The following is a 52,690-nucleotide window of genomic DNA, read 5'->3' on the forward strand; positions in this document are numbered from 1 at the left end:
CGGAGGGCCAGGCCCCTCCCGGCCCGGAGGGCCAGGCCCCTCCCGGCCCGGAGGGCCAGGCCCCTCCCGGCCCGGAGCGCCAAGCCCCTCCCGGCCCGGGGCGCCGGGCCCGACCGGACCCCTGCCGCGGCTCGCGCGCCACTCGCCGACCGCCGACCAGACCAGGCTGCCCGCCGCGCCGAGGTACGCCGCGAGCCAGAAGTCGACGGACCCGCCCGAGGCCACCACCTCGTCCACGAACAGCACGGTGACCACGGCGAGCAGCAGCAGCGAGCCGTACGCCTTGCGACGGGCCGCGCGCTGCTTCCCGCGGGGGCCGTCGGAGAGCCGGAGGGCGTAGACCTCCACGTCGCCGAAGACGTCGGCCGCGTGGTCCCCGGGCGGCCCGGCGGCCAGGTGCTGGCGGGCCTCGCGCACATGGCCGCGCGCCTCCGCCGCCGTCATGCCGTGCCGCCCGCGCAGCAGCCCGTCGAGGCGGGCGAACCACGCGTCGTCACCGCCCGCCGGCGGGCGCGCCGCGAACCACCGGTCGACCACGCGCTCCGGCACGGCGAAGGCCCCCACGACCCACGCCACGCACCCGGCCAGCAGGACCGGCACCGGCACGGCGCCCAGCCGCCCCTCGGGCACGGCCGCACCCACCCCGGCACCGGCCGCGACGACGACGGGCACCCCTGCGACGAAGGCGTACGCCCCCTTGAGCCGCCCGGCGGACCGCGCCGCGACGGCCACGGCGACGAGGCCGACGGCGGCGACGACGGTGGCGTAGAACGCGACGGCGGGCGGGCTCACGTCGACCCACAGCCCGTCGTCCACCCAGGTCAGGACGGACAGCACGGCGCCGACCACCCCGAGCGTGCCGAACGCGGCGCGCAGCCGCCCGCCCGGCGTCAGGCCGTGGGTGTCGGTCCGGGCCCGGTACTCCTCGCCGATCCGCTCCTCGGCGACGGCCCGCGCGTACGCCTCCGGCGCGCCGAAGAGGTCCCGGGCGGGGCGCCCCTCCTCGCGCACCAGCTCGTGCACCTCGGCGAGGACGTCGTCGGCGAGCCCGGCGGGCGCGTCGTGGTCGAACGCGAGGTGCGCCTCCACGGTCGCCGCCCAGTCGGTGTCCTCCTCGCGGTCCCAACGGAGCCCGCGCTTCCGGGATGCCCGCTGCGCTGTGGTCACGGCTGCTCCTCACCCCCCGCACCGCCGGCCAGGACGGCGACCGTGGCGGTGAAGGCCTGCCACGCGGCCCGCTCCGCCCGCAGCCGCTGCCGCCCGGCCTCGGTGATCCGGTAGTACTTGCGCCCGGGCCCCCCTTCCCCCGCGCCCCACTCGATCGCGACGGCGCCCTCCTCTTCGAGGCGGCTCAGGGCGGGGTAGAGGGCGGCTGGCCTCACGCCGGTGAGCCCCGCGTCGGCGAGGCGGCTGAGCAGGGCGTACCCGTAGCTCTTGGCCTCGCTGTCGAGGAGCCCGAGGAGGCAGAGCGGCAGGGCCGCCCGGGTCCAGGCCGGCGCCCCGTGGGCCGCCGCGTAGGGGGCCGGGTGTGATGCCACCGCGTCGCTCCTCCGCTTCACCGTCTATTACGGAAACCAGAATAGTAGGGAACGACGACACCAGGGGCCCGGGGATCGGGGACCGGGGACCCATGACCCCGGGTGGCAGCCGGGAAACCGCAAAGCGCGCCTCCCCCCGCGCCACCAGGGACGCGGGAGAAGGCGCGCTACGGACGCGAGGGACGGCGCGCTACGGACGCAGGCACAGGCGCAGGCTTGCTACGGGACCGCAGGCTCAAGCGCGCTACAGACGCCGGGAGACCAGCCTCAAGGCCAAGCCTTAGAGTCCGCGCTCAGAGGCCAAGCTCAGAGGCCGAACTCCTGCGGCGACACGCCGAGCGCCGCGCACGCCTCCCGCAGGACCTGCTCCTCGGTCGGGGCCACGTACCCGTCCGCCCCGGCGACGACGAAGCCGGTCTGCACGACCGCCCGGGCCTCGGCGGGCTTCTTCGCGGCCTTGGCGATCTCCTGCATCGCCTCCGCCTTGCCCTGCTGGAAGTTGACGGCCAGCACGTCGACGTGCTTGTTGAACCGCTGCCGGAGCTGGTCCGGCGGGAAGTTCTGCAGGACGTCGTTCTGCAGGATCAGGGACTCCACGTGCTGGCGCTCGGCCGGGTCGACCGTGCCGTCGGCCGCCGCCACCAGGGCGCACATCGCCATGCTCGCGTCGCGGTAGGCGCCGCTCTTCAGCTCCGACTTCAACGACGTGAGCTGGGACTTGAGCAGGCCGACGAGCTGGGCCTTCGACCCCTTGGACCCGCCGCCCGGCGCGCCGTGCCCGCCACCGGGCGCGCCGTGCCCGCCGGAGCTCCGCCCGCCCTGCGCCTGCTGGAGGTTCTTGGCCTGGTCTTTGATCCGGTCCCACATAGCCATCCGTGCCACCTCGGCTTCTGCCTGTGTCGTCGTCCGTCGGCCGTGCGCGTGCGCACGTCGTGCGCGTTCGCACGTCGTGCTGGCAACGCCGCCCGGCCCCGCGGAAGTTCCCCGGCCGCGCCCTCGCCCCCGTACGGACGTACGCGCGTACGCGAAGGCCCCGGCCGGTGGCGCACCGGCCGGGGCCCACCGGGCTACCGCCCGGCGCCGTCTCAGACGTTGACGCCGAAGTCCTGGGCGATGCCGACCAGGCCCGAGGCGTAACCCTGGCCGACGGCGCGGAACTTCCACTCCGCGCCGTTGCGGTACAGCTCGCCGAAGACCATGGCGGTCTCCGTGGCGGCGTCCTCGGAGAGGTCGTAGCGGGCGATCTCGGCGCCGCCGGCCTGGTTCACGATGCGGATGAACGCGTTGCGGACCTGGCCGAAGTTCTGCGAGCGGTTCTCCGCGTCGTAGATCGAGACCGGGAAGACGATCTTCTCGATCTCGGCGGGCAGACCGGCGAGGTTGACGTTGATCTGCTCGTCGTCGCCCTCGCCCTGGCCGGTGACGTTGTCACCGGTGTGCACGATGGTCTGGTCCGGCGTGGCCTTGTTGTTGAAGAAGACGAAGTGCTGGTCGGAGTAGACCTTGCCCTGGCCGTTCACCGCGATCGCGGAGGCGTCCAGGTCGAAGTCGGTACCCGTGGTGGTGCGGACGTCCCAGCCGAGGCCGACCGTGACGGCGGTCAGGCCCGGTGCCTCCTTGGTGAGGGAGACGTTGCCGCCCTTGGACAGGCTTACAGCCATTGTGGGGAGTCCCTTCCCTAGTCGCCTTGCATTCCGGCTCCGCTCTGGGGGCGAAGCTACCGGCACCCTTATGAACGCCGACGGGGGTACCGAAGGTTCCACATGCGGTCCGCGTTCTTTACGTTCTTTACCGTGATGTGTCGAGGGTGGTGTCGGCGGTGGCGGAAAACCGGTGTCGCCCGCCGCGCGGGCGCGGGATCATAGGACCCATGTCCGGTCGCGAACACGTCATCCGCGGCTCGGTCTCCCTGCCGGAGGCCGAGCTCATGTGGCGTTTCTCGCGGTCCTCCGGGCCCGGCGGGCAGCACGTCAACACCAGCGACTCGCAGGTCGAGCTCCGCTTCGACCTGGCGCGAACGGACGCCCTGCCCGAGGTGTGGAAGCAGCGGGCCCTGGAGCGGCTCGCGTCCCGGCTCGTCGACGGCGTGCTCACCGTCCGGGCGAGCGAGCACCGCTCCCAGTGGCGCAACCGCGAGGCGGCGGCCGTCCGGCTCGCCGCGCTGCTCGCGGAGGCCACGGCGCCGCCGCCCAAGCCGCGGCGGCCCACGCGCGTCCCGCGCGGGATCAACGAGCGGCGGCTGCGGGAGAAGAAGCGCCGCGCGGAGACCAAGCAGGGCCGCGGCCGCAAGGACTGGCAGTAGCGCACCCGTAGCGCACGCACCCCTCGCCCTGCCACGGTCCCGCACCCGGGCGGCGCACCCAACCGCCACACGCCGCCCGCCCGGCCAGGACCCCGCCCTACCCGAGCTGCCGGTACCGCCCCCGGAAGTACAGCAGCGGCCCGCCCTCGGCGCTCGGCAGCGCGGCCGCCAGGACGCGGCCGATCACCAGCGTGTGGTCGCCCGCCGCCACCGTCTGCTCCGTACGGCACTCCAGGGTGGCCAGCGCGCCGCCCACCAGCGGCGCGCCGGACTCCCGGCCGCGCGCGTACGGGATGTCCGCGAAGAGCAGCCGGTCGCTGACGCGGCCCTTCATGGCGAAGCGGCCCGCGATGTGGCGCTGGCTCTCGGCGAGGACCGACACCGCCCACAGGGGCTGCTCGGCGAGCAGGTCGTCCATGCGCGAGCCCGTGCGCAGGCTCACCATGACCAGGGGCGGGTCCAGGGAGACCGACAGGAACGCGGTGGCCGTCATGCCCACGTCCTCGCCGGCCGGCGCCGCGGGGTCGTCCGGATCCAGCGGGGGCTCGTGCGCCGTCACCAGGACCACGCCCGCGGCCAGGCGGGACATGGCGGCGCGGAACTCGTCGTTGCTCACCCCCACAGGATGAGGGGTGGACGAGACCGGCGGGGTCTGTGTGCTCAGGGACGGATCGGCAACCACACGACTGACGCTAGCCGCGGAGCAACACCCTCCACATCGGCCCCGGGGCCGAGACGGGACCTAGGGCGGGGACCTAGGACCTCCGCGCGCCCCCGGCATCCGCTCCCGGACGCCCCATTAGCTCAATGGACCCTCAAATTCCGGACTCAAACAGGCCTTCTCACCTGTGACTTGAGTCACAGGACCCATATTTTGTTGACCCTGTGTACCGAGTGGGCAGCTCGCTGTGATTCAGTGACCGTGGCCATCAGACAGTCGCTGAGGGCACGGAAGTACAGCACCGTACGGAGAAGTACAAAGAGGTACGAGCCGTACGAAGCGGGAAGAGTCACGAAGAGTCAGCGATCAACGGACACTGAGGACGCTGCGGATCCTGGAGTTGCTGTCGAGGTCTCGGGGAGAGCGAGCATGGAGACCGAGTCGGAGCCGTACGTCCGTCTTGCGACCCTGCGGCAGCTCCATCAGGTGGTGGCGGACCTCAACACGGCCCGCAGCCTCGCGGACACGCTGCAGACCGTCGCCGACGGCGTGGTGAACGGCCTTGGCTATGAGCTGGCGTGCGTCAACCTCGTACGCCCGGACGGCGACCTGGTCGTCGCCGCCTTCGCGGGCAACCCCGCCGCCGAGGCCCTCATCACCGGCCGGGTCGGCTCCCGCGAGTCCTGGGACCGCCGGCTGAGCATGGGCGAGGCCTGGGGCGCCCTGCGCTTCATCCCGCACACCGAGGGCTGGGTCCTCGACGACGACGACGTGCCGCAGTGGTACACCGAGGGCCCCGAGCCGCGCTTCGAGGACGAGTGGCACCCCTCCGACCGGCTCTTCGCGCCCATGTACGCCACCGGCGCCTCCGGCGGCGAACTGATCGGCGTGATCTCCGTGGACCGGCCGCGCAACGGCCGCAGGCCCGGCGCCTGGGGCCGCGAGGCCCTGCAGATGTACGCCTTCCAGGCCGCCATCGCCATCAGCAACGCCCGGCTGCGGGCCAACATGCAGCGGGCCCTGGTGCGCCTGGAGCGCGAGCAGCAGGCGCTGCGGGCCAGCGAGGAGTCCTTCCGGCAGGCCTTCGAGTACGCGCCGAGCGGTATGGCCATCGCCGAGATGGGCGGCGACCAGCACGGCCGCATCCTGCGCACCAACGACGCGCTCTGCCGCCTCCTCGGCCGCCCGGCCTCCCAGATGCGGCGCTACTCCTTCTCCGACCTGGTCCACCCCGAGGACATCGGCACCCTGCTGCGGACCTCCGCCGAGGGCGGCCGGGCCGAGCTGCGCTTCGGCCGCCGCGACGGCACGTACGTCTGGGTCTCGCTGCGCAACTCCGTCGTCGCGGACGCCGCGGACGGGCCCCGGTTCCTGCTCACGCACGTCGAGGACATCGAGGAGCGCAAGCGGCGCGAGCTCCAGCTCGCCCACCGCGCCTCGCACGACTCGCTCACCGGCCTGCCCAACTCCGCGGAGCTGCGCGCCCGCCTCAGCGCCCGTCTCTGTCGCCGGCCGCACGCGGGCCAGCCGTCCCCGGTGGACTCGCTCGACGCGGCCTACGACCACAGCGGGCTGTACGCCGCCGGTCACGCGACCGGCCACGTGAACGGCCACGGGCACGTCCCGGCGCCAGGACCCCACGGGGACTACGACCACCACGTGCACACCGTCGCCCCGCCCGACGACCACGAGGCCGACGACGGCACGAAGGGACTCGCCGTCCTCTTCTGCGACCTCGACGGCTTCAAGTCCATCAACGACCGCTTCGGGCACCACACGGGCGACGCCGTCCTCATCGAGGTCGCCCGGCGGCTGACCAGCGGCGTTCGGGACGGCGACACCGTGGCACGGCTCGGCGGCGACGAGTTCGTGGTCCTCGCCGACGGACTCGGCCGGGCCGACGCGCAGGACCTCGCGGTACGGCTGCGGAACGCGATCATCCCGCCGATCCGGGTCGAGGGCCGCGCGGTGCGCGTGGGCGCCAGCTTCGGCATCGGCTGGGCCCACTGCGGCATGTCGGCGGACGAGGTGTTGCACTCCGCCGACCAGCGGATGTACGTCGAGAAACGTTCCCGTGCCAAGCAGCACCGACGGGCCGGGTGACCCCCGGCCGGGGAACTGCCAGACGGCGACAGCACCTTGGGCGGCCCTCCGGAACGGGTAGGCTCGCCCGCATCCGCGATGCGAGGGAGTGACCTGCGAATGACGCCCGGCAACAACGGCGAGCAGACGCCGAGCGCGCCACAGGGCGACGACGACCCCTTCGGCTACCTGTACGCCGACGGCCAGGCGTCCGGTGCGACGCCGCCCTCCGGCGGCGGCTACGGCTACCCCGGACCCCGGTCCTCGTACCACCAGGTGCGCGCGGTGGGCGAGCGGCAGTACGGGCAGCAGGCGCAGCGGCCGCAGTCGGGCTACGGCTACCCGCCGCAGGCCCCCGCGGCCCCGTCCGGCTACGGCTACCCCCCGCAGCAGCAGGGCCACGGCGTGCCCAGCGCGCACTACGCCGCCCCCGAGGCGCAGCCGGGCGTCACCGCCCCCATCCGCCAGGTGCCGCCCGCGCCCCCGGCGGGCCGCGGCCGCGGCCCCAACACCAAGGGCCTGCTGATCGGCGCCGTCGCGGTCGTCGCCGTGGTGGCGCTCGGCATCGGCGCGGCCATGCTGACCGGCCCGGACGACGACGGCGAGGACAACAAGGCGGGGCCCGCCACGCGCCAGAGCGAGTCCGCGGAGCCGACGCCCGGCCCGTCCAAGAAGAAGGACAAGCCCGACAAGAAGGTCGAGCTGCCCGAGACCGACGCCAAGGCCCTCAAGCTGGAGGGCGGCACCACGACGGCCTCCGACGTCGAGGGCGCCGAGTCCTCCGGCGGGGTGTACGTCGCCGGGTTCGACAAGGTCGGGGCCCGGGTGACGTGGACCGTCCACGGGGTGCCCAAGAGCGGCACGTACAAGCTGTGGGTGACGTACGGGGTGCCCGGCGAGGACGCGGACGCCACCGTCGTCGTCAACGGCACCAAGGAGTCGCGCCCGCTGCGGATGGACAACTTCGCCCGCGCCGGGAAGGGCGACTGGGCGAAGGGCTGGACGTCGACGTGGGCGTTGGTGCGGCTCAACAAGGGCACCAATACGCTCGCGCTGGCGTGCGAGGAGGGCAACCACTGCGGCGCCAACCTCGACCAGTTCCGCCTGGCCAAGGGCTGACCGGGGGCTCGGCCCCCTGCTCCCCCGGGAGAATCGCGCTGACGCGCTCGTCCTCAAACGCCGGACGGGCTGAAGTGCTCCGCGCCGGACGTTTTCCCACCCGCCCGCCCTTTCATCGGCCTGGCGGCCTCGTCCGCAAACGCCGGACGGGCTGAGACTGTCCGCCGCGCGAGGAGATTCCAGCCCGTCCGGCGTTTGAGGACGAGGCGCGGAGCGCCGATGCGGGGGAGAGGGGCGGAGCCCCAGACGAACAGGGCGGGGGCCCGGGGGCGGCCAGCCACCGGTTTCGGGAAGGGGCGGGTCTGGGGCGCCCCGCGTGGGTCAGGACGGGGTGAGGGTGACCTTGGGGAGGGTGTCCGCGTACGCGCGGGGGTCGTATTCGCCCGCCGTGCGGGCGGCGACCGTCGCGGCCGAGAGGGCGACCGCCCGGGCCAGCCGGTCCGGCCAGGACAACCCCTCGACGAGCCCGGAGAGCAGCCCGGCCACGGCCGAGTCCCCCGCCCCGGTCGGATTGCCGCGCACCACCCCCGGCGGCACGGCCCGCCACGTCCCCTCGGGCGTGACGGCCAGCAGTCCCTCCGCGCCGAGGGAGGCGACCACGGCGTGCGCGCCCCGCCGCCGGGCGTCCCGCGTGGCCCGGGACGGCTCGTGGGCACCGGTCAGCTCGGCCAGCTCCTCGGCGTTGGGCTTCACGACGTCGGGCCGCGCGGCCACCCCCCGCCGCAGCGGCTCCCCGCTGGTGTCGAGCAGGACGGGCACGCCCGCGGCCCGCGCCGCCCGCACGAGGAGGGCGTAGGCGCCCACCGGCACCCCGGGCGGCAGGCTGCCGCACAGGGCGACCGCCGCCACCCCCGCGCCCCGCACCAGCGCGTCGTACGCGTCGAGGAAGGCGGCCCACTCGTCGGGCGTGACGGTCGGGCCCGGCTCGTTGAGCTGGGTGGTGTCGCCGGTGCGGGCGTCCACGACGGCGAGGGTGCGGCGGGTCGCGCCCGCGACGGCGCACAGCGCGTCGGTGACGCCGGGGGTGCGCGCGAGGTGGTCGCGGAGGGTGCCGCCGGTGGCGCCGCCCGCGAAGCCGGTCACCGTCACCGCGTGGCCGAGCGCGGCGAGCACCCGGGCCACGTTCACGCCCTTGCCGCCCGGCCGTTCGGCCACCTCGGTGACGCGGTGGGTGGCGTGGGGCGTGAGGGACGGGACCGTGTACGTGAGGTCCAGGGCGGCGTTGAGCGTGACCGTGATGATCACTGGTTCACCCCCGAGAACGCAGATCCGGGACGCACGATCCGCCTCTTGTGTATGTCGTTCGGGGCCTGATCATGCCAAAAAGAAGGCGGTTGGCCCAGACCTCGGGGGCCAACCGCCTCGGTGGACGACAGGATCGCGCCGGACCGCGCCGGATCGCGCCGGAGTGCACCGGACCGGCGGCCGGACCGTGCCGGAGCGCGTGCCTCAGGTCGGGTCGACGACCCACTCGCCCTTGCGGAGCACGCCCTTGAGGGCGAAGTCCGCGTCCAGGACGACGACGTCGGCGTCCTTGCCGGGCTCCAGGGAGCCCACGGTGTCGTAGATCCCGAGCCGCTTCGCCGGGGTCACGGAGATCGCGGTGACGACGTCCTCGACGGACAGCCCGTCGACCGTCACGGCGCGCTGGAACGCGCGGTCCAGGGTGAGCGTGGAGCCCGCGATCGAGCCGCCCTCGGCGAGCCGCGCGACGCCGTCCGACACCACGACCTCCAGCGGGCCCAGGCGGTACGTGCCGTCGCCGAAGCCCGCCGCGTCCATCGCGTCCGTGATGAGCGCGACCCGGTCGGCACCGGCGTGGTGGAAGGCGAACTGGAAGGAGGCGGGGTGCAGATGCGTGCCGTCGTCGATCAGCTCGACGGTGACCCGCTCGTCCTCCAGGAGCGCGGCGATGGGCCCGGGCACCCGGTGGCCGAGGCCCGGCATCGCGTTGTACAGGTGCGTGGCCACCGTGGCGCCCGCGTCGATGGCCTCCACCGTCTGCTCGTACGTGGCGTCGGTGTGGCCGATCGCGGCGATCACGCCGTGCTCGGCGAGCAGGCGTACGGAGTCGATGCCGCCGGGGAGTTCGGTGGCGAGGGTGACCATCTTCGCCCGGCCGCGGGCCGCGTCGAGCAGCTTGCGGACCTCCGCCGGGTCCGGGTGGCGCAGCAGCGCCTCGCTGTGCGCGCCCTTGCGGCACGGCGAGATGAACGGGCCCTCGAAGTGGATGCCCGCGATGTCGCCCTGCTCGGCCAGCTCCGAGAGCAGGCCCGCGCGCTGCGCGAGCGCGTCCATCTCGCCGGTGACGGTGGAGGAGACGAGGGTGGTGGTGCCGTGCAGGCGGTGCGTGCGGACGCCGTGCAGGACGTCCTCGACGGTGCCGTTGGTGAAGGACGCGCCCCCGCCGCCGTGGTTGTGCATGTCGACGAAGCCGGGGACCAGCCAGTGGCCCGTCAGGTCGACCGTCTCGGCGTCCGCGGGGGCGCTGCCCGCGATGCGCGTGCCGTCGACGACGACCCGGCCCCGGTGGACGGTCCCGGTGGGCAGTACCACCTGGGCACCGGCGAGAACCTTGCTAGTGGCCATCAGGTGGTTACCTCCGTGGGGTCGTCGAGCCGTCGGCGGCCGACGGCGTGTCGATGGGCGTGCTGGATGTATCGGTACGGGCGCCCTCCGGCGTGAGCAGGTCCCAGGCGAGCAGGCCCGCGCCCAGGCAGCCCGCCGCGTCGCCGAGCGCGGCGGGGACGATCGCGGGCAGCGTCTGGAACCGCACCACGCGGTCCGCGACGGCCGCGCGCAGCGGCGTGAACAGCGTGTCCCCGGCCTCCGCGAGCCCGCCGCCGATGATCAGCGTGTCGGGGTCCAGGAGGGTCAGGGCGGTCAGCAGGCCGTCGGCGAGCGCGTCCACCGCGTGCTGCCACACCTCGGTGGCGCGCGGGTCGCCGGAGCGCACCGCCTTCGCGCAGTCGGCGGCGTCCGCGGCCGGGTCCCCACTGGCCTCGGCCCACGCCGCGGTCACCGCGGAGGCGGAGGCGAGCCGCTCCAGGCAGCCGCGCTGGCCGCAGCCGCAGGGCGGGCCGCCGGGGCGGACGACGATGTGGCCGATTTCGCCGGCCGAGCCGTGCGCGCCGGGCTCGATGACGCCGTCGATGCCGATGGCGCCCGCGATGCCCGTGCCGAGCGGCACGAACAGGAACCGCCGCGAGTCCTTGCCCGCGCCGACGCGGCCCTCGGCGAGGCCGCCGGTGCGCACGTCGTGGCCGAGCGCCACCGGGACGCCGCCGAGGCGGGCGCCGAGCAGGTCGCGCAGCGGTACGTCGGTCCAGCCGAGGTTCGCCGCGTACACCGCCACGCCGCGCTCGGCGTCGACGATGCCGGGCACCGCGACGCCCGCCGCGGCGGCGGGCTCCCCGAAGTGGGCCTCGCCGTGCGCCCGCAGGTCCGCGGCGAAGTCCACGATCGACTGGACCACGGCCGCCGCGCCGCGCTCCCGCCCGGTCGGGCGACGGGCCTCGTGCAGCAGCGCCCCGTCCGCCCCGACCAGGGCGGCCTTCATTCCGGTGCCGCCCACGTCCAGGGCGATGACATGTCTCACGGGGAACAGTGTCGCGTGTGACCGGCAAGAGGTCTAGTCCAGTGCGCGCGGGAGCGGTGCGGGGAAGAGGGGCCCCGGCGACAGGGGCCGCCGTTGCGGAAGTGATACTCGGGTGGTGTGGACCTCGCCTGTTGACGCGGGGGAGACTCGCGGTTTCAGTACGTCGAGCAAGGGTGGGAAGACAGCGGTGCAGCGGCGCGTGACAGGGCTGACAGCGGCGGTGACCGCACTGGGCATGGCGGCGCTGCTCGCCGGGTGCGGCGGATCGGGCGGGTCGGACGAGGTGACCCTCAAGCTCGTGGCGGCGGACTACGGCGACTCGGCGGCCAACACCTCCAAGAAGTACTGGGGCGAGCTGGTCGAGAAGTTCGAGGCCGAGCACCCCGACATCAAGGTCGACGTGGACGTCCTGCCCTGGACGGACGTCGACCGCAAGGTCAAGGAGATGGTCGCGGCCGACGAGGCGCCCGACCTCGCGCAGATCGGCGCGTACGCCGACTACGCGGCGCAGGACAAGCTGTACAGCGCCGACGACGTGCTCTCCATCCCCACCCAGGCCGACTTCCTCGCGCCGCTGGCGAAGGCGGGCCTGGTCCAGCGCGTCCAGTACGGCATGCCGTTCGCCGCGTCGACGCGGCTGCTCTTCTACAACGAGAAGCTCTTCAAGAGCGCCGGCATCACCCCGCCGGAGAACTGGAACGAGCTCCAGGCCGCCGCGAAGAAGCTCAAGGCGCGCGGCGTGAAGTACCCGTACGCGCTGCCGCTCGGCAAGGAGGAGGCCCAGGCCGAGACCTACCAGTGGATGCTCAGCGGGGGCGGCGGCTACACCGACAACGTCGGCTCGTACGACATCGACTCCAAGCAGAACGTGCAGACGTTCACCTGGCTGAAGGACGAGCTGGTCGGCAAGGGCCTGACCGGGCCGACGCCGCCCGGCAAGCTCAACCGCGCCGAGGCGTTCGCGGCGTTCGCGCGCGGCGAGGTCGGCATGCTCAACGGCCACCCCACGCTGATGAAGATGGCCGCCAAGAAGGACCTGAAGTACGGCATGGTCCCCATGCCCGGCGTCAACGGCAAGACGCAGGCCACCATGGGCGTCGCCGACTGGATGATGGCCTTCAAGCAGAACGGCCACCGCAAGGAGATCGGCACGTTCCTCGACTTCGTCTACTCGAAGGAGAACGTGCTCGCCTTCTCCCGCGAGTACGACCTGCTGCCGGTGACGACCTCGGCGTCCCAGGACATGGCCGCCGACAAGAAGGACGCGAAGCGGCTGGGCGGCTTCCTGGAGGAGCTGCCGACCTCGCAGCTCTACCCCGTGGGCAAGACCTCGTGGGCGCAGGTGTCCGTGCAGATCAAGGAGTACATCGGCAAGACCGTGGATCCCAACGGGGATCCTCAGGCCATTCTGTCGCAGATCGAGACGAAGGCGGCGGCGGAGGAGGCAGCGCAGTAGCCCTGCCGGGCGGGGGCGGGGGCTTTCCCTCCCTCCCGCCCACCCGTGGCTCCCCGGCTTTCGCCCGCCGGGCCCCGGCGCGGAGCGCTGCGGCTGGGTGCCCGCCGTGCCCGCCGCTACCGCGGCGGGTTTCTCCCACCCACCCACCCGTGCCTGCTCCGGCTTTCGGCTGCCGGGGTCCGGCGCGGGGCGCTGCGGGTGGCGCCCTCGGTGCCCGCCGCTGTCGCGGCGGGTTTCTCCCACCCGCCCACCCGTGCCTGCCCCGGCTTTCTCCTGCCGGGGTGCGGCGCGGGGCGCTGCGCCGTGCGTTGTCGGGTTTCTCGTTGGCAGCGGTCGGACAGACAGGTGGGAGGCCGGGGCCGAGGGAGCGGGTCAGGGCAGGCGGGTCGTCAGGGTGGTGAGGAGGGAGACCACTCCGGCGGGGCCGGGGACCACCAGGTCGGCTCGGGACGTGAGCTCCGCGACCTCCGCGCTGCCGCTGCACACCAGGAGCCCGGGCACCCCGCCGTCCGCCCGCAGCTTCTCCACCGCCGCGAAGGCGGGCAGGTCCCCGAGGTCGTCCCCGGCGTACAGCACCGCCTCCGCCCCCACCTCCCGTACGTACTCGGTGAGGGCCACCCCCTTGTCCACGCCCGGCGGGCGCAGCTCCAGCACCATGCGGCCCGGCTCCACGATGAGCCCATGGCGTCGGGCCAGTCCGGCCAGTGGCTCGCTCAGGGCGTCGAAGGCCGCTTGCGGGTCCTCAGCGCGGCGCGTGTGCACGGCGAGGGCCCGCCCCTTCTCCTCGATCCACGTACCCCGCCACGCCCCGATCCCGTCGAGGAATCCCGGCAGTTCGGCCCGTACGGCGGCGACACCGGGGTGCGGTTCGGCCGCCTGCACCGTGCCGGTGACCGCGTCCCAGCGCTCGGCGCCGTAGTGCCCGAGTACGACGAGGTGGTCGAGGCCGGGCACGCCCGCGAACCCGCCGTGGCGGACGGCCACGCCCGCCGGGCGGCCGGTGACCACCGCGACGGAACGCACCTTCGGCGCGAGCGCGGCGAGCGCGGGCACGGCCTCGGGGTGCGCGCGGGCCTGTTCGGGGTCCGCCACGATGGGGGCGAGCGTGCCGTCGAAGTCGAGGGCGATCACGGCTCGTTCGGGCCGGGCCAGGATCGCGGCGAGGCCGTCGCGCCCCGCGGCGCTGGTCGGCTCGGGCAGGGAATGCGTCAGGTCGTCACCCATGGTCCCGACCCTAACGTCAGCGCTCGGCGCGGCGCGCCTCGCGGACGCGGCGGAGCCGGTTCACGGTGACGGGGTCGTGGGCGAGGGCGCGCGCGTCGTCGAGCAGGGCGTTGAGGAGCTGGTAGTAGCGGACCGGGGCCAGGCCGAGCTCCTCGCGTATGGCCCGCTCCTTGGCCCCGGGCCCGCTCCAGTTCCGCCGCTCCAGCGCGAGCACGGCCCGCGCCCGCGCGGACAACCCACTCCCCGACACGGACCCCTCGCTCATACCCCCCACACTAACCGCGCCCTCCGACACCCGCCCACGACCGTCCTTCCGAGCACGCGCCCACGGCCACGCGGCCCGCCCCGCACCGACGGGCACGCAGCGGCACCGCTCCGCGTCGGGGCCGGGCAGGCGAAAGCCGGGGCAGGCACGGGTGGGCGGGTGGGAGAAACCCGCCGCGGCAGCGGCGGGCACGGCGGGCACCCAGCCGCAGCGCTCCGCGCCGGGGCCGGGCGGGCGAAAGCCGGGGTGGCACGGGTGGGTGGGCGGGAGAGCCCCGGGTCGGCGAGACCCTCAGGCCCGCCCCTCCCCGAGGGCGGTGAGCTGGTCCAGGAACCACCGCGCCGGAGGCAACGCCGTAGCCGCAGCAGCCAGCCGCTTGCTCCGCTCCGCCCTCTCCCCGGAGGGGAGCGACAGGGCCTGGTGGAGGGCCCGAGCCGTGCCCACGGTGTCGTACGGGTTCACCCCGATCGCGTCCTCGCAGAGCTCCTCGTACGCCCCGGCCTCCCGCGACAGCACCAGCGCACACCCCTCGTCGGAGACGACCGGCACCTCCTTGGCGACGAGGTTCATCCCGTCCCGGATGGGGTTGACCAGCGCCACGTCGGCGAGCCGGTACGCGGCGAGGGACCGCGCGAAGTCGTCCTTGACGTGCAGGACCACCGGCGTCCACCCGGCCGTGCCGAAGCGCTCGTTGATGCGCTCCGCGACCCGCGAGACCTCGGCCGTGTAGTCGCGGTACACCGCGAGGTCCTGCCGCGACGGGTAGGCGAACGCCACGTGCACCACCCGCTCACGCCACTCCGGCCGCTCCTCGAGCAGCAGCTCGTACGCGCGCAGCCCCCGGACGATGTTCTTGGACAGCTCGGTGCGGTCCACACGGACGATGACCTTCCGGTCCGGCCCGATCTGCTCGCGCAGGGTGGCGAGGCGTTCCTCCACGTCGTCCCGGCGCGACCGCTCCCGCAGGAAGTCCGCGTCGGCCCCGAGCCCGTGCACCCCCACGCGCGTGCCCGTCGTACCGCCGACGAGGCGTACGCAGCAGTCCGTGAACGCGTCCGCCCACCGGCCGGTGAGGAAGCCGAGCCGGTCCGCGCCGAGCATGCCGCGCAGGATCTGCTCGGCGACGTCGTCGGGCAGCATGCGGAAGTAGTCGGCGGGCGCCCACGGCGTGTGCGAGAAGTGCCCGATGCGCAGGTCGTCGCGGAGCTCGCGGAGCATGCCGGGCACGAGGGTCAGGTGGTAGTCCTGTACGAGCACCGCGGCGCCGGGCGCCGCGCTCTCCGCGAGGGCCCGCGCGAAGGCCTGGTTGTACCGCTCGTAGGCGGCCCACTGCTCCCGGAACTCCGGTCCGAACTCCGGCTCCAGGGGCGTCTGGTAGAGCATGTGGTGCACGAACCACAGCACCGAGTTGGCGATGCCGTTGTACGCGGCCGCGTGCGTCTCGGCGTCGATGTCCAGCATGCGGACACCGGGCTCACCGACCCCGCGCCGCACCGCCTCGCGGTCGCCGTCGCCGAGCGCGGAGCACACCCAGAGCGCGTTGGCCTCGTCGCCGATGGCGCTGAGGCCGGAGACGAGGCCGCCGCCGCCCCGTTTGGCGGTCAGCTCGCCGTCCTCCCCAACGGCGTACGAGACGGGGCCGCGATTGGACGCGACGAGAACTTGGGCGGCGTCGGCGTGTGCGGAAACCATGGAATCGAACCTAGCCGGTACCGGTCGTCCGTAAACGCGCAGGCGTACGACCGGCTGCGCCACCCGGAACAGTGACCGGTTCCCACCACCGCCGTGGGGCGGGGGGTACGGGCCGCCACGGACGGGACCTGCGGGACCTACGGGCGGCCGACGGGGCACCGGGGATGCCAGGGACGCCGGAGGCGGCGGAGGGCGGGGCCCCAGGCCCCGCGGGCATCTGGGCGAAGGCCCCGGTCAGGCCGCGTGGCGGGTCACGTACTCCTCGATCCCCGCCATCGGCGGCCGCTCCTCCGTGTCCACCGCGTACGTCCGCGGCTCGAACCCGGACGCCCCCCGGACGAACTGCGTCAGCTCGGGCCGTACCAGGTGGCCGCGGGCGAGCCGGAGCTGGGCCGTGCGGTAGATCGCCGCGGCCATGCGGCCCAGCGCCTGCCCGTCCTGGTGCCGGTGCCGGCGCACCCCGACGTCGACCTGGGCGAGCGCGTCCAGGCCCACGGTGTGCAGCGCGTCCACGAGCAGCCCCAGCTCCACGCCGTACCCGACCGGGAACGGCAGCCGCTCCAGGAGCGACCTGCGGGCCGCGTACTCGCCGCCGAGGGGCTGGACGAAGCCCGCGAGCTGCGGCCAGTGCATGTTCAGCAGCGGGCGCGCCATCAGCTCGGTGACCCGGCCGCCCTGGCCCGCCGTCGCGCCCGAGGCCTCGTCGCCGGGGGTCTCGGAGCCGTCGGAGACCGTCAGCGGACGGTCGTACATCGCCTTCACGAACTGCACGTCGGGCTCGGTGAGCAGCGGGCCGACGATGCCGGTCACGAAGTCGGCCGAGAACTCCTTCAGGTCGGCGTCGACGAACGCCACCACGTCGCCGCTCGTCACGAGGAGTGACCGCCACAGGACCTCGCCCTTGCCGGGCACGGCGGGCAGGCGCGGAAGGACGTCGTCCCGGCGCACGACCCGGGCGCCCGCGGCGCGCGCCACCTCCGCCGTGCGGTCCCGCGAGCCGGAGTCCACCACCACGAGCTCGTCCACGAGCGGTGTCCGCTCGACCAGCTCGCGGCGGATCTCGGCGACGATCTCACCGACCGTCCGCTCCTCGTCGAGCGCGGGCAGCACGACGCTCACCGTGGTGCCCGCCGCCAGCTTCGCGGCGGCGAGGCGGTCCAGGGGGCGGTCGGCGACCGCCCAGGAACGCCTGCTCAGCCAGCGCTCGACCTCTTCCAGCACGCGCCACTCCTCCTCTTGGCCGTCCGGTGTGACCCATCTCGCGGTTCGGACGACTATCTCAACGGTCCAGGGCTTCGGTTACAGTCTTGAACAACGCCGGTGACCATCGCATGTCGGGGTCCCCGGCCGTCCCGGGCGTTCCTGACGCCCGGCACCACAACCACATACCGCTCATCCAGAGGGGCAGAGGGACACGGCCCGTTGAAGCCCCGGCAACCCTCCAGTCGGTCTCGTACGACGCCATCGGCGCACCGCGAGGCTCCCGGCTAGGGAAGGTGCCAATTCCGTCTCACGGCGAGATGCGTCGTGAGGAAGATGAGGAGAAAGGGCCTCGCCTCCATGGCTGTGCAGACCGTCGCCACCCCTTCCACGCCTGCCGACACGTCCTCCGAGGGTTCCACCGGGTCCACGGGCTCCACGGGTACCGCGCCGTCCGCCGGTACGGACGCCGCCGTCGACCTCGGTCCCGCGTCCGGCCTCACCTGCCGCGAGTGCGGCACGCTCTTCCCGCTCGGCCCGATCTTCGCCTGCGCCGAGTGTTTCGGCCCGCTCGAAGTCGCGTACGACCTGCCGGAGGGCGACCCCGAGGCGCTGCGCAGGACCATCGAGTCCGGCCCCGCGAACATCTGGCGGTACGCGCCGCTGCTGCCCGTCCCCGCCGACGTCGCCGACAAGCCGAACCTCAACCCGGGCTGGACCAAGCTCGTCCAGGCCGACAACCTGGCCCGCGAACTCGGCGTCGAGCAGGGCAAGTTGTTCGTCAAGGACGACTCCGGCAACCCCACGCACTCCTTCAAGGACCGCGTCGTCGCGCAGGCCCTGGAGGCGGCGCGCGCGTTCGGCTTCACCACCCTGTCCTGCTCCTCCACCGGCAACCTCGCGGGCGCCGTCGGCGCCGCCGCGGCCCGCGCGGGCTTCCGCTCCTGCGTGTTCATCCCGCACGACCTGGAGCAGGGCAAGGTCGTCATGGCCGCGGTCTACGGCGGCGACCTCGTCGGCATCGAGGGCACGTACGACGACGTGAACCGCTTCTGCTCCGAGCTCATCGGCGACCCGCTCGGCGAGGGCTGGGGCTTCGTCAACGTGAACCTGCGGCCGTACTACGGCGAGGGCTCCAAGACCCTCGCCTACGAGATCTGCGAGCAGCTCGGCTGGCAACTGCCGGACCAGCTCGTCGTCCCGATCGCCTCAGGCTCGCAGCTCACGAAGATCGACAAGGGCCTGAAGGAGCTGATCAAGCTCGGTCTCGTCGAGGACAAGCCGTACAAGATCTTCGGCGCCCAGGCGACGGGCTGTTCCCCGGTCGCCGCGGCGTACAAGGCGGGCCACGACGTGGTGCGCCCGCAGAAGCCGGACACCATCGCCAAGTCCCTCGCCATCGGCAACCCGGCCGACGGCCCCTACGTCCTGGACATCGCCCGCCGCACCGGCGGCGCCGTCGAGGACGTCGACGACGCCCAGATCGTCGACGCCATCAAGCTGCTCGCCCGGACGGAGGGCATCTTCGCCGAGACCGCGGGCGGCGTGACGGTCGGCGTCACGAGGAAGCTGATCGAGGCGGGCCTCCTCGACCCCTCCCTCACCACGGTCGTCCTCAACACCGGCGACGGCCTGAAGACCCTGGACGCGGTCGCCCCGACGTCGCAGGCGACGACGACGATCCGGCCGAGCCTGGACGCGTTCCGCGCGGCGGGGCTCGCGGGTTAGTCCCGCGGGGCCCGGCGCAGTGCGGGTGCCCGCGTACGGCGGGGGCGTTGGTGTCCGGTGTCTGGTGCCTGGTGCTCGGTGTCCGTGGCGTCTCGGTGTCCGCGGTGTGGTGGCGGCCGGTCTGTCGGTGCCCGCGGCCTGTGGGTGCCTGTGGTGTGTTGGTGCCCGCGGTCCGGTGGCGTTCGGTCCGGCGGTGGTCGGTCGCCGTCGGCCGGTCGGCCGGTGGGCGGTCCTTCGGCGGTTGCTTCGCGTCGGCCGGTTCGCCGTCGGTCGCTGTCACGCGGCGTGTGGTCGCCCGGCTCGCCGTCGCCCTGCGCCGTGGGGCTCGCCGTCGCCGGGTCCTCCGTCGGGCGTCTCGCCGGGTGCCTGGCCGGGTGTTCCCACGGGTGTCCGTACGGGGGTCCGTACGGCTCGCGGCCCGGTGCGGTGGCGGTCGCCGGTCGCCGGTTGTCGGTCGCCGGTGGGCGGTCCTTCGTCGGGCGGTGCCGTTCGGCTCGCCGCTTGTTGTCCCCCGCGGGCCGGTCGTGGCCGGCCGCGTAGTTCCCCGCGCCCCGTCCGGGGCGCTCCGTCCTCCCCCGAGGTGAAGAGTATGAGCGTCAACGTCCGCATCCCCACCATCCTGCGCACCTACACCGATGGCCGGGCCGAGGTCACCGCCGAGGGCGCGACCCTCGCCGAGGTCATCGCCGACCTGGAGAAGAACCACGCCGGCATCGCCGCCCGCGTCCTCGACGACCAGGGCAAGCTGCGCCGCTTCGTGAACGTGTACGTCAACGACGACGACGTCCGTTTCGAGCAGGGCCTGGAAACGGCGACGCCCGACGGCGCGGGCGTCTCGATCATTCCGGCGGTGGCGGGCGGCTGAGCCGTTCCCGGGAGTCCGCCGCGGAGCCGTTTCGTAGCCGTTTCGTATACGAAACCGCCCGCCGTCACGACGAGTTACCGCGATTGCCCCCTCCGCGAGAGAAGCGGAGGGGGCAATTCTGCATGGTTGATCGCGGTACAGTTGGGAATGAAGCTTCGTTTCTGGCGCCGGGCGGTACCCGGCGCGTGCGGGAAGTCGGCCGCGGAGCCGACAAGAAGTAGCCAAAGTGCCCTGCCTATTTGAGCCCTACGCGGCTTTTGCCCGGCCCGACTTGCCCTGAACTCCGTTGAGTTATCCGGATATCGGCGATCGGCCGTGCCCAGAATTCTCGTCCGATTGACCTGTTGCAGACGGCAGTTGGACAGATACATTCAGCCGCGGTCGACGCGTTCCGGCGCACACCCCCAACCCATGGGGGGTGAGGTCTGACCCGGGTCCGCGAAGTGCGGTCCTGTGCAAGGGCCAGTAATAGGGGAGTTAGGCATGGCTCAGGGCACCGTCAAGTGGTTCAACGCGGAGAAGGGATACGGCTTCATCGCGGTCGACGGTGGTGCGGATGTTTTCGTCCACTACAGCGCGATCCAGATGGACGGCTACCGCACCCTGGAGGAAGGTCAGCGAGTCGAGTTCGAGATCTCGCAGGGCCAGAAGGGTCCGCAGGCGGACATGGTCAAGGTCACCGTCTGAGCGGCTTGACGCGATCGGCCACCGCGCGACTTGGGCCCGCCCCCCGGCTGGGGGCGGGCCCCTCTCCGTCCCCGGGACCCGGCCGCCCCCGGCCCTGCGGCCCGGCGCCCTTGCCTCCCACCCGCCCACCCGTGCTGCCCCGGCTGTGCCTGCCCGGCCCCGACGCGGAGCGCTGCGGGTGGGTGCCTGCGGGGCTTTCCCACCCGCCCGCCCGTGCTGCCCCGGCTGTGCCCGCCGGGCCCCGACGCTGCGCGCTGCGGATGGTTGCCCATCGTGCTTTCCCACCCGCCCACCCGTGCGGCCCGGCTGTGACCGCCGGGCTCCGACGCTGCGCGCTGTGGGTGGGTGCCCGGCACGGGTGACGGGATGCGGGATGACGGGGTGGCGGGGTGCGGTGCGGGGCCCGTGGTGCTGCTCCGTCCGCCCGTGCGTGTGGGGACGCCTGGCGGTTCGGTGCTGATGTGGTGCGTGTGGGTGTGGTGTGGAGGGCCACGCTGCTGCGCGCCCGGCCATGTGGAACCGCATCCGGAGGGGTGGGGAACCGCTTACGGGAAGGCGGGGAACCGCATCCGGGAAGGCGGAGGACCGCTTACGGACAGGCGGGGGCGGCTCCGGTGTGGACGTCGTGGGGTGGTCGGGCGCCGGAGTGGAGAGAAGCATTACGGTCGCACGGTGACTGAAGAGCAGACCTTCCGTGTGACCCGTGAGTCCTACGACGCCGTCGCCGTCACCTACGCGCGACTGTTCAGCGACTCCCTGCGCGACCGCCCCCTGGAGCGGGCCCTCCTGAGTGCCTTCGCCGAGTTGGTACGGGCCGACGGTGACGCCGAGGTGGCCGACCTCGGCTGCGGGCCGGGGTACGTCACCGCGCACCTGCACGGGCTCGGCCTGAGCGCCTTCGGCGTCGACGGCTCCCCGGCGATGGTCGAGCTGGCCCGCGAGGCGCACCCCGGGCTGCGGTTCGAGGTCGGCTCATTGGCCGCGCTGGACATCGAGGACGGCGTACTGGGCGGGGTGCTCTCGCGGTGGTCCGTCATCCACACCCCGCCCGGGGAACTGCCCGCCGTCCTGGCGGAGATGGCCCGGGTCCTGGCACCGGGCGGGCACCTGCTGATTTCCTTCCCCGCCACCGAGGGCCCGGAGTACGAGACCCAGGCGTACGACCACGCGGTGACCACGGCCTACCGCTGGTGCCCCGACCGCTTCGCCGCGCTGCTGCGCGACCACGGGCTGGCCCAGACGTCCCGCACGGTGATCGAACCCGCCCCCACCGACCAGCGCCAGTTCCAGGAGATCCAACTCCTCGCCCACAAGGTGTGAACCATGGACGGTGGTCGGCTGCGGATCGATCCGTGGTCGACCCCCGGTCGAACCGGCTCGGCCCGTACACTTCCCGCCGCCTCCTCGCTCCGCAACACGAAGCGACGACCCGAGCGGTTCCCTCGGCCGGCGCCCCGCGCGTAACGCCCCCAGCACCGGAACGCTGACCCACACGGCCCACCGCCCCGGACGGACGGGATAGGCCCAGCAGGGTCGACCGGCCACCGCCCGGGACGAGCGCGCGCGGCTGGGAAGCCCCTGCAAGGCACCGACCCGCAGCCGCGAAGCGCCTCCTAGCGCGGGCCACCGCCCCGGGCGGACGGGACGGCCCCGCAGGGCACGGACTCGCAGCGCGGAAGCGTCGACCCGCGCGGGTCACCGCCCCGGACGGGCGGGCGGGTGGGAAAGCCCCGCAGGGCACCGACCCGCAGCGCGAAGCGTCGCCCCGCGCAGGGTCACCGCCCCGGACGGGTGGGCGGGTGGGAAAGCCCCGTAGGGCACCGACCCGCAGCGCGAAGCGTCGCCCCGCGCAGGGTCACCGCCCCGGGCGGGCGGGCGGGTGGGAAAGCCCCCGCAGGGCAGCGACCCGCGCGGGACACGCCCCGGGCAAGGCGCGCGGCAGAGCCAGGACACGCCCACCCCCACCGCGCCGGGCGCGCAAGCCCCCGCCGGGCGCCCCCGAGGGCAGCACCCCCGAGCGAAGTAGCCCCCGGACCCCGGGGGCGACCTTGCACTCGCGGGGGCCGAGTGCTAATCATTGGCGTTAGCACTCTACGAGTGAGAGTGACAGAAGGACCGGGTGGGTGAGGCCCGCAGGCCGGGTGGGGCAAGGAACCACAAGGCAGGCAGGCCGTCCGTCGCGGGCGCCGGCGCGGTCCGAGTTTTTCCACCCCTGTCCGGGAGGACCACTTCACATGGCCAAGATCATCGCGTTCGACGAGGAGGCACGGCGCGGCCTCGAGCGCGGCATGAACCAGCTCGCCGACGCCGTCAAGGTGACCCTGGGCCCCAAGGGTCGCAACGTCGTCCTCGAGAAGAAGTGGGGCGCCCCCACGATCACCAACGATGGTGTGTCCATCGCCAAGGAGATCGAGCTCGAGGACCCGTACGAGAAGATCGGCGCCGAGCTGGTCAAGGAGGTCGCGAAGAAGACGGACGACGTCGCCGGTGACGGCACGACGACCGCGACCGTCCTGGCCCAGGCGCTGGTCCGCGAGGGCCTGCGCAACGTGGCCGCGGGTGCCAACCCGATGGCCCTGAAGCGCGGCATCGAGAAGGCCGTCGAGGCCGTCTCGGGCGCCCTGCTCGACCAGGCCAAGGAGGTCGAGACCAAGGAGCAGATCGCCTCCACGGCCTCCATCTCCGCCGCCGACACCCAGATCGGCGAGCTGATCGCCGAGGCCATGGACAAGGTCGGCAAGGAAGGCGTCATCACCGTCGAGGAGTCCCAGACCTTCGGTCTGGAGCTGGAGCTCACCGAGGGTATGCGCTTCGACAAGGGCTACATCTCGGCGTACTTCGCGACCGACATGGAGCGCATGGAGGCGTCGCTCGAGGACCCGTACATCCTCATCGTCAACTCCAAGATCTCCAACGTGAAGGACCTCCTTCCGCTCCTGGAGAAGGTCATGCAGTCGGGCAAGCCGCTGCTGATCATCGCCGAGGACGTCGAGGGCGAGGCCCTGTCCACGCTGGTCGTGAACAAGATCCGCGGCACGTTCAAGTCCGTCGCCGTCAAGGCCCCGGGCTTCGGCGACCGCCGCAAGGCCATGCTCGGCGACATCGCCATCCTCACGGGTGGCACGGTCATCTCCGAGGAGGTCGGCCTCAAGCTGGAGAACGCCGGTCTCGACCTGCTCGGCCGCGCCCGCAAGGTCGTCATCACCAAGGACGAGACCACGATCGTCGACGGTGCCGGTGACTCCGAGGCCGTCCAGGGCCGCGTGAACCAGATCCGCGCCGAGATCGAGAACAGCGACTCGGACTACGACCGCGAGAAGCTCCAGGAGCGCCTGGCGAAGCTCGCGGGCGGCGTGGCCGTCATCAAGGCCGGTGCCGCGACCGAGGTCGAGCTCAAGGAGCGCAAGCACCGCATCGAGGACGCCGTGCGCAACGCCAAGGCGGCCGTCGAGGAGGGCATCGTCGCCGGTGGTGGCGTGGCCCTGCTGCAGGCCTCCTCGGTCTTCGAGAAGCTGGAGCTGGACGGCGACGAGGCCACCGGTGCCGCCGCCGTGAAGCTGGCCCTCGAGGCTCCGCTGAAGCAGATCTCCGTGAACGCCGGCCTCGAGGGTGGCGTCATCGTGGAGAAGGTCCGCAACCTCACCCCGGGTCACGGCCTCAACGCCGCGACCGGTGAGTACGTGGACATGATCGGCGAGGGCATCATCGACCCGGCGAAGGTCACGCGTTCCGCGCTGCAGAACGCCGCGTCCATCGCCGCGCTGTTCCTCACCACCGAGGCCGTCATCGCCGACAAGCCGGAGAAGGCCGCCCCGGCGGGCGCTCCGGGCGGCATGCCCGGCGGTGACATGGACTTCTGAGCCGGCTGACGGTTCGGGCTCGTCCTCCCGGAGGGCGGCACCCCTCGCCACGCGCGAGGGGTGCCGCCCTCCGGCGTTTCCCCGTACGGGAATCAGCGCATCAGCACAGGCTCCGGTACGCGGCGTCCGGTACGTACGTACGCCACTCCGCGCGCGTGAGGTCGCGGCCCGCCTTGCGGCAGACCGTGGCGGCCAGGCGGCCCGGGGTGAGCTCGACGGCCTGCGTGCGGTTGCCGCTGAGGGCGCGCAGCACGCCGCCGGGGTCGAAGGCGAGGTCGTCGATCTTCCGGCCCATGAGTTCCAGCGGCTCGCCGAGCGCGAGGCGGGAGTCCAGGTCCCAGAGCTGGAGGGCGTTGTCGTCGACGACGGCCGCGAGCAGCGACCCGTCGGGCGAGACAGCCGGGGAGCGCATCTCCTTGCCGCCGTGCGAGGCACCGCGCACCGTGCTGCTGGGCATCCGCGCCCGCCGCCCGGTGACCGCGCCGTCCCACAGCTCGACCCAGCCGGTGTCCTGGACGACGGCTAAGGTCTTGCCGTCGCGGGAGAAGACCAGGTCCGTGGAGTTGTCGGCCCCGAAGTCGGCCCGCCGCGAGGTGCCCTTCGCCAGGTCCAGGACGTCACCCCGGGTGGTGACCAGCCGGCGGCCGTCCGGGCTGAACCGCCCGTGGATGTCGGCCTTGGCGTACGTGTGGACGCGTTTGCGGGTACGGGCGTCCCAGACCTCGTAGGTGCCGGGCGCGGCGTCTGGCTCCCCGGCGTTCTCGTGGGCGTACGCGAGGTGGCGGCCGTCGGGTGAGACGGCGATGCGGGAGACCGTACGGCCGTGGGGCACGGGTGCGCGGAACAGCTCCTTGTGGGTGCGGGTGTTCCACAGGCTGATGGAGAGCTTGTAGTCGTCGCCCCGGGTCACGAAGTCGGTGAAGGCGAGGAAGCGGCCGTCGGCGGACAGCCCGCTCACCCGGTTCAGCGCCGCCTCACCCGGACCCGGCCGCTGCGGTACGGGAGCGGCGGCCTCCCTCTCCGTCCGTAGGTTCATCAGGTGCTGTACGGGCCGTTCCTCGCCGCCCGTGCGGAACACGCCGACGCGCCCGTCGGCGGACACGGCGGCGGCCTGCACGTCCCGGCCCAGCGGCCCGGCGGACAAGGCGGAGCGCACGTCGAGCCGGTGCACCTGGTGAGGGACCTGCGTGGCGTAGACGAGGGTCTGCGTCCAGGGGTCGAACGCGCTCCGGCGGCGCTCGTAGTCCTGGCCCTGGCGGGGGGTGAAGCGGAAGAGGGGGACTTCGGCGTCGTCGCGGCCCCAGATCTCGATGGTGCCGTCCTTCGTGGTGCCCACGACGTGGTGACCGTCGGCGCTCAGCGACGGGCTGTCCAGTTTCTCGGAAGGTGCTTCCCCCGCCTCTTCGCCGGTGGCGGTCCTCAGGACGGTCGTCCCTTCCAAGGGGGCGTGCGCGGCCACCAGGCGGCCGTCGGCGCTGAAGCTGATGCCCCGGCCGCACTGTGGGCTGTCAGCGGAGTCCTCACCGCCGAACACCCGCTTGCGGCCTTTCGCCCCGAGCGCCCACACCTCCACGGACGCCAGGACCTCGTCCTCCCCGGTGCACGTGGCGTAGTGCGTGCCCGACGGGGAGAGCACCACTTCGCCCTCGCGGGACGTCCAGGCCGTGACCAGCTTGCCCGAAGGGCCGACAAGCCGGTATCTCGTGGCCGGGCCAGGCGTCTGGTCGGTGAACGCCTCTTCGTAGAGGACCTGGCCGTGGTTCGTCAGTGCGACGGGCGCGTAGGAGGACTGGCGCGGCAACGGCTCGCCCATGGGCTTGCCGTCGCGGACGGACACGACCCGGTACGAGGGGTTCTCGCCCATGTCCTGGACGAGGAGGAGACGCCCGTCCAGGCTGGTGAGCGGTTCGGTCAGTTCGTCGGCGTTTGCGTTGCCCGACACCGTGGCGTAGGGCTTCCCAGCGCCCCTCGGGCCTTTGGTCAGGTCCCACAAGGTGACCTCGCCGGGCGCGTACATCATCATCGTGCGCCCGCCCGGCAGCAACCACGTGCCGCTCTCGGACGTCGACTTGACCGCGGGCAGCCCGATCACCGCCGTCTCCCGTAGCGTCGCCGCCGAGTTCAGCGCCGCGCGGGACTCCGGGGTCTCGGCGATGCGCCACGCCGCGAGGCTCAGCAGCATCGCCGTGTCGGGCTGGTCGCCGCGCAGGCTGTCGGCGGCCTGGGCGACCGAGCGGGCGGTGGCCTGGGCGCGGCGGCGGTCGGCCTCGGCGGCGTTGCGGCGGCTCTCGCGGGTCTGGAACCAGGCGACGGTACCGGCCAGCAGCGCGAGCGCCGCCAACACCGCGACCCCGGCGAGGAGTTGCCGCCTGCGGCGGCCCGCCCGCGCCGCCTCGTCCCGCGACGCGGTCAGGAACCGCAGCTCCAGCGGGCTCGGCCGCAGCGCGAACGGCGCCGCCGCCAGCCAGTCCACGCCCGTCGCCAGCGCCGTGCCGCGCAGCAGGTCGTCGGGGCGCTCCCCGCCCGCCTGCCACGCCAGCGCGGCCCGGCCGAGCCGCCGGTGGGTCACGAGCCCGGCCCGTTCGGCGGCCACCCACTCCCGCAACCGCCGCCACGCGGGGATCAGGGCCGCGCTCACCGGCCGTACGGAACCGTCGTCCTCTCCCACGACCAGCGCCCCCGCCGCGGCCAGCGCGGTCACCGCCGCCTCCGTCGCCCTGCGCTCGCTCTCCGGCCGGTCCGCGTACAGCTCCGCGCGGCCCGCCGTGCGCACGGAGTCCTGGCCGCCGTCGGCCGCGTCACCCGGTACCACCAGGCGCAGCAGGACCTGCTGCGCCACGAGCTGGGTCGCCGCCGGGAGCGCCGCGTACGCCTCCTCGGCGCGGTCGCCGAGCGGCGGTACGACCTCCGTGGTCGACCCCTCGGGCCGGTCGGCCCCCTCCGGCGCGGCGGCGCGCTCCGCCCCCGCCGACAGCAGCGCGTTGCGCGGGTCCGCCGACTTCGGCAGGTCCCCGACCAGGCCGAGCAGCAACTCCCGCGCCGTCGGCCGCAGTTCCGGCTGCTTCGCCAGCGCCGCCGCGACCAGGGGCCGTATCCGGCTCGGCAGCGCCGACAGGTCCGGGTCCAGGGTCGTCGCCCGGTGCACCACCTCGCCGATGTTCGCGCCCCGGAACGGCTCGGTGCCGCTCGCCGCGAACACCACCACCGCCGCCCACGCGAACACGTCCGACGCCTCCGTGGCCCGCCGCCCCGCCAGCACCTCCGGCGCCATGTAGCCGAACGTCCCCATGATCCTGTTCGTCGCCGTCAGCGACGCGTCCGGAGCGCGGGCTATCCCGAAGTCGATGATGCGCGGGCCGTCCGGCCCGAGCAGCACGTTCCCCGGCTTCAGGTCCCGGTGCACCACCCCAGCGCCGTGGATCGCCACCAGCGCCGTCGCCGCGCCCACCGCCATCCGCAGCAGCGCGTCCTCCGCCAACGGACCGTGCCGGCGCACCTCCTCCGCCAGCGTCGGCCCCGGCACGTACTCGCTGACGATGTACGGGGTCTCGCCGTCCGCCGAGGCGTCGAGCACCCGGGCCGTGCAGAACGACGCCACCCTGCGGGCGGCGTCGGCCTCCCGCCCGAACCTCTCCCGCACGGGCGGCTGCGCGCCGCGGTGCAGGGCCTTCACCGCCACGCGGGCGCCGCGCGCGTCGTACGCCTCGTAGACGACGCCCTGCCCGCCCGCGCCGAGCCGGGCGGCCAGCCAGTAGCCCCCGAGGCGCTCGGGGTCCTCCTCCAGCAGTGCGGTGGGCACGCCCGGCTCCCTGGGTGTAGGTGGTCGCTACTCCTTCAGGTTGCCGATGAAAGCGGCCCAGGCGTGGGAAGGGAAGAGGAGGTTGGGGCCTTCGGAGTTCTTGGAGTCGCGGACGGGGACGACGTCCGGGTGGCCGTCACCTACTTCGAGGCAGTTGCCGCCCTCCCCGCCGCTGTACGTGGACTTGCGCCAGCGGGCTATCTCCAGGCAGTTGCCGCCACTACCGTCGCTGTAGCTGGATTTGTGCCATGTGGCTGCGCTCAAGTCGTACTCAGGGCTGATCGTCATGCGCGTAATCCTCTGCCACTGATTCGATCAGGGCCAGGGACTCTTGGGGTGACAACGCGCTGGCCCCCAACAAATCGTAAGCGAGTTCGTAGCGGACGACAGTGGCTGGATCGTCTTCCAGCCGACCCGTGCCGGAGCCTTCGAAGTAGACGAGCGGAGGGGCATCGTCGAAGGCCATCAGCTTGAGGGAGCCGCCCATCGAAGTGTGAGCACCCGCCGTGAACGGCATGACCTGCGCGATGATCCGGCACTTCCGGGCCAGCGCTGCGATGTGTCGCAGTGCCTCGGCCATGCACTGGCGACCGCCGACCACCCTGCGCAGCACTGCCTCGTCAAGGACCGCCCACAACAACGGGCTTGTTGGATCAGCGAGGATGTGGGCTCGCTCCAGCCGAGCCGTCACCAACTCGTCGATGACGCTGTCCGGGGCCGTGGGCTGGTAGGCGCGGAAAACAGCCCGCGCGTACCCCGGCGTCTGCAACAACCCCGGAATCAGCAGCGGCGCGTACTCCCGGATGGCAGTAGCGATCGCTTCGGACTCCGCTGCCTCCGCGAAGTGGTCCGGGTACTTGGACTTCGCCAGGGCGCCGCAGTTGCGGGTGAAGAACGTGTCCGTGCCGAGGGTTTCGTCGAAGTGGCGGGCGTACTCCAGGTGCATGCGGCGCGTACCGGCCTCCAACTGGCCGATGAAGGAGCCGCTGACGAACAGCGGGGCGCCGAGGGCCTCTTGGCTGAGGCCCGCCCGTTCACGGGCGTGGCGAAGCTCCGCGCCCAGTAAAGCGCGGGGGTTGGAGGAGGGGTCGAGGTCCTTGGGTCGGGTCATGGTGGGGGCTCCTCGGACAGCGGAGGTTGTTGGGAGACCTGCGCTTTTCAGGGTAGGCGGGAGCGAACACCCTGGGTGAGGAACGGTCAACACTCAGTAGAAAGGCGTAGCTATGGCGATGACGCCGGAAGAGCGAGGGCGGGCGGCCGAGGACACGGTGGCGGCGCTGCGGGCGGAGCTGGCCCGCGTCGGCGTGACCCTGCCGTCGCTGCGGGTGGACCCGCTGACCATGGCGGCGCGGGCCCCGTACCCGCTGGTGGAGCTGGGCCGGTGCAACCTGGACACCGCGATGCGCCTCGTGGCGGTGTTGCGCGAGGCGGGGCGGTGAGCACCGCGGGCCCCGCGGAGTACGTGGTCGACGTACGGGACGGCAGGGTGGGTCAGGTGATGGGCCGCGAGGGCGGCTATGTGCAACTGCGGCCGGTGGGCGGCGGGCGGGAGTGGGACTGCCCGCCGCACGCCACGGCCCCGGCCCCGGTGGCGGAGGTGCTGCGGGAGCGGGTCCGCCGGGTGAACCGGGAGGGCAGGCTGCCGTGACGGGGTCCCGGTCCCGGTCGCCTCGTCGTGGGACGCTGGGGGAGAGTGGACACGGGCCGTGGACTCGTCGGTCCACGCTCACGCGCCGCAGGCTTCTAGGGAAGGGACCCGCGATGACCGCCGTACCGGTCGGACACGACACGGCTCCGGACCGCCGGTCGTGGGACTACCTGCTCCGGACCTGGTGTGAGCTGGACGTGCCGGAGGGGTGGCACGCCGAGATCGACGAAGGGCAGATCGTCTTGGTACCGCCGCCGCACAGGCACCACAACGAGATCGCGGACGTGCTCCAGAGGTCTCTCTACCGGACGCTCCCGGACGAACTGGGGGTGTACCAGACCCTCGGCATCCACATCGCGGCCTGGGGGAAGCTGTACGTGCCCGACCTGGTGGTGGCCCCTCGGGACACCGTCGTCGACGTCGACCCCGACAGCACCGATCCCCTGGACGCCGCGGAGGCCCTGCTCGTCGTCGAGATCACCTCGCGGAGCAACGCCAAGGACGACCGGGTCAAGAAGGTGTGGGCCTATGCCCACGCCCCTGTACCGGTCTACCTGCTCGTGGACCGCTTCGACGAGCACGGGCCCACCGTCACGGTGTTCAGCGAGCCGCAGAACGGGGCGTACAAGCACGCCGAGCGGGTGCCGTTCGGGGAGCGGTTCGTGTGTCCGGAGCCGCTCGGAGCGACGGTGGACACGGCGGCGTTCCCGGGCTGACCCGGGTCAGGCGCCGTTCGCCGCTGTCAGGGCCGCGCGGAGGTGGCCGTTCGACTGGGTGAGGAGGCGCGCCGCCGTGGGGGCGTCGACGTCGCCGAGGATCGTGAGGATCGCGTTCTTCACCTCGCCGTCCGTGGCGGCGAGGGCGCGCTCGATCTCGGCGTCGGGGGCGCCCGTCGCCAGGGCGACGATGTGGCGGGAGCGGGCCCGCAGCTTCTCGTTGGAGGCGCGGACGTCGACCATGAGGTTCCCGTACGTCTTGCCCAGGCGGATCATCGTGATCGTCGAGATCATGTTGAGGACGAGCTTCTGCGCCGTGCCCGCCTTCAGGCGGGTGGACCCGGTGAGGAGTTCGGGGCCGACGACGACCTCGATGCCGTGCTCGGCCGCCGCCGCGAGCGCGCTGCCCGCGTTGCAGGACAGGCCGATGGTCAGGGCCAGGCGGGCGCGGGCGTACTCGACGGCGCCGATCGCGTACGGGGTGCGGCCCGAGGCCGAGACGCCCACCACCGTGTCGTCGGGGGTGAGGGCCAGCGCCTCCAGGTCCTCGGCGGCGAGCGCCCCGCTGTCCTCGGCGCCCTCCACGGCGGTGACCAGGGCCGGGGGGCCGCCCGCGATCAGGCCGATCACGTCCGCGGGGCTGGTGTTGAACGTGGGCGGGCACTCGGACGCGTCCAGCACGCCGAGCCGCCCGGCCGTGCCCGCGCCCGCGTAGATCAGGCGGCCGCCCCGGGCCATGCGCTCGGCGGTGGCGTCGATGGCGGCGGCGATGCGGGGGAGCTGCGCGGCGACGGCGGTGGGCACGGAGGCGTCCTCGCCGTTCATGATCCGTGCGATCTCCAGGGTGGGCAGCCGGTCGATCTCGGCCAGCTCGGGCCGGAAGGCCTCGGTGGTGAGGGCGGCGAGCTGCGCCCGCAGGTCGTGGTGGCCGTCGGAGGTGGAGGTCATGGGAACAGCGGCTCTCTCGGAGAGGGGGTGGATGGGGTGTGCCGGTCCGCCCGGTGTCCGCGGGCGGGCGCGGGGCGTGGCGGGGCGGTGTGCCCCGGCGGGCTCAGCCGTTGCGGTGCCGGTGCGCCAGAGCCTCGTACGACGCGGCGAGGGCGGGCGCGGCCGTCTCGTACGTGCGCTGCGCCACCCCGACGAAGAGGCAGTCCACGACGAGCAGTTGGCTCGTACGGGACGACATCGCGGCGGGGCGCAGCTCGCTCTCGCGGGCGGTGGACGTGGTCAGTATGTGGTCGGCGTAGGCGGAGACCAGGCCGTCGGGGCGGCCGGTCACGGCGATCGTCGTCGCGCCGTGCTCGAAGGCCACCCGCAGCGGCTCGATCACGTCGCCGGTCGAACCGGAGTGGGTGATCGCGATCGCCACGTCCTTGGCCCGCAGCGTCACGGCATTGGTGACCGCCAGGTGCGGGTCGGAGTGCGCGTGCGCGACATGGCCGATGCGTAGCAGCTTCTGCGCCAGGTCCTGGGCGACCAGGCCGGAGGCGGCCACGCCGTAGATCTCCGTGCGGCGCGCGGCGGCCAGCGCGGCGACGGCCGCCCCGAGCTGCACGGTGTCGAGCCCGGCGGCCGTGTCGGCGAGGGTCTGCTGCTCGTCGTACGCGAGCTTGGCGACCACGTCCGCGATCGGGTCGTCCACGGCGATGTCCGCCGTCACGGCGGGCGCCCGGCCCGACTGCTGGTGGGCGGCCAGGCCCGCGAGGGCGAGCCTGAGGTCGCGGTAGCCCGGGTAGCCGAGCAGGCGGGCCGTGCGCACGACCGTCGCCTCGCTGGTGCCGGTGAGCTCGGCCAGGCCGGTGACCGTGAGGGCGGCGCAGCCCGCCGGGTCGCCCGCGACCGCCTCGGCGACGCGCTGCATGGACCGCGTCATCGACGGCGCCAGCGTGCGTACCTTGGCCGCGAGGGCGGCGGGGGCGGGCGGGGCGCCTCCCGCGAAAATTTCCTTCACGTCAGAGGTCACCTCTGGAAGGTATTTTCAGGCCGGGGGCGGGGTCAAGGGTGGTGCGGGGGTCTGTGCGGGGGTCTGCGCGGGGGTCTGCGCGGGGGGCTGCGCCCGCCGCCGCGGGTGCTCTCCGGCGGCCGGTCCGTGACGTACGGGGCGACAATGGCTGCATGGACACGATTGACCCTCTGGAGCAGGCGTTGCACGCGGCCCGCGCCCTCGTCCTCGCCGACCTCGCCGCGCGCGAGGTCGCGCAGGCCGACGTCGTCTCCTTCGTCGAGGAGTCCGTGGCGCACCGCCGCTGGTGGGTCGAGCAGTGGCCCGAGGGCGCCGCGTACGTCGCCGGGCTCGTCGCACAGGACGTCCAGGACAAGATCCTGGAACGGTACGGGCGGTGGCCGCTGTGCCCGGTGTGCGGGTCGGGCGAGCCGCACGCCCTGGACGTGGAGCCCGAGCTGGGGCCCGACCCGCACTGGGTGTGCGGCAAGGCCGGCGTCGTGGTCGCGCCGGTGGGCAGCCTGACGTGACGCTCTACATCGACCCGCCCACCTGGCCGGGGCACGGGCGGCTCTGGTCCCACCTGGTCAGCGACGTCTCGTACGAGGAGCTGCACGCCTTCGCTGCGCGCATCGGGGCGCCTCGGCGGGCCTTCGACCGGGACCACTACGACGTGCCGGCGGAGCGGTACGCGGATGCGGTGGGGGCGGGGGCTGTGGAGGTGGGGTCGCGGGAGTTGGTGCGGAGGCTTACGGGGGCGGGGTTGCGGCGGCGGAAGGGGCGGGGGTAGGCCCTGCCGGGAGCTCCCCAAGCCCGCCCCTTCCCCGCCCCCAGAGGCTGCCGCCCCTGGCCCCCGCCCGTCTCACCTGGGGCTCCGCCCCTTTCCCCCGTCATCGGCGCTCCGCGCCTCGTCCTCAATCGCCGGACGGGCTGGAATTCCTGGAGCCTCGCCGTTTCCGCCTGGGGCTCCGCCCCTTTCCCCGTCATTGGCGCTCCGCGCCTCGTCCTCAAACGCCGGACGGGCTGAAAGTGCTCTCGACTCGCCGTCGTCGGCTGGACGGGCCGGGGTGTCCTCGACTCGCCGTTGCCGGGTGTCCGTCAGCCGACGACGGTGCCCGGCGGACGCTTCCAGCCCGTCCGGCGATTGAGGACGAGGCCGCCAGGCCGATCACGCCCGCAGGTGTCGGCGGTGGGACGCGGGACGCATCCAGCCCGTCCGGCGTTTGAGGACGAGGCCGTCAGGCCGGTTGGGGGTGGGGGGTGGGGGTGGGTTCAGGGTGTGCGTTCGTAGGTGTGCAGGGTGTCGCGGTTGGCTGTGCGGGTGTAGCCCGACCTGGTGAGGACCGCCTCCGAGGCGGTGTTGCCCTCGTTGACCACCGCGCGCAGGCCCCTGACGCCGGGGAGGGTGAGGGCCCAGGCCGAGAGGGTGCGCAGGGCCTCGGTGGCGTAGCCCTCGCCGCGGGCCGCCGGGACCAGGTCGTAGCCGACCTCCGCCCAGCCCTCCTCGTCGGGGGCGCCGTGGAAGCCCATGGCGCCGATCGCCCGCTGGTCGGAGCGGCGCACCAGCGCGTACGAACCCCACTCCGGGCGGTGCGTGCCCGCCTCGTACGCCTTCACGACGTGGCCGGCGCCCACCCGCGTACCGTCGCAGGGACCGCCCTCGATCCAGTCGAAGCCGCCGGTGCCGCCCGCCGCCAGGTCCGCCGCCGCGGGCGGCGCGATCTCCAGGAGCTCGACGCGCTCCGCGGGCAGGTGGACCTGGTTGTGCCAGCGCCACCGCTCCAGGCGGGCCCGGCCCGGCAGCGTGCCCCGGCCGGTCGCCCACAGCAGCGTCTCCCAGTGCGAGGCGCCGTCCCGCGCGGGCGGCACGTGCGGGAACTGCCAGGCCAGCAGGGACTCGCAGAGCCGCGCCGGCGGCTCGTACGGCACGCCGAAGGCCCGCAGCACGTCGTACGTGTGCAGCAGCAGCTCCACGATGCCCATGGCCGCGAAGCCGCGCGCGTCCGCGCTGCCGTGCGGGAACGGGTGGTAGCCCCGCGCCCCGCGCGGCACGGTCCGCACCACCGCCGCCAGCAGGCCGCCCGACGCCTCGACGGCGTGCACCGCCTCCAGCGGGCCCGTGCCCTCGTCCAGGCGGATGTCGATCGGGACGTACGCGTCCTTCGCCCGGCCCGTGAGCTGCGCCGCGTACGCGGTGAAGTCGCTGACGACGTGCTCCGCCGTCGCGAGGCAGCTCCACTCCAGGCCGCCCGCCGGGACCGTCCAGTCGTACTCCGCCGTCGCCACCGCGCGCAGCGCCCGCCCCGCGTGCGCCACCGCCTCGTCGATCTCGTCCCCACCCATGCTCAGCATGCGGCGAGGCTACGTCAGCAAGGTCAGTTCGGCCGACAGGTTTTCCCTGGCCGGGGCCTCCCAGTGCGCGGTGCCGTGCGGCGTGCGGAACAGGCGGGGCAGGGCGAGGAGTTGGCGCAGCACGTCGGCGCGGCCGGGGCGGAAGACGTCGTCGGGGACGAAGGCGTACTCCTCGCGGACCGCCGCGGCGTAGGCCGCGTACGCGTCCGGGGGCGCGGCGAGGATCGCCAGGTCGGCGTCGCACAGGACCTCGCCGTTGCGGTCCCCCTCGGCGGGGTCGTGGGTGACGGTGAGGCGGACCAGGCGGGCCACTTCCGCCGTGGCCTCGGGGGGCAGGCCCGCCTCGGGGAGGGCGCGCTCGGCCAGGCGGGCGCTGCGCTCCTCGTTCTCGGAGCGGTCCGGGGCGTAGACGGCGTCGTGGAACCAGGCTGCCAGCCGCACCAAGTGCGGGGTGTCCGCGTGCTGTTCGAGGGTGTCGATGTGGTCGAGGACGGTGGTGAGGTGGGTGAGGGTGTGGTAGCGGCGGTGGGGTTCTGACCAGCGGGTGAGGAGGTTGTCGGCGTAGGGGGTGGGGTCGGGGGTGTTGCTTTCGCTGTCGCTTTCGCTTTGGCCTTCGCGGCGGGCGGCTTGGAGGGTGGTGGTCCAGCGGGTGCGGAGCTGGTCGTGGGGCTGGGGCATGGGCCGACCCTACGCGGGGCCCACGCGGGGCGCCCCAGACCCACCCCTTCCCGAACCGGTGGCTGCCGCCCCCGGCCCCCCGCCCTTTCGTCTGGGGCTCCGCCCCTCTCCCCCACAACGGCGCTCCGCGCCTCGTCCTCAATCGCCGGACGGGCTGAACTGTCTCGACTCGCCGTCGTCGGGTGCCCGTCCGTCCGCCGACGACGGCGCCCGGCGGAGGCGTTCAGCCCGTCCGGCGTTTGAGGACGAGGCCGTCAGGCCGATCACGTCCGCAGGTGACGGCGGCGGGACGCGGGACGGATCCAGCCCGTCCGGCGTTTGAGGACGAGGCCGGAGGCCGGTTGAGGGTGGGTGGGTGGGGGAGGGGTTGTGCTGCGGGCGTTGCCATCCGCGGGGGTGGGGCGGTTGGGTGGCGGGCATGACGAGTGATGCTGCGACGCCCGGCAGGGCGTACGACCCCGCGCGGCCCGGCCGGCTCCTCCGTACCGAACGGGACACCCTCATCCCCCTCCTCCGCACCGCGGACGACACCGCCTTCGCGGCAGCAACCTGCTGCCCCGGATGGACGGTCCGCGACGTCCTCGCCCACTGCTCCGCCGCGCTGACGCGCGTGATCGAGAACCGGTTCGATGAAGGCGCGTTCACGGCGGCGGGCAACGACCGGGACATCGCCGAACGGGCCGACTGGCCCGTCTCCCGCATCGTGGACGAGCTGGAGCGCGGCATGACCGACGCGGGCGCCGCGATCACCGCCGCCGAGGGGCTGTTCGACGGTGTGGCGCTCGGTGAGTGGGTGCACGCCGGTGACGTACGGGACGCGTGGGGGCTGCCCGGCGCGTACGGCGGCGAGGGTCTTGCGGACGCGCTGCCGCTGCTGGCGGAGTTCAGCAGGCAGTGTGCCGCGCTGCCCCTGCACGCCGACGTCGACGGCCTGGACGAGCCGCTGATCCTCGGCGTCGGGGACGGCAGCCGCCCGCCCGCGCGGTACATCGGGGACGCCCCGACCCTGGTCAGGCTGTACGCGGGCCGCCCGCTGGGGGACGCGGACTTCGAGCTCGCGGGCGCGGCGGAGGGGGAGCTGAACCTCTTCGGCTGAGCGCGGGCCAGGCACGCGGGCCCGGGGGTCAGTGTGCGTGGCCACCCGTTCCGGTGTGGTCGCCGGAGGCGGGGTGCCCGGCCCCGTCCGCCCGTACGGTGAACGCCGCCGTGCGGACCTCGCCGCCGTGGCGGAAGTCCAGGAACAGCCGGTACGTGCCCGCGCTCGGCGCCGTCGCCGTGAAGCGCACCTCGGGGCCGGGCTCCGTCTCGCCGTCGCCGGGCTCGCCGGACGGGTGGACGTGGAGGTAGGCGAGGTCACCGGCGCGCAGGGCGACCAGGTGGCCGTACGCGCCCAGGTACGGCTGGAGGTCGGTGACGGGCCTGCCGTCGCGCGTCACGCGCAGCCGCAGCTCGCCCGGGGCCCCGGGCGTCAGCGCGCCGTCGAGGCGCACCTCGTAGCCGTCCGGGAGCTTCGCCGTGGCCGCGGGCCGGGCCGCGGGCGCGGGGGCGTACTCCCCGGTGACCGCCAGGTCCGCGCCCAGCGTCACCTTCTCCTTCGCCCGCTCGGGGCGGAAGTCCGCGAAGACGCGGTAGTCCCCGGCCTTCGGCAGCGTCGCCGGGACCGACCAGGTGCCGTCGGCGGCACGGGTGGGGTGCAGATGGCGGTACGTCGTCAGGTCGCGTGAGGCGACGATCAGGTGCAGGTCCTTGCCGTGGTCCCGGGTGTACGCCGTGACGGCGCGGCCCGTGCCGGACTTCACGATGCGGAAGCGCAGGGCGGTGCGGTCGCCCGCGGTGGCGCGCGGGGTCCGCAGGTCCAGCTCGTAGCCGCCGGACGCGATCTGGAGGCCGCCGGGGGCGTGGTCCTGCGGGTCTCCCTCGCCCTTCTTCGGGGAGTTCTCCCTCTTGCCGCCGGTGTGGTCCGTGCCGCTGTGCGCCGACGGGGTGTCCACGGTGTCGACGCTCGCGCCGACCGCGTACGCGGTGCCGAACGTCGCCGCGACGGCCGCGGCGAAGGCGGTGATCTTCAGTCCGGTGTTCATGGCGTCGGTCTTCCTCCGGGGCGTGGCGCGGGACGGGTGGGCGCGCGATCCGCCGATCGGATCCCGCTGGTGTCGAAGATACCCCCCTGGGGTATTTAGTCAAGGGTGATCTTCGCATGGCGTCCGCGCTTGCTCCTGATACCCCCTGGGGGTATAAAGGATCGTGTGAACGGCACGCCATCGCGAGGAGCGGAAGACATGTCCACCATCACCGAGGTCGAACTCTCCATCGGCGGCATGACCTGCGCCTCGTGTGCGGCGCGCATCGAGAAGAAGCTGAACCGCATGGACGGCGTCGAGGCGACCGTCAACTACGCCACCGAGAAGGCGAAGGTGAGCTTCGACGGGGACGGCGTCGCCGTCGCCGACCTGATCGCCACCGTGGAGGCCACCGGGTACACCGCGCGGGAACCCGCTCCACCCCGTACCGGACCCGACGATCCGGGGGCCGCGGACGGGGGTGGCGACGGGGACGGTGACGGTGACGAGCTGCGGCCGCTGCGGCAGCGGCTGGTCACCGCCGTGCTGCTGTCCGTGCCCGTCATCGCCATGGCGATGGTCCCGGCGCTCCAGTTCACGTACTGGCAGTGGCTGTCGCTGACCCTGGCCGCGCCCGTGGTGACGTACGCCGCCTGGCCGTTCCACAAGGCGGCCGTCACCAACGCGCGGCACGGCGCGGCCACCATGGACACGCTGATCTCCGTCGGCACGTCGGCGGCGTTCCTGTGGTCGCTGTGGGCGCTGTTCTTCGGCTCGGCGGGCGAGCCGGGCATGACGCACGCCTTCGAGCTGACCATCGAGCGCACCGACGGCGCCGGGAACATCTACCTGGAGGCCGCGGCCGGGGTCACCGCCTTCATCCTCGCCGGGCGGTACTTCGAGGCCCGGTCGAAGCGGAAGGCCGGGGCCGCGCTGCGGGCGCTGCTCGAACTGGGCGCCAAGGACGTCACCGTCCTGCGTGACGGTGTGGAGAAGAACGTGCTCGTCGGTGAGCTGGCCGTGGGCGATCGCTTCCTCGTCCGGCCCGGCGAGAAGATCGCCACCGACGGGCGCGTGGTCGAGGGCGCCTCCGCGGTCGACGCCTCCATGCTCACCGGCGAGTCCGTGCCCGTGGAGGTCCGCGAGGGCGACACCGTCACCGGCGCGACCCTCAACGTCGGCGGGCGGCTCGTCGTCGAGGCCACCCGCGTCGGCGCCGACACCCAGCTCGCCCGCATGGCCAGGCTCGTCGAGGACGCCCAGAACGGCAAGGCCGCCGCCCAGCGCCTCGCCGACCGCGTCTCCGGGATCTTCGTACCCGTCGTCATCGCGCTCGCCGTCGCCACGCTCGGCTTCTGGCTCGGCAACGGCGCGGGCCTCACCGCCGCGTTCACCGCCGCCGTCGCCGTACTGATCATCGCCTGCCCCTGCGCCCTCGGCCTCGCCACGCCGACCGCCCTCATGGTCGGCACCGGGCGCGGCGCCCAGCTCGGCATCCTCATCAAGGGCCCGGAAGTCCTGGAGTCCACCCACCGCGTCGACACCATCGTCCTGGACAAGACCGGCACCGTGACCACCGGCAGGATGACCCTGCTGGCCACGCACACCGCCGAGGGCACGGACAAGGCCGACGTCCTGCGGCTCGCGGGCGCCCTGGAGCACGCCTCCGAGCACCCCATCGCCCAGGCCGTCGCCTCCGGGGCCGCCGCCGAGGTGGGCCCGCTGCCCACGCCGGAGGACTTCGCGAACGTCGCCGGGCTCGGCGTCCAGGGCGTCGTCGAGGGGCACGCGGTGCTCGTCGGCCGCGAGCGCCTGCTCGCCGACTGGGCCATCGAGCTCCCCGCCGGGCTCAAGCGGGCCAAGGAGGACGCCGAGGCGGCGGGCCGCACCGCCATCGCCGTCGCCTGGGACGGCGAGGCGCGGGCCGTCCTGGAGGTCGCCGACGCCGTGAAGGACACCAGCGCCGAGGCCGTCCGCCGGCTGCGCGCCCTCGGCCTCACGCCGATGCTGCTGACCGGCGACAACCGCGCCGTCGCCGAGTCCGTCGCCGCGGAGGTCGGCATCGCGCCCGAGCACGTCGTCGCCGAGGTCCTGCCGCAGGACAAGGTCGACGCCGTCAAGCGGCTCCAGGCCGAGGGCCGCTCGGTGGCCATGGTCGGCGACGGCGTCAACGACGCGGCCGCCCTCGCCCAGGCCGACCTGGGGCTCGCGATGGGCACGGGCACCGACGCCGCCATCGAGGCCGGCGACCTCACGCTGGTCCGCGGCGACCTGCGCGCCGCCGCCGACGCGATCCGCCTCTCCCGCAAGACCCTCGGCACCATCAAGTCCAACCTGTTCTGGGCCTTCGCCTACAACGTGGCCGCGCTGCCGCTCGCCGCCGCCGGACTGCTGAACCCGATGATCGCGGGCGCCGCCATGGCCTTCTCCTCGGTGTTCGTGGTCGGCAACAGCCTTCGCCTGCGCGGTTTCCAGCCACTGAGCTGACGCATCCGGGCCCGGGTGACCTGATCACCCCGCCTCGCACCTGGCCTGATCACCCCGGTACGCGTCCCGTCGGCGGACGCGTGCCGGGGTGATCTGCGCGTACTCTGGTAATTGGACTAGACCTGTGTTTCTGTGGTCGCCGCCGAGGTGAACGACGCCGTCGGTACGCCCCCACAGGCCCGAAGGAAGGCACCCATGAGCAAGCGCGCACTCCTGGAGGTGATCGCCCTCGACGCCGAGGACGCCGTCGCGGCCCAGGCCGGAGGGGCGGACCGCCTCGAACTGGTCACCGACATGGCCGCCGACGGCCTCACGCCGTCCCGCGCGGACTTCGCCGCGATCCGCGCCGCCGTGGACATCCCGCTGCGCGTGATGCTGCGCCTCGCCGACGGCTTCGCCGCGGGCGACGTCGCCGCGCTGGTGCGCCGGGCGCGGGAGCTGCGGGCCGAGGGCGCCGACGAGTTCGTGCTCGGCTTCCTCGACGAGACCGGCGGGGCCGACCTGGGGGCCGTCGAGGCCGTCGTCGACGCGCTCGACGGGTGTCGCTGGACGTTCCACCGGGCCATCGACCGGGCCGCCGACCGCGACGCCCTGCGCAAGCAGCTCGCGGACCTGCCGGGCCTCGACACGTACCTGACGGCGGGGGCCGCGGGTGGGGTCGACGAGGGGCTGCCGACGCTGGTCGCCGAGGCCGCGCGGGGTGGGGAGCCGGGGTACGGGCCCACCCTCCTGGTGGGTGGGGGGCTGCGGCTCGAACACCTGCCGCGGCTGCGGGGGGCGGGGCTTGCGGCCTTCCACATCGGCGGTGCCGCTCGGCCCCATGGCTGGGGCGCGCCGCTCTCGGCCGAAGCGGTGGCCGCGTGGCGCAGCGCCCTGGACGCCCGCTAGGGCCTGGCCGGGCTTGCCCGTTGCTGCCCCTTGCCGGGGCGGGGCTTTGGGCTTCGCCGGGTGGGGTGGGGGGCTTTTCGCCGGGCGGAGGGAGGGGTGGGGCTCGGCTCTGGCGCGGGCTCTCCCACCCGCCCGCCCGTTCCTGGCCTGGTGTCGGGTGCGGGCGGGCCTCCCTGGTGGGGCGGCAGTGGCTGGGTTCGGGCCTGGTGTCCGAAGACCTTTCCCACCCGCCCGCCCGTTCCGCCTTGGTGTCAGGTGTGGGTGGGGGCTCCCTCGGTGGGGCGGGAGTGGCTGGGTTCGGGCTTGGTGTCCGAAGGCCTTTCCCACCCGCCCGCCCGTTCCTGCCTTGGTGTCAGGTGTGGGTGGGGGTGTTCTCGGCGGGTGGTAGTGGCTGGCTTGGGGCTGGTGTCCTGCGGGTTTTTTTCGGTTGGCCGTCCGTGGATGCCTCTCGAAGTAGCGGTCTGTGTCGCTGGGGAGTTACGGGTGGGTGGGTGGGGAAGGTCTCGCCAAGGCCTGGGCCTGCGAGGGCCGGGCCGGGGGGCGTGGTGGGGCTGCACGGGGGGGGTGGGGAAGGCCCGCCCCGCGCGGCCCCGGTTCACCGGAGGGGCTCCGGGAGAGGGGCCGCGTGCAGCACGGTGAGCCCGGACACCGCCCGGGTCAGGGCCACGTACAGGCGGCGCAGCCCGGTGCGCTCGTCGGGCTCGCCGCCCACCACGGCGGCGGGCTCGTCCAGGACCACGTAGTCGTACTCAAGGCCCTTGGCCAGCGAGGCCGGCACCAGCGTGAGCCGGACGTCGGGGGTGGTCTCCTCGCCCGGGGCGAGGTACGCGACGCCCGCCGCGTCAAGCGCCGCCGCCAGCACCGGCACCCGCGCGTCCGCCGCGATGAGCCCGACCGACCCCTCCCGCCGCAGCGACGCGGCGCACGCGTCGAGCACCGCCGCGACCAGAGCCCCCGCCCCGTCCGACCCGTCCGACCCGGCCGACCCGGACGCCCCGTCCTCGTCCGCCTCGCGCACCCCACGCACCACCAGCGACCCGGGCGACTGCCGCACCGACTCCACCGCCGTCAGGCCGGGCGCGATGGCCGGCAGCAGCCGGGACGCGTACGCGATGACCTCGCGCGGCACGCGGAAACCCGCGGTCAGCTCCTCCACCACCGCGTCCGCCTTGCCCAGGTGGCCCAGCGCCTCGGCCCAGCTCCGCGTCGCCCAGGGCGTGGTGCCCTGGGCGAGGTCGCCGAGGACGGTGACCGAGCCGGTCGTGCAGCGGCGGCCCACCGCGCGGTACTGCATCGGCGACAGGTCCTGCGCCTCGTCGAGGACCACGTGACCGAGGGAGTGGGTACGGGCCACCAGGTCAGCGGCCTCGTCGACCAGCACGGCGTCCGCCGCGGACCACTTGGCGCTCCGCGCCGTCCGCGGGGGCTTCGCCCACAGGATCGCCTTCTGCTCCTCCTGAGTGAGGACACCCGCCGCCTGCGCGGCGAGGAACTCCCCGTCGGACAGCAGCCGGTGCACCAGCTTCGCCGGGTCGACCGGCGGCCAGATCGCCTTGACGGCCGCCTTCACCGCCGCGTTGCGGGCCACCGCGTCCTGCACGCGGTCGTCGGGGGCCTCCCCGGCCTGCTCCATCCGCACGAGCACGGCGTGCGCGATCCGCTGCGGCAGCGCCTCGCGCGCGGCCCCGTACCGCATGTCGCGGTCCAGCAACTCCCGTACCATCTCCTCCACTTCGTACGCCGGTACGCGCCAGCGCCGCGAGCCCCGTACGACCACGACGCCCTCGGTGGGCGGCGTGACGTGCGAGCGGACGGCGCGCCGCAGCACCTCGGCCATGCGGGCGTCGCCCTTCACGACGGCGGCCGCGGTGTCGTCCGTGCCGCGCACCTCCACGTGCGCCACCAGGTCGTCGACCGTCGCCTGCCGCACCTCCAGCTCGCCGAGGGCGGGCAGCACCTGCTCGATGTAGTGGAGGAAGGAGCGGTTCGGCCCGATGACGAGCGTCCCGCTGCGGGCGAGCCGCTCGCGGTGGGCGTAGAGGAGGTACGCGACGCGGTGCAGGCCGACCGCCGTCTTCCCGGTGCCCGGGCCGCCCTGCACGCACACCGACCCGGCGAGCCCGCTGCGGACGATCTCGTCCTGCTCCGGCTGGATCGTCGCCACGATGTCCCGCATCGGGCCCACGCGCGGCCGCTCGATCTCCTGCTGGAGCAACTTGCTGACCTGCTCGGCCTCGGCCGGGTCGGTGAGGTGCTCGTCCTCGTACGCGGTGAGGTCGCCGCCCGTGTACCCGAAGCGGCGGCGCAGCGCGACGTCCATCGGGTCCTTCTTGGAGGCCCGGTAGAAGGGCTGCGAGACGGGCGCGCGCCAGTCGACGACCATGGGGTCGCCCGCGGCGTCGTGCACGTGCCGCCGCCCGATGTAGAACGTCTCGCCGTCCGCGCCCTCGGCCTGCTCCGCGCCCGGCGCGTACAGGTAGTCCAGGCGGCCGAAGAACAGCGGCGTGTGCGCGAGGTCCGCCAGGGCCTTGATCCGCTCGTCGATCTGTCCGCGCAGGACCTCGGCGTTGACCCAGTTCGCGGTGACGTCCTTGATGTCCAGGGCCTCGACGTCCTCCCGCATGGCGCGCAGCGCGGCGCGGGACGCGGTGAGGTGGGCCCGCTCGCGGGCGAGGGGGTCGGCGGGTGCGGCGTTCACGGGGCTGCCTCCGGTGCGGGACGTACGCGGTGCATGGCTGAGGGCCGCCGGTTTCCGACCGGGCGGCGGCGCTCCGTGGGCGGGAGGCGGGGAAGGAGGCATCCTAGTGAGCCCTCTGTGGCAGCACCAACGAATTTCTCCTCCCCCCGCCTCCGACCGGGCTCCGGGCCCGGCCCTGACGTGCGGCTCCCTCCGGAGGTAAACCCTGAGGTATCCCTGAGACGCCCCTCAGGGACGCGCTCCATCCGAAGGTGTAGAGGGCGCCGGTCTGGAGTCGTACCGGGGGAGCGGGCGGTTGGACCCCCAGGCCGATGTGCGGGGCGGGCCGGAGGACGACCATGGAGACATGAGCAGCGCAGTCATCACCCCCGCGTCCCTGTCCGCCACGTCCGCCCTGTCCGCCACGTCCGCCGTGTCCGCCACGTCGGCCCTGTCCACCGCGTCCGCCGTGTCCAGCGCGCCCGGGGCCTTCCGCCGCGCCGACGGCACGCCGGCCGCCACCGAGGCGCACCGCCCGCACCGCGTCGGCGACGCCCTGCGCGCCGCGAAGGTCTTCATGGGCGCGGTCATCGGCGTCGTCGTCCTCGGGGAGTACGCGGAGGAGGCAGGAGTCGTCCGCCGCTGACCGCACCACCGAGCCCAGACCTTCGGCCCCACCCGGCCCCGGCCCCACGAATCGCAGCCCCACCGACCGAGCCGCGCCCGCCCTGGCCCTGGACTTCGCCAGTCCGGCCGCACCGGCCCGCAGCCCCGCCGAGCGCACCGCACCCGCCCCGGTTCCAGCTCCGCCGCCCGGCCCCGCGCCGAGCCACAGCCCTCGCCCGCGCCGAGCCACAGCCCCGCTGAGCCGAGCCCAGCCGTAGCCGAGCCGAGCAGCCCCGCCGAGCCGACCCGCAGCCCTCGGCCCGCCGAGCCCACCACCCGCGACTGGGCCCAAAACCTGCAGCCGAGCCGAACCCCGCCAAGCCGAGCCCCCCCGCACGTCCCGGCCCGACCAGGGCCCCCGCTCCGCTAGGGTCACGCCGTGCCCTCACGGCCCGTGACCGTCGGCGCGCCCGCCGTGGTGGGCGCCTGGCTCCTCCTCGCCCTCTCCTGCGCCGCCCTCGCCGCCCTGTGCGCCGCGCGCGGCCTGCCCATGGCGGACGCCCTCGTGTACCGCGCCGAGGGAGCGGCCGTCGCCGAAGGCCGCGACCTGTACGGCTTCACGGTCACCGAGTGGGACCTGCCCGCCACGTACCCGCCCTTCGCCGCGCTCCTGTTCGTCCCGGCGGCCTGGCTGCCGGTGCCCGTCCTGAAGGCGGCGTTCCTCGTCGGCAACACCGCCCTCCTCGCCCTGCTGACCCGGCTCTCCCTCACCTGCGCGGGCCTGCCCCGGCCGCCCGGGGCCGTGCCCGCCGCGACCGCCCTGTTCCTGTGGCTCGAACCGGTCTTCCAGACGGTCCTGTTCGGGCAGGTCAACCTCGCCCTCGCCTGCCTGGTCCTGTGGGACCTGACCCGGCCCGAGGGCGCCCCCGGCAAGGGCGCCGCGCTCGGCGTGGCCGCCGGGATCAAGCTGACCCCCGCCCTCTTCATCGCGTACCTCGTCCTGGCCCGCCGCCCGCGCGAGGCGGCCACGGCCACGGCGGCCTGCGCGGGCACGGTCCTCGTCGGCGCGCTCGTCCTGCCCGCCGCCAGCGTCGACTTCTTCACCCGCCGCCTGTACGAGACCGAGCGCGTCGGCAAGGCGTGGATCGTCGACAACCAGTCCCTCCAGGGCCTCGCCGCCCGCGTCCTGCACACCCCCGACCCCGGCCCGGCCTGGCTCGTGCCCGGCGCGGCCGCCGCGGCGACCGGGCTGTGGCTCGCGGCCCGCGCGGCCACCCCGGCCCGCGCGGTCCTCCTCGCCGCGGGCACGGCCCTGCTCGTCTCGCCGATCAGTTGGTCCCACCACTGGGTGTGGTGCGTACCGCTGCTCGCGGCACTGGCCGCGGAGGGCCGGTACCGCCTCGCGGCGGCGGTGGCGGCCCTGTTCACGGCCCGCACCCTGTGGCTCGTCCCCCACCAGGGCGCCCGCGACCTCCATCTGCCGTGGTGGCAGCAGCCGTTGGCGGCGCCGTACCCGCTCCTGGGCCTCGGCCTCCTGCTGGCGGTGGCGGCCGCGGGGCCCGCCGCCGACGGACTCAGACCTCGTACGCGGGCAGCAGCGAGAGCCGCGGCAGGCTCACGTGGCGCGGGCGGGTGACGGCGAAGGCGATCAGCTCGGCGACGTCCGTGCCCGTGGGAAGCGGGCCGAGCGCGGCGACGGCCTCCTGGACGGCGCTGGTGAGCGCGGGGTCGCCGAGGTCGTCGCGCAGCTCGGTGTCGACGGCGCCGGGCTCGACGGCGGTGACCCGTACGTCCTTCGGGGCCAGCTCGGCGCGGAGGTTGCGCAGCAGGTGGCTCACGGCCGCCTTGGACGCGGCGTAGCCGCCGAAGCCGGGCAGGACGGTGTCCGCGGCGGCGGAGGAGATCGTGACCAGGTCGGCGTGGCCCCGCTCGGCGGCCGCCGCGACCAGGTCGGGGACGAACGCCTCGATGACGGCGAAGGCGCCGCCGACGTTCACGTCGATCATGCGGCGCCAGGTGTCGCCGCCCCGGCCGAGGTGGTCCGGCAGGGCGAGGCCCGCGTTGTTGACGAGGAGGTCGGCCCGGCCGAGCTCGGCGCGGACCCGCTCGGCGGCGGCCGTGACCGCGGCCGGGTCCGTGACGTCCGCCGGGACGGCGAGCGCGGTGCCGCCCGCGGCCTCGATCCCGGCGACGTGCCCGGCGAGGCGGTCGGCGCGGCGGGCGAGCAGGGCGACCGCCGCGCCCCGCGCGGCCAGCAGCCGGGCGGTGGCCTCCCCGATGCCGCTGGAGGCACCGGTGACGACGGCGACGCGGCCCGCGAGCGGCAGGACGGTGGACGCGGAGCCGGTGGTGGAGACGGTACCGGGGGTGGAAGCGGTACTGGCAGTGGACGCGGAACCGGTGGTGGAGGCCGAGTTGGTGGTGGACGCGGAGCCGGTGGTGGAGTCGGTGCTGGTGGTGGCGGTGGTCATCGGTGTCTCCCGGAGTCGGCGCGGGCTGCCCCGCGATCGGTACGCGTCCGACTCTGCGCCGCCCGGCCACTCCTACCCAGGGCTCGGCCCGACCCTGGGTCTGCCGGAACCAGGCTGGCGGTGGGGAGGCCGTGCGCCGGGCCCGGAGGCGGCGGCGCGGAGACCGGGCCGGGAGCGGCGTCGCGGAGAATGAGCCCATGGACTTCCGCGCCGAACTCGCCAGTTTCCTGAAGTCGCGCCGGGCCCGGCTCCGCCCGGAGGACCTCGGCGTGCGGCCCTTCGGCGGGCGCCGCCGCGTGCCCGGGCTGCGCCGGGAGGAGCTGGCCGAGCTCGCCGGGGTCAGCATGGACTACTACACGCGCCTGGAACAGGGCCGGACGCAGAACGTCTCGGACGGCGTGCTCGACGCCGTCGCCCGCGTGCTGCGGCTCGACGCCACCGAGCGCGCCCACCTCGGCAACCTGGTACGCGCCCTGCGCCACTCCTCCGGCCCCGGCGCCCGGCCCGGACCGGACCCCCGGCCGGTCCGCGAGGGCGTCCGCGTCCTGCTGCGCGCGCTCGACGGCGTACCGGCGTACGTCCTCGGCCCCCGGCTCGACGTCCTCGCCGCCAACCCCCTGGCCCGGGCCCTGTTCGGCGACGTCGACGCGGGGCCCGCCGACCGCCGCAACGTGGCCTGGCGGATCTTCCTCGACCCGGGCGCGCGCGAGCTGTACGCCGACTGGGAGGAGGCCGCGCGCGACACCGTCGTGGCGCTGCGCCTGGACCTGGGCCGCCACGCGTGCGACGACCGGCTCTGCGGCCTCCTCGGCGAACTCTCCGTGCGCAGCGAGGACTTCCGCCGCCTGTGGGCCGAGCACCAGGTACGCGAGACCACCCACGGCACGCTGCGGCTACGCCACCCCCGCGCCGGCGACCTGCTCCTGCACCGCGAGGAACTCCAGGTGGCGGGCGCCCCCGACCAAACCTTGGTGACGTACGCGGCGGAGCCCGGAACCCCGTCGGCCGACGCCCTCACCCTCCTGACGATGACAAACACCGAACAAACCGCTCCCAGCCCGTCCGGCGTTTGAGGACGAGGCCCGAAGGGCCAGCGAAGCGGGGAAAGGGGCGCAGCCCCATAAGGAACCCCCGCTCACTCCGCGAGCAGCGAATCCGCGTCGACGATGCGGTAGGCGTACCCCTGCTCCGCCAGGAACCGCTGGCGGTGGGCCGCGAAGTCCTGGTCGATGGTGTCGCGCGCGACCACGGAGTAGAAGTGCGCCTGGTGGCCGTCGGCCTTGGGGCGCAGCACGCGGCCGAGCCGCTGGGCCTCCTCCTGCCGGGACCCGAAGGTGCCGGACACCTGGATGGCGACGGTGGCCTCGGGCAGGTCGATGGAGAAGTTCGCGACCTTGGAGACGACGAGGACGGAGATCTCGCCCTCGCGGAACGCGTCGAAGAGCTTCTCGCGCTGCGCGTTCGACGTCTCGCCCTTGATCACCGGTGCGTCCAGGTGCTCACCCAGCTCGTCGAGCTGGTCGATGTACTGGCCGATGACGAGGATCTGCTGGCCCGCGAACTTCCGCACGATCGCCTCGGTGACCTTCCGCTTGGTCGCCGTCGTCGCGCAGAAGCGGTACTTCTCCTCGGCCTCGGCGGTGGCGTACGCGAGCCGCTCGCTGTCGGTGAGGTCGACGCGCACCTCCACGCAGTCGGCGGGCGCGATGTAGCCCTGCGCCTCGATCTCCTTCCACGGGGCGTCGAAGCGCTTGGGCCCGATGAGCGAGAACACGTCCGACTCGCGGCCGTCCTCGCGGACCAGCGTGGCCGTCAGGCCGAGGCGGCGGCGCGCCTGGAGGTCGGCGGTGAACTTGAAGACGGGCGCGGGCAGCAGGTGCACCTCGTCGTAGAGGATCAGGCCCCAGTCCCGGGAGTCGAACAGCTCCAGGTGGGGGTAGATGCCCTTCCGCCGGGTCGTCAGGACCTGGTACGTGGCGATGGTGACCGGCCGGATCTCCTTCTTCGTACCGCTGTACTCGCCGATCTCGTCCTCGGTCAGGGACGTCCGCTTGACCAGCTCGTGCTTCCACTGCCGGGCGGAGACGGTGTTGGTGACGAGGATGAGCGTGGTCGCCTTGGCCTCGGCCATGGCGCCGGCGCCGACGAGGGTCTTGCCCGCGCCGCAGGGCAGGACGACGACGCCGCTGCCGCCGTGCCAGAAGTTCTCCACGGCCTGCCGCTGGTAGGGGCGCAGCGCCCAGCCGTCCTCGGCCAGGTCGATCGCGTGGGCCTCGCCGTCGACGTACCCGGCGAGGTCCTCGGCGGGCCAGCCCAGCTTCAGCAGCGTCTGCTTGATCTGGCCGCGCTCGGAGGGGTGCACGGCCACGGTGTCCGGGTCGATCCGGGCGCCCACCAGGGGCTGGACCTTCTTCGACCGGAGGATCTCCTCCAGGACCGGCCGGTCGGTGGTGGTGAGCACGAGCCCGTGCACCGGGTGCTTGCTGAGCGTGAGCCGCCCGTACCGGGCCATCGTCTCGGCCACGTCGACGAGCAGCGCGTGCGGCACCGGGTAGCGGGAGAACTCCACCAGGGCGTCCACGACCTGCTCCGCGTCGTGCCCCGCCGCCCGCGCGTTCCACAGCCCGAGCGGCGTCACCCGGTACGTGTGGATGTGCTCGGGGGCGCGCTCCAGCTCGGCGAACGAGGCGATGGCGCGCCGGCAGGCGTCGGCCCGTTCGTGGTCGACCTCCAGCAGGAGGGTCTTGTCCGACTGGACGATGAGGGGTCCGTTCACGTCTTCGGGGCCCTTTCGGTGGAGGTCCGGCCGTCGGCCGTCGCAGGCGCGGCCGGTCGGCCGCTGCTGATCGGCCGCTCGGCCAACTCTCCAGTGTGCCGCATGGCGCCCCGGTGGCGGAGCGCCATGATCGCCCGGCCCGGGCCCAGGCCGCCACGGCGGCGAGGTGCGCGGCGAGCAGCTCGTGGCCCTCGGGCCCGGGGCGCGGGCCGCCGGTGCCGGGGCCCGCTCCCGCGCCGGGGTGCGCGTCCGCCCCCGGTGCCGGTGCCCCGTCCGCCCCCGGCGCGAGGGCCCCGCGGAGCCCCCGGTGAGGGCCACGCCAGGGTCGTGAGGCCCTGGACCCGGGGCGGGGACCGGCTACCGTTGCCAGGATGAGCACCCCCGACGCGCCTCGTTCCCTGGCGGAAGCCCTTCGGGCGAGTGACGACGCGACGCTCGTCGCGCTGCTGCGGGCCCGGCCCGACCTCGTCAGCCCCGTGCCGAACGACCTGACGCAGCTCGCCACGCGCGCGGGCACCCGCGCCTCGGTCGTCCGGGCCCTGGAGCGGCTCGACCGGTTCGCGCAGCAGGTCGCGGAGGCCCTGGCCGTGGCGTCGGACCCGGCGCCCTACGAGGAGCTGGCCGGGCTGCTCGCCGAGGCGCCCCGCGCGGCGCTCGACCGGGCCCTCGCCACCCTGCGCGAACAGGCCCTCGTCTGGGGCCCCGACGACCGGCTGCGGCTGGTGCGCACCGCCCGCGAACTGCTCGCCCCGGCCCCGCAGCGGCCCTCGCCCACGGGGCTCGGGCCGACCGTCGCCGAGGCCACGGCGGGCATGTCGCCGGGCCGGGTGCAGAGCCTCGTCACGGCTGCGGGCCTGCCCTCCACGCACGACGCGGTGTCGGCCGTGGAGTCGCTGACCGCGCTGTTCACCGACGCGCGGCGGATGTCCGCGCTGCTCGACGGGGCGCCCGCCGAGTCCGTGGAGGTGCTGTCCCGCCTGGTGTGGGGCCCGCCCTACGGCCAGGTCACCGCCGACCCGGCGCCCCACCTGCGCTGGCTGCTCGACCGGGGCCTGCTCCTGCCGACCGCGCCGGGCACGGTCGTGCTGCCCCGGGAGGCCGCCCTGCACCTGCGCGGCGGGCGCGCCCACCGCGACCTGGAGCCGACGCCGCCGGACGTGGCGGTCGCCCGCGAACACCGGCCCCAGGTGGTGGACGCGACCGCCGCCGGGCAGGCGTACACCGCGCTGGCCACCGTCGAGGAGCTGCTGAAGGACTGGGACGAGGGCGGCCCCGCCGTGCTGCGCGCGGGCGGCCTGAGCGTACGGGACCTGAAACGGACCGCCACCGCCCTGGACGTGCCGGAGCCGCAGGCCGCGTTCTGGGTCGAACTGGCCTACGTGGCCGGGCTCGTCGCCGCCGACGGCGAGGCCGACGAGCGGTACGCCGCCACGCCCGCCTACGACTCCTGGCTGGAGCTGCCCGCCCCCGAGCGCTGGGCGCGCCTCGCCTCCGCCTGGCTGGCCTCCACCCGCACGCCCGGCCTGGTCGGCGGCCGCGACGCCAAGGACCGCACCCTGTCCGCGCTCGGGCCGGGCCTGGACCGCTCGGCCGCACCCGAGGTGCGGCACCGCGTGCTGGCCCTCCTGGGCACGCTGCCCGAGGGCGCCGCCGCCGAGCCCGAGTCGGTCCTCGCCCGGCTGCGCTGGGAGCGGCCTCCCGGCCGGGGCGCCTCCGACCTGCGGGCCCAGCTCGCCCGGTGGGCCCTGGCCGAGGCCGAGTCGCTCGGCGTCACGGGGCGCGGAGCCCTCGCGTCCCACGGGCGGGCCCTGCTCGGCGGGCCCCCGGCGCAGGTGCCACCGCGCGGCGAAGCCCTCGCCCCCGCCCAGGCCGCCTCCGCGTCCGCCGCCACCACCCCCGCCGAACGCGCCACCGCCGCCCACGAAGCCGCCCGCCTCCTCGCCCCGCTCCTGCCCGAACCCCTCGACCACGTCCTCCTCCAGGCCGACCTCACCGCCGTGGCCCCCGGCCCGCTCCGGCGGCCCCTCGCGGACGCCCTCGCCGTGCTCGCCGACGTCGAGTCCAAGGGCGGCGCCACCGTCTACCGGTTCACGCCGGGCTCGGTGCGGCGCGCGCTCGACGCCGGGCAGAGCGCGTCCGACCTGCACGCCTTCCTCGCCGCGCACTCCCGTACGCCGGTGCCGCAGCCGCTCGCGTACCTCATCGACGACGTGGCCCGCCGCCACGGCCATCTGCGCGTCGGCGCCGCCTCCGCGTACGTGCGCTGCGACGACGAGGGCGTGCTCGACGAGATCCTCGCCGACAAGCGGGCCCAGGGGCTGCGGCTGCGGCGCCTCGCGGGCACGGTGCTCGCCGCGCAGGCCGAACCGGCCGCGCTCCTCGACGGGCTGCGCGCCATGGGCTTCGCGCCCGCCGCCGAGAGCGCCGACGGCGACGTCCTCGTCACCCGCGCGCACAGCCACCGCACCCCGCCGCGCACCCCGCCCGAGCCGGTCCCCGACGGGCCGCCGCTGCCCGAGGACCGGCTCGGCGCGTACACGGCCGCCGCCGTGCGCGCCATCCGCGCCGGCGACCTCGCCTCCACCGCGCCGCGCAAGCCCGTCCACGCCACGGCCCCCGGCGACCTGCCGCGCACCACGTCCGCCGACACCCTCGCCACCATGCAGGCAGCCGTCCTCACCGGCGAGGCGCTCTGGATCGGCTACGTCAACGCCGACGGCGCCGCCAGCCAGCGCGTCATCGCCCCCATCCGGGTCGAGGGCGGGTTCGTCACGGCGTACGACCACACGGCCGACGAGGTGCGGACGTACCCGCTGCACCGCGTCACGGGGGTCGCCGAGCTCGCCGACGGCTGACGGCCGGCCCCGCTGACGGTACGTCACCGGCCGTTCGCGGGGACGCGGTACCGTCGGTGTCCGGGCCCACCTCAACACCGCAGCCCCGGAGGGTACTTCGTGGGGATCGAGAGCGACCAGCTCGTCTTCGACTACTTGAGCCGCGTCGGCGACCTCGCCCAGCAGCGCCAGCTCCCGTCCGCCGCCCGGATGCGGCTGGTCGCCGACCTGCGCGGCGAGATCGACCGCCGCCGCGCCAAGGGCGCCGACAGCCCCGCCGCCGTCCGCCGCATCCTGGACCGCATCGGCACCCCGGAGGAGCTGGTCGACGCCGCGGCCGACCCGTCGGGCGAGCCCGTGGTGCCCGCCCCGCCCGCTGCCGCCCCGCCCGAGCCGAAGCGCCCCCGCCTCGCCGTGCCCCGGCCCCGGCTCGCCGGGCCGCGCCTGGCGGTGCCCCGGCCGCGCAAGGCCTCCGGGAC

The 52,690-nt window shown here is 74.3% G+C and carries 44 protein-coding genes, 1 pseudogene and 1 riboswitch; of the genes and pseudogenes, 22 read left to right on the top strand and 23 right to left on the bottom strand.

Features of this window, described 5'->3' with window-relative positions; translation table 11 throughout:
* The 4 genes from IE330_RS10420 to IE330_RS10435 form a co-directional block, all read right to left on the bottom strand.
* Positions 1–1,167 (bottom strand): hypothetical protein (locus tag IE330_RS10420; RefSeq protein ID WP_229925538.1); only part of this gene is annotated, 1,167 nt, incomplete at its 3' end.
* Positions 1,164–1,538 carry a PadR family transcriptional regulator gene (locus IE330_RS10425; protein WP_229925539.1) on the bottom strand — a complete coding sequence of 125 codons (375 nt, stop codon included), beginning with the start codon at positions 1,536–1,538 and terminating at the stop codon, positions 1,164–1,166. The genes IE330_RS10425 and IE330_RS10420, both read right to left, overlap by 4 nt.
* A gap of 306 nt (positions 1,539–1,844) precedes the next feature.
* The gene (locus tag IE330_RS10430; protein ID WP_190135633.1) at positions 1,845–2,411 is read right to left on the bottom strand and encodes a tellurite resistance TerB family protein; all 567 of its coding nucleotides are present in this window, start codon (positions 2,409–2,411) and stop codon (positions 1,845–1,847) included.
* Positions 2,412–2,623: 212 nt separating this feature from the next.
* Positions 2,624–3,199 carry a TerD family protein gene (locus IE330_RS10435; RefSeq protein ID WP_190135634.1) on the bottom strand — a complete coding sequence of 192 codons (576 nt, stop codon included), beginning with the start codon at positions 3,197–3,199 and terminating at the stop codon, positions 2,624–2,626.
* Between the two features lie 209 nt (positions 3,200–3,408).
* Here IE330_RS10435 and arfB point away from each other — a divergent pair, with 209 nt between their 5' ends.
* Positions 3,409–3,840, top strand: a complete 432-nt coding sequence (gene arfB / locus IE330_RS10440; RefSeq protein ID WP_373314613.1) for an alternative ribosome rescue aminoacyl-tRNA hydrolase ArfB — start codon at positions 3,409–3,411, stop codon at positions 3,838–3,840.
* A 97-nt stretch (positions 3,841–3,937) separates the two neighbouring features.
* Here arfB and IE330_RS10445 read toward each other — a convergent pair whose 3' ends face one another.
* Positions 3,938–4,522 (bottom strand): flavin reductase family protein, encoded by a 585-nt coding sequence (locus IE330_RS10445; protein WP_373314614.1) that lies wholly within the window; start codon positions 4,520–4,522, stop codon positions 3,938–3,940.
* A gap of 408 nt (positions 4,523–4,930) precedes the next feature.
* On the opposite strand from IE330_RS10445, the gene cdgB reads away from it, so the two are divergent.
* A complete protein-coding gene (gene cdgB, locus IE330_RS10450; RefSeq protein ID WP_190135636.1) occupies positions 4,931–6,604 on the top strand; it encodes a diguanylate cyclase CdgB in 1,674 nt (557 codons plus the stop codon).
* A 99-nt stretch (positions 6,605–6,703) separates the two neighbouring features.
* Positions 6,704–7,702 carry a CBM35 domain-containing protein gene (locus IE330_RS10455; protein ID WP_190135637.1) on the top strand — a complete coding sequence of 333 codons (999 nt, stop codon included), beginning with the start codon at positions 6,704–6,706 and terminating at the stop codon, positions 7,700–7,702.
* Between the two features lie 321 nt (positions 7,703–8,023).
* Here IE330_RS10455 and IE330_RS10460 read toward each other — a convergent pair whose 3' ends face one another.
* The 3 genes from IE330_RS10460 to IE330_RS10470 all read right to left on the bottom strand — a co-directional run bounded on the left by IE330_RS10460 (position 8,024) and on the right by IE330_RS10470 (position 11,300).
* Positions 8,024–8,947 carry a 1-phosphofructokinase family hexose kinase gene (locus IE330_RS10460; protein ID WP_190135638.1) on the bottom strand — a complete coding sequence of 308 codons (924 nt, stop codon included), beginning with the start codon at positions 8,945–8,947 and terminating at the stop codon, positions 8,024–8,026.
* Between the two features lie 204 nt (positions 8,948–9,151).
* Entirely contained in the window at positions 9,152–10,291 is a 1,140-nt protein-coding gene (gene nagA, locus IE330_RS10465) for an N-acetylglucosamine-6-phosphate deacetylase (protein ID WP_190135639.1), read from the bottom strand.
* A gap of 7 nt (positions 10,292–10,298) precedes the next feature.
* Positions 10,299–11,300, bottom strand: coding sequence for an ROK family protein (locus tag IE330_RS10470; protein WP_229925540.1), 1,002 nt, complete (start codon positions 11,298–11,300; stop codon positions 10,299–10,301).
* Between the two features lie 187 nt (positions 11,301–11,487).
* Between IE330_RS10470 and IE330_RS10475 the strand changes: the two genes are divergently transcribed.
* On the top strand, positions 11,488–12,756 hold the full coding sequence (locus IE330_RS10475; protein ID WP_444546228.1) for an ABC transporter substrate-binding protein: 1,269 nt from the start codon (positions 11,488–11,490) through the stop codon (positions 12,754–12,756).
* Between the two features lie 372 nt (positions 12,757–13,128).
* Here IE330_RS10475 and otsB read toward each other — a convergent pair whose 3' ends face one another.
* The 4 genes from otsB to IE330_RS10495 all read right to left on the bottom strand — a co-directional run bounded on the left by otsB (position 13,129) and on the right by IE330_RS10495 (position 17,158).
* Positions 13,129–13,980 carry a trehalose-phosphatase gene (gene otsB / locus IE330_RS10480; RefSeq protein WP_190135640.1) on the bottom strand — a complete coding sequence of 284 codons (852 nt, stop codon included), beginning with the start codon at positions 13,978–13,980 and terminating at the stop codon, positions 13,129–13,131.
* 16 nt (positions 13,981–13,996) lie between these two features.
* The gene (locus tag IE330_RS10485) at positions 13,997–14,245 is read right to left on the bottom strand and encodes a DUF3263 domain-containing protein (RefSeq protein WP_190135641.1); all 249 of its coding nucleotides are present in this window, start codon (positions 14,243–14,245) and stop codon (positions 13,997–13,999) included.
* A gap of 291 nt (positions 14,246–14,536) precedes the next feature.
* The gene (locus IE330_RS10490) at positions 14,537–15,937 is read right to left on the bottom strand and encodes an alpha,alpha-trehalose-phosphate synthase (UDP-forming) (RefSeq protein ID WP_190135642.1); all 1,401 of its coding nucleotides are present in this window, start codon (positions 15,935–15,937) and stop codon (positions 14,537–14,539) included.
* Positions 15,938–16,171: 234 nt separating this feature from the next.
* Positions 16,172–17,158 (bottom strand): glucosyl-3-phosphoglycerate synthase, encoded by a 987-nt coding sequence (locus IE330_RS10495; RefSeq protein WP_190135643.1) that lies wholly within the window; start codon positions 17,156–17,158, stop codon positions 16,172–16,174.
* A gap of 168 nt (positions 17,159–17,326) precedes the next feature.
* Positions 17,327–17,480, top strand: a riboswitch (SAM riboswitch).
* Between IE330_RS10495 and thrC the strand changes: the two genes are divergently transcribed.
* From thrC to groL, 5 genes are all read left to right on the top strand, one after another.
* Positions 17,474–18,865, top strand: a complete 1,392-nt coding sequence (gene thrC, locus IE330_RS10500; protein WP_190135644.1) for a threonine synthase — start codon at positions 17,474–17,476, stop codon at positions 18,863–18,865. It overlaps the preceding riboswitch by 7 nt.
* A gap of 589 nt (positions 18,866–19,454) precedes the next feature.
* A complete protein-coding gene (locus IE330_RS10505; RefSeq protein ID WP_190135645.1) occupies positions 19,455–19,730 on the top strand; it encodes a MoaD/ThiS family protein in 276 nt (91 codons plus the stop codon).
* Between the two features lie 483 nt (positions 19,731–20,213).
* On the top strand, positions 20,214–20,417 hold the full coding sequence (locus IE330_RS10510; RefSeq protein ID WP_190135646.1) for a cold-shock protein: 204 nt from the start codon (positions 20,214–20,216) through the stop codon (positions 20,415–20,417).
* Between the two features lie 672 nt (positions 20,418–21,089).
* Entirely contained in the window at positions 21,090–21,737 is a 648-nt protein-coding gene (locus IE330_RS10515) for a class I SAM-dependent DNA methyltransferase (protein ID WP_229925541.1), read from the top strand.
* Positions 21,738–22,651: 914 nt separating this feature from the next.
* Positions 22,652–24,277, top strand: coding sequence for a chaperonin GroEL (groL, locus tag IE330_RS10520; protein WP_190135647.1), 1,626 nt, complete (start codon positions 22,652–22,654; stop codon positions 24,275–24,277).
* A gap of 100 nt (positions 24,278–24,377) precedes the next feature.
* On the opposite strand, the gene IE330_RS10525 is transcribed toward groL, so the two are convergent.
* Genes IE330_RS10525 through IE330_RS10535 form a run of 3 tightly spaced genes read right to left on the bottom strand, consistent with a single transcriptional unit; the run spans position 24,378 to position 29,187 of the window.
* On the bottom strand, positions 24,378–28,076 hold the full coding sequence (locus tag IE330_RS10525; RefSeq protein WP_190135648.1) for a WD40 repeat domain-containing serine/threonine protein kinase: 3,699 nt from the start codon (positions 28,074–28,076) through the stop codon (positions 24,378–24,380).
* A gap of 27 nt (positions 28,077–28,103) precedes the next feature.
* Complete coding sequence (locus tag IE330_RS10530) at positions 28,104–28,364, bottom strand: DUF397 domain-containing protein (RefSeq protein ID WP_190135649.1); 261 nt, start codon at positions 28,362–28,364, stop codon at positions 28,104–28,106.
* A complete protein-coding gene (locus tag IE330_RS10535; protein ID WP_190135650.1) occupies positions 28,348–29,187 on the bottom strand; it encodes a helix-turn-helix domain-containing protein in 840 nt (279 codons plus the stop codon). Before IE330_RS10535 ends, IE330_RS10530 begins: the two co-directional genes overlap by 17 nt.
* Positions 29,188–29,299: 112 nt before the next feature.
* Here IE330_RS10535 and IE330_RS10540 point away from each other — a divergent pair, with 112 nt between their 5' ends.
* The 3 genes from IE330_RS10540 to IE330_RS10550 all read left to right on the top strand — a co-directional run bounded on the left by IE330_RS10540 (position 29,300) and on the right by IE330_RS10550 (position 30,440).
* Positions 29,300–29,515 (top strand): hypothetical protein, encoded by a 216-nt coding sequence (locus tag IE330_RS10540; RefSeq protein ID WP_190135651.1) that lies wholly within the window; start codon positions 29,300–29,302, stop codon positions 29,513–29,515.
* Complete coding sequence (locus tag IE330_RS10545) at positions 29,512–29,724, top strand: hypothetical protein (protein ID WP_190135673.1); 213 nt, start codon at positions 29,512–29,514, stop codon at positions 29,722–29,724. The genes IE330_RS10540 and IE330_RS10545 overlap by 4 nt, the downstream gene beginning before the upstream one ends.
* A gap of 113 nt (positions 29,725–29,837) precedes the next feature.
* Positions 29,838–30,440 (top strand): Uma2 family endonuclease, encoded by a 603-nt coding sequence (locus IE330_RS10550; protein WP_190135652.1) that lies wholly within the window; start codon positions 29,838–29,840, stop codon positions 30,438–30,440.
* Positions 30,441–30,446: 6 nt separating this feature from the next.
* Here the strand turns inward: IE330_RS10550 and murQ are convergent, their stop codons facing one another.
* The gene (murQ, locus tag IE330_RS10555) at positions 30,447–31,388 is read right to left on the bottom strand and encodes an N-acetylmuramic acid 6-phosphate etherase (protein ID WP_190135653.1); all 942 of its coding nucleotides are present in this window, start codon (positions 31,386–31,388) and stop codon (positions 30,447–30,449) included.
* A 103-nt stretch (positions 31,389–31,491) separates the two neighbouring features.
* Complete coding sequence (locus IE330_RS10560; protein WP_190135654.1) at positions 31,492–32,403, bottom strand: MurR/RpiR family transcriptional regulator; 912 nt, start codon at positions 32,401–32,403, stop codon at positions 31,492–31,494.
* A gap of 152 nt (positions 32,404–32,555) precedes the next feature.
* On the opposite strand from IE330_RS10560, the gene IE330_RS10565 reads away from it, so the two are divergent.
* Positions 32,556–32,912 (top strand): DUF8819 family protein, encoded by a 357-nt coding sequence (locus tag IE330_RS10565; protein WP_190135655.1) that lies wholly within the window; start codon positions 32,556–32,558, stop codon positions 32,910–32,912.
* Positions 32,909–33,172, top strand: a complete 264-nt coding sequence (locus IE330_RS10570) for a DUF4031 domain-containing protein (protein WP_190135656.1) — start codon at positions 32,909–32,911, stop codon at positions 33,170–33,172. The genes IE330_RS10565 and IE330_RS10570 overlap by 4 nt, the downstream gene beginning before the upstream one ends.
* A 482-nt stretch (positions 33,173–33,654) precedes the next feature.
* Here IE330_RS10570 and IE330_RS10575 read toward each other — a convergent pair whose 3' ends face one another.
* Positions 33,655–34,734: a GNAT family N-acetyltransferase gene (locus IE330_RS10575; RefSeq protein WP_190135657.1), complete on the bottom strand. Its 1,080-nt coding sequence runs from the start codon at positions 34,732–34,734 to the stop codon at positions 33,655–33,657.
* 9 nt (positions 34,735–34,743) lie between these two features.
* Entirely contained in the window at positions 34,744–35,412 is a 669-nt protein-coding gene (locus tag IE330_RS10580; protein WP_190135658.1) for an HD domain-containing protein, read from the bottom strand.
* Between the two features lie 418 nt (positions 35,413–35,830).
* On the opposite strand from IE330_RS10580, the gene IE330_RS10585 reads away from it, so the two are divergent.
* A complete protein-coding gene (locus tag IE330_RS10585) occupies positions 35,831–36,508 on the top strand; it encodes a maleylpyruvate isomerase family mycothiol-dependent enzyme (RefSeq protein ID WP_190135659.1) in 678 nt (225 codons plus the stop codon).
* Between the two features lie 28 nt (positions 36,509–36,536).
* On the opposite strand, the gene IE330_RS10590 is transcribed toward IE330_RS10585, so the two are convergent.
* Positions 36,537–37,493: a DUF8832 domain-containing protein gene (locus IE330_RS10590; protein WP_190135660.1), complete on the bottom strand. Its 957-nt coding sequence runs from the start codon at positions 37,491–37,493 to the stop codon at positions 36,537–36,539.
* Positions 37,494–37,691: 198 nt separating this feature from the next.
* Between IE330_RS10590 and IE330_RS10595 the strand changes: the two genes are divergently transcribed.
* Both IE330_RS10595 and IE330_RS10600 read left to right on the top strand, forming a co-directional pair.
* Complete coding sequence (locus tag IE330_RS10595) at positions 37,692–39,959, top strand: heavy metal translocating P-type ATPase (protein ID WP_190135661.1); 2,268 nt, start codon at positions 37,692–37,694, stop codon at positions 39,957–39,959.
* Positions 39,960–40,154: 195 nt separating this feature from the next.
* Entirely contained in the window at positions 40,155–40,847 is a 693-nt protein-coding gene (locus IE330_RS10600) for a copper homeostasis protein CutC (protein ID WP_190135662.1), read from the top strand.
* Positions 40,848–41,442: 595 nt separating this feature from the next.
* Here the strand turns inward: IE330_RS10600 and IE330_RS10605 are convergent.
* Positions 41,443–43,647, bottom strand: coding sequence for a HelD family protein (locus IE330_RS10605; RefSeq protein WP_190135663.1), 2,205 nt, complete (start codon positions 43,645–43,647; stop codon positions 41,443–41,445).
* 244 nt (positions 43,648–43,891) lie between these two features.
* Between IE330_RS10605 and IE330_RS10610 the strand changes: the two genes are divergently transcribed.
* Positions 43,892–44,170 carry a hypothetical protein gene (locus tag IE330_RS10610; protein WP_190135674.1) on the top strand — a complete coding sequence of 93 codons (279 nt, stop codon included), beginning with the start codon at positions 43,892–43,894 and terminating at the stop codon, positions 44,168–44,170.
* A gap of 414 nt (positions 44,171–44,584) precedes the next feature.
* Complete coding sequence (locus IE330_RS10615; protein WP_373314616.1) at positions 44,585–45,766, top strand: glycosyltransferase 87 family protein; 1,182 nt, start codon at positions 44,585–44,587, stop codon at positions 45,764–45,766.
* Here the strand turns inward: IE330_RS10615 and IE330_RS10620 are convergent.
* On the bottom strand, positions 45,705–46,601 hold the full coding sequence (locus IE330_RS10620; RefSeq protein ID WP_190135664.1) for an SDR family oxidoreductase: 897 nt from the start codon (positions 46,599–46,601) through the stop codon (positions 45,705–45,707). The genes IE330_RS10615 and IE330_RS10620 overlap by 62 nt on opposite strands.
* A 197-nt stretch (positions 46,602–46,798) precedes the next feature.
* Here IE330_RS10620 and IE330_RS10625 point away from each other — a divergent pair, with 197 nt between their 5' ends.
* Positions 46,799–47,674 carry a helix-turn-helix transcriptional regulator gene (locus tag IE330_RS10625; RefSeq protein ID WP_190135665.1) on the top strand — a complete coding sequence of 292 codons (876 nt, stop codon included), beginning with the start codon at positions 46,799–46,801 and terminating at the stop codon, positions 47,672–47,674.
* A 62-nt stretch (positions 47,675–47,736) separates the two neighbouring features.
* Here IE330_RS10625 and IE330_RS10630 read toward each other — a convergent pair whose 3' ends face one another.
* Positions 47,737–49,377, bottom strand: coding sequence for a DNA repair helicase XPB (locus IE330_RS10630; RefSeq protein ID WP_190135666.1), 1,641 nt, complete (start codon positions 49,375–49,377; stop codon positions 47,737–47,739).
* A 371-nt stretch (positions 49,378–49,748) separates the two neighbouring features.
* Between IE330_RS10630 and IE330_RS10635 the strand changes: the two genes are divergently transcribed.
* Positions 49,749–52,232 carry a helicase-associated domain-containing protein gene (locus tag IE330_RS10635; RefSeq protein ID WP_190135667.1) on the top strand — a complete coding sequence of 828 codons (2,484 nt, stop codon included), beginning with the start codon at positions 49,749–49,751 and terminating at the stop codon, positions 52,230–52,232.
* A gap of 99 nt (positions 52,233–52,331) precedes the next feature.
* Positions 52,332–52,690, top strand: a pseudogene (locus IE330_RS10640) (HAAS signaling domain-containing protein); the annotation flags it as partial.

Source organism: Streptomyces longispororuber, from assembly GCF_014656095.1.
GTDB classification, from domain to species: Bacteria; Actinomycetota; Actinomycetes; order Streptomycetales; family Streptomycetaceae; genus Streptomyces; species Streptomyces longispororuber.

Bases quoted from the DNA above. Each gene is read 5' to 3' on its own strand.
- IE330_RS10430 (WP_190135633.1), bottom strand. From the start codon at position 2,411: ATGGCTATGTGGGACCGGATCAAAGACCAGGCCAAGAACCTCCAGCAG.
- IE330_RS10435 (WP_190135634.1), bottom strand. From the start codon at position 3,199: ATGGCTGTAAGCCTGTCCAAGGGCGGCAACGTCTCCCTCACCAAGGAG.
- arfB (WP_373314613.1), top strand. From the start codon at position 3,409: ATGTCCGGTCGCGAACACGTCATCCGCGGCTCGGTCTCCCTGCCGGAG.
- cdgB (WP_190135636.1), top strand. From the start codon at position 4,931: ATGGAGACCGAGTCGGAGCCGTACGTCCGTCTTGCGACCCTGCGGCAG.
- IE330_RS10455 (WP_190135637.1), top strand. From the start codon at position 6,704: ATGACGCCCGGCAACAACGGCGAGCAGACGCCGAGCGCGCCACAGGGC.
- nagA (WP_190135639.1), bottom strand. From the start codon at position 10,291: ATGGCCACTAGCAAGGTTCTCGCCGGTGCCCAGGTGGTACTGCCCACC.
- otsB (WP_190135640.1), bottom strand. From the start codon at position 13,980: ATGGGTGACGACCTGACGCATTCCCTGCCCGAGCCGACCAGCGCCGCG.
- IE330_RS10485 (WP_190135641.1), bottom strand. From the start codon at position 14,245: ATGAGCGAGGGGTCCGTGTCGGGGAGTGGGTTGTCCGCGCGGGCGCGG.
- IE330_RS10490 (WP_190135642.1), bottom strand. From the start codon at position 15,937: ATGGTTTCCGCACACGCCGACGCCGCCCAAGTTCTCGTCGCGTCCAAT.
- thrC (WP_190135644.1), top strand. From the start codon at position 17,474: ATGAGGAGAAAGGGCCTCGCCTCCATGGCTGTGCAGACCGTCGCCACC.
- IE330_RS10505 (WP_190135645.1), top strand. From the start codon at position 19,455: ATGAGCGTCAACGTCCGCATCCCCACCATCCTGCGCACCTACACCGAT.
- IE330_RS10510 (WP_190135646.1), top strand. From the start codon at position 20,214: ATGGCTCAGGGCACCGTCAAGTGGTTCAACGCGGAGAAGGGATACGGC.
- groL (WP_190135647.1), top strand. From the start codon at position 22,652: ATGGCCAAGATCATCGCGTTCGACGAGGAGGCACGGCGCGGCCTCGAG.
- IE330_RS10530 (WP_190135649.1), bottom strand. From the start codon at position 28,364: ATGACGATCAGCCCTGAGTACGACTTGAGCGCAGCCACATGGCACAAA.
- IE330_RS10535 (WP_190135650.1), bottom strand. From the start codon at position 29,187: ATGACCCGACCCAAGGACCTCGACCCCTCCTCCAACCCCCGCGCTTTA.
- IE330_RS10540 (WP_190135651.1), top strand. From the start codon at position 29,300: ATGGCGATGACGCCGGAAGAGCGAGGGCGGGCGGCCGAGGACACGGTG.
- IE330_RS10550 (WP_190135652.1), top strand. From the start codon at position 29,838: ATGACCGCCGTACCGGTCGGACACGACACGGCTCCGGACCGCCGGTCG.
- murQ (WP_190135653.1), bottom strand. From the start codon at position 31,388: ATGACCTCCACCTCCGACGGCCACCACGACCTGCGGGCGCAGCTCGCC.
- IE330_RS10565 (WP_190135655.1), top strand. From the start codon at position 32,556: ATGGACACGATTGACCCTCTGGAGCAGGCGTTGCACGCGGCCCGCGCC.
- IE330_RS10575 (WP_190135657.1), bottom strand. From the start codon at position 34,734: ATGCTGAGCATGGGTGGGGACGAGATCGACGAGGCGGTGGCGCACGCG.
- IE330_RS10580 (WP_190135658.1), bottom strand. From the start codon at position 35,412: ATGCCCCAGCCCCACGACCAGCTCCGCACCCGCTGGACCACCACCCTC.
- IE330_RS10585 (WP_190135659.1), top strand. From the start codon at position 35,831: ATGACGAGTGATGCTGCGACGCCCGGCAGGGCGTACGACCCCGCGCGG.
- IE330_RS10590 (WP_190135660.1), bottom strand. From the start codon at position 37,493: ATGAACACCGGACTGAAGATCACCGCCTTCGCCGCGGCCGTCGCGGCG.
- IE330_RS10595 (WP_190135661.1), top strand. From the start codon at position 37,692: ATGTCCACCATCACCGAGGTCGAACTCTCCATCGGCGGCATGACCTGC.
- IE330_RS10600 (WP_190135662.1), top strand. From the start codon at position 40,155: ATGAGCAAGCGCGCACTCCTGGAGGTGATCGCCCTCGACGCCGAGGAC.
- IE330_RS10605 (WP_190135663.1), bottom strand. From the start codon at position 43,647: ATGCCTCCTTCCCCGCCTCCCGCCCACGGAGCGCCGCCGCCCGGTCGG.
- IE330_RS10610 (WP_190135674.1), top strand. From the start codon at position 43,892: ATGAGCAGCGCAGTCATCACCCCCGCGTCCCTGTCCGCCACGTCCGCC.
- IE330_RS10620 (WP_190135664.1), bottom strand. From the start codon at position 46,601: ATGACCACCGCCACCACCAGCACCGACTCCACCACCGGCTCCGCGTCC.
- IE330_RS10625 (WP_190135665.1), top strand. From the start codon at position 46,799: ATGGACTTCCGCGCCGAACTCGCCAGTTTCCTGAAGTCGCGCCGGGCC.
- IE330_RS10635 (WP_190135667.1), top strand. From the start codon at position 49,749: ATGAGCACCCCCGACGCGCCTCGTTCCCTGGCGGAAGCCCTTCGGGCG.